Source organism: Streptomyces arenae, assembly GCF_022343545.1.
Lineage (GTDB): Bacteria > Actinomycetota > Actinomycetes > Streptomycetales > Streptomycetaceae > Streptomyces > Streptomyces humi.
On the sequence record NZ_JAKQYH010000013.1, the window covers coordinates 169,281 to 223,387 of the forward strand.

Consider the following 54,107-nt stretch of genomic DNA (forward strand, 5'->3'; position numbering starts at 1 on the left):
GGTAGCCGAAGGCGGCGGCGCCCGTGTGGAACACCGTGACGGCGACGAGCGAGACGGTGACCTGGAAGTTGAGCCCGAAGGTGCCGACGAAGGCGATGAGGCTGATCGGCAGGAGCAGTTCCGGGGTGGTGGCGATGTGGCGGAGTGCGTCGCGCGCTCGGACGGGGCCCGGTCGCGCGCGGACCGGGGCGTCCGGCATGTCGGTACGGATGGTGATCAGACCGTAGAGGACGGCCAGGTACGAGGCGGTGTTCAGGAGGAACACCGGGCCGGTCCCGAAGGCCGCGACGGTCAGGCCCGCGAGGGCCGGGCCGACGGCGCGGGCCACGTTGAACTGGGCGGCGTTCAGGCTGACCGCGCCGGCCGTCTGCTCGCGGGAGACGAGTTCGCCGATGTAGGCGTTGCGGGCGGGACTGTCCACGGCGGTGGCGGCGCCGAGGGCGAAGGCCAGCGCGTAGAGGGCCGGCAGGTTCACCGCTCCGGTGACCGTGAGCAGTCCAAGCAGGAGCGACTGGGCGGCCATCGCCGTCTGGGTCAGGAGCAGCGTCCGTCGCTTGGGGTACCGGTCGGCGAGCACGCCGCCGGTGAGGCCGAGCAGGGTCCCCGGCAGGAACTGCAGCGCGGTCACGATGCCGACCGCGCTGCCGCTGTTGCCGGTGGTGTGCAGGACGAGCAGGTCCTGGGCGGCCCGCTGCATCCACGTGCCGATGTTGGAGACCAGCTGTCCGAGCAGGTAGCGCCGGAAGTCCGGGACGGCGAGCGCGTGCGTCGCCGGTAGGCGGAAGACGGCGCTCATGACGTCTGACGGGCATACGTGTCGTCTGCGACGGGCGCGCCGGTGTCGTCGAGGTGGTGGAAGGCCGGGTGGGGGTGCATGAGGAACGCGTGGTGGGAGATGTTCCACGCGTAGGCGCCGGCCATGGCGAAGGCGACGCGGTCGCCGACGCGCAGCCGTTCGACCATGATCCGGCTCGCCAGGACGTCCTTGGGCGTGCACAGCTGTCCCACCAGCGTCACCGGCTCGTCCCGGACCTCCGGACGGTTCCAGGGCCGCGGCCAGGTGCCGTCGGGGATCACCTCGAAGGGCTGGTCGTGCTGTTTCGCGGCCGGGGTGCGCAGGTGGTGGGTGCCGCCGCGCAGTACGGCGAACGCGTGCCCCCGGCTGAACTTGAGGTCCAGGACCTGGGTGACGTACCAGCCGCAGTACGCCGTGACCGAGCGGCCGGGCTCGATCCGCAGGGTGAGGTGGGGGTGACGGGCGAGGATCCGGCGCAGTCCGGCGCCGAGGGCGGCCCAGTCGAACACCCTGGGCGGATGCGTGTAGTCGACGCCCATCCCGCCGCCCACGTTGACTTCGCGCAGGTCCACTCCGCGATCGCGGGCCCAGCTCGCGGCCCAGGCGAGGATTTTGTCGACGAGCAGGAGATGGGGCTGAGCCTGGAGGCCGCTGGCAAGGTGGAAGTGGAGGCCGCGCAGCCGGACGCCCGGGACCGACTCCATCACCTCCAGGCAGCGGTCCAGTTGTACGGGATCCATGCCGAACGGCCCGCCGCCCATGGCCAGCGCGACTCGGCCCACGTCGACGGGCAGGTTGACGCGCAGCAGGACGTCCACGGTCCGGTCGCCCAACAGGGTGGTGAGCACGCGGAGTTCGTGTTCACTCTCGATGTGCAGGCGCTCGGCTCCCAGGGCCAGCGCGCGGCTGAGCTCCTGCGGTGTTTTGCCGGGACCACCGAAGGCGACCGGTACGCCCGGGACGACGGCACGGACATGGTCCAGTTCGCCTCCGGAGGCCACCTCGAAGCCGTGGACGCGTCCGGCGAGGGTGCGCAGGATCCGGGGGTCGGAGTTGGCCTTGGCCGCGTACAGCAGCTCGACGCGCTCCGGAAGCGCGGCCCGGATCATGCGCACGTGGTCGCGCAGGCCGGGCAGGTCGTAGACGTAGGCGGGCAGATCGTCGTCGGGCAGTGCGGCGACGAGGCCGTGCATCTGCGGCCTCACCGGACCACCTCGCGGGGGAAGTCCGCGCCGAGCGGGCTGGGCAGGGGCACGTAGGTAGCGTGCCGGTCGGCCTTGCGGGACCAGCGCAGCAGGAGGTTGGCCTTGGCCGGCAGCGGTACGCCGGACAACAGGGCCCGCAGACGCGGCGGTTCGGCGGCGGTGCGGGCGTAGTCGGCGAGGTGGTCGCGGATCAGGCCCCACAGGGCGGGTTCCAGGGCCGGGTCGAGGTCGGCCAGGGCGCTGAGCATCTCGGCGGTGTGGTTGACCAGGAGGCAGTACGCGACCCGGTTCCAGCCGTGTTCGGGATCGTAGGTGAGGGGACCGCGCACGTCGTCGGGGAGCTCGTCGAGGGCCTGCCGGTGGCGGCCGGGCAGGAGCTTGGTGCCCTCCAGGTCGCGGAAGATCATCTGCGCGGGCGTGCCGTCGGCCTCGACGCCGACGACGACGTTCTGCAGGTGGGGTTCGAGCACGACGCCGTGTTCGAAGTAGGCGGCCAGGACCGGCGGCAGCAGCAGCCCGAGGTACGCGTCCCACCAGGCCAGGATGGAGCCGTCGCCGCGGGCGAGCAGGTGGGAGACATGGGCCGCGCCGGTCGGGTACTCGTCGGCCACCGCGGCGGCGAGCAGGGGTGTGACTCCGGGACGCAGGTGGTGGCGCAGGCCGGAGCGGACGATGACGCCGAAGCCCTCCAGGAGAGCGGTGTCGCCGGCCGTGTCGATGGTGCGGTAGCCGGGTTCGGCCAGGAGTGCGCAGCCGGGGAAGCGGTCGGTGAGCCGGGCGAAGACGGGCTGGAGCAGCCGGTTGAGGGCGACGGCCCCGGACAGTTCGTAACTCGCGTGCTTGCGGACGCAGTTGGTGAGGCGGACGTTGAGGCTGAACTTCAGGAACGCGTCGGCCTCGGGGGCGTACAGCGTCCGCACCGATGCGGTCGGCACCAGCTCCGGACCGCCCGTGCCGGTGTCCACGACATCGCCGGCGGCGACCGCCTCGCGCAGCCCGTCGTGCTCCTTCAGCAGCCGGTACTGCCAGGGGTGCACGGGGAGTACGGCGAACTCCGGGCCGGCCACCGGGTGCAGCGTGTCCAGCGCGTGCGGTTCGCCCTCCTCCCGCACAAGGTGGCGGCGCACGGCCAGATAGCGCAGGCGGAAGCGGGTGCCGGTCTCCGGCCCGTACGCCAGCCAGTCCGCCGGGTCGCCGGTACGGGCCTTGGGCGTGGGGTGGAAACGGTGGCCGAACACCAGGGACTGCTCCGAGGCCACGTACGGGTCCGCGGCCGCCCGGGTGCCCGCTCGCTCCTCCAGTACGACGCGGATCGTCTCCCGGCTGTCCGCCACCTGCCCCAGGAACTCCTCGTTGGCCAGGCCCGTGCGCTGTTCCAGTTCCTCCTGGATGCAGCCGGCCAGCTCGCGCCAGCCCACGGTCACCCAGGCATCGCCGTCGAGCCGCTGCACCGAGCCCTGGAAGCGGTGCGCTCCGATCAACGAGGTCCGCCGCAGTTCGGCACGGAGCAGCAGGCCCCGGCGGGGCAGTCGTAGCAGGAGGTGGCCGTCGACGACCGTCACCTGGTGCTCGGGGGCGGACACCTCGCGGATCAGACAGTTGAGCAGCGTGTGGGTCGTCACGAGGTCGGCCGTCCGCGAGGGCTCCGCGATCGGGGTGAGTACGGGAATGGCGCCAGGGGTGTGGGGGGCCGTGTCGGTGGTCATGTGGTCGCTCCAGTGGGACAGCGGTCGGTGTCGGAGGTCAACGGCAGAGCGCCAGGGGGTTGGGCACGGACGTCCACTGCGCGGCGCCCGCGTTCTCGGACAGGCGCATGGCGACGGTCGCCTTCAGCGGCATCGTGTCCCCGAAGAACGCCGCCGCGTCCTCCTGGTCCGGCAGGTCGGCGAAGACGCGGCGGCCGATTTCGGCGACCGTGCCCCACAGCGCCCGTGGCTCAGCCGCCCGGGTGCGGCCGAGGACGTCGACCAGCTCGCTGAAGACCCCGCTGACCAGGCCGCCGAAGAGCTTGGTGCGCAGCGCGCCGATGTCGTCCCCGGCGCGGGTGCCGAGCAGCGGCGGCAGCGTGAAACCGCACCGGGCCAGACGGCGCGGGCTGACCCGTACGCCGTCCAGGTCCCGGTACAGCACCCGCACCGGCCGCCCGTCGCGCAGGACGACCAGCGTGTTCTGACCGTGCGCCTCCAGCGCCACCCCCATGGACAGCAGCGTCAGGGCCGGCGGCAGGACGAGGCCGGCGAGGTCCGCCAGCCAGCGCACCGGGTCCCCCGCCACCACGGCGGCGCCGGTCGCGTGCACGGCCGTGAGCGGTACCGCGATCTCCCCGGCGTCGAGGTGGCACTCGGTCGATTCCCGGATCATGGCCGTCAGGCTCGCGGAGGGCTGCCCGTCCACGCGTACCGAGCCGCCGCCCAGCTCCCGCAGGAGGCGCAGGCCGCCGCCGTGGCCGGCCTTGTCGAGGACGGCCGCGACCAGCTCGGACAGCGGGGGCCCGTCGGCGACCTCGGCCGGGGAGATGGTGCGCCGGTAGTTGGTGACCTGGACGTCGAGCGCGGTCTTGACATGGCAGCCGGGCAGCGCGCCGAGCGGTGCGAGGGTACGCAGCGACAGCAGCGGGCGCGCCGCGATCGTCTCCTCCACGACGGCCAGGTCGCGGTGGTGGCGGAGCACGTGGTCCCGCTGCCAGGGGTGCACCGGCAGCAGGAACGCGTCGCCGTCCCGCAGTGTCCGCGGCCAGTCGCCGGCGCCCTGCCAGCGGTCGGCCGGGACCCGGACCAGGGCCAGCCGGACGACCGGGTGGTGTTCGGGCGCGTAGGCGAGCACGTCGGCGACGGACATGCCGGTGCGCGTCCGGCAGCACGGGTGCTGCGGATGGCCGTCGACGACCGCCTGCTCGGCGTCCGCCGAGTCGGCCGGGGAGACCTTCCGGCCCGCGTTCGCGGCTCTGGCGAGGGCCAGGTTGACGACGCTGTTGTCGAGTTCGGCCGCCAGTCGCTCCGCCCCGGGGGTGCGCAGGCCCAGCTGTCCCAGCAGCCCGGCCGGGTCGCTGATCGGCCCCTCCGGCCCCGACACGGCGAAGTCCTCCGGAACGTCGGCGAACGGCCGCGCGCCTGCCTCGGGCGCCGAGAGCGAACCGCCCTGTCGCAGCTCGACAACCAAGGATCCGGCGTTACGGCGACGCCCGGTCACACCGGGAAGCGGTTCTCGTCCGAAGGCGCCCCACAGGCGGGACAGCACGGTGGCGCGTGCTCCCGGGAGCGCGGTCGCGAAGGGCTCCACCAGGTCCGGGCGGATGCGGCGCAGTTCGTCAATGGGCATGCGGTGTCCCTGGTTCTCGCGGTGGCGGATGGTCCGGTGGTGCTCCGGTGGCACCGACCGCCCGACCGACGCTACGGGAAGACGATCAAGGAAATTGCCAGAGCGAATACAGCGAGAGGCCGCGGACACCCCCGAAACAGCCGCTCGCCGCGCACGTTTCCGGCCGCGCCGACCGAGGACGACACAGCGGCCGGCGCACGGACCTTGGATCAGATTCCGACTGTCACCTGGGAGACCGAGGGTCGGCGTCCGGCGTCTTAACTCCTGGCTTACGCCACGCTGGCCAGTCCCTTGATGTCGTCAAGAAGCCGCGCCACACCGGATGGGCCGACCGTGGAAGATCACTGGCTCGGGGGAGCTTGCGGCGTTTGCGCCACGCGCCGTGACCGGTGTCTGTGAGCCTTTCGGCATGCGTGTCTTGCTGATCGAGGACGACGACCGGGTGGCCGGGCCGCTGGCGGAGGGGCTGCGCCGTTTCGGGTTCACCGTGGAACACGCCAGAACGGGGGCCGAGGGGCTCGCCGCACCGGAGGTGGCGATGGTGCTGCTGGACCTGGGGCTGCCCGACATGGACGGCCTCGACGTGTGCCGGACGCTCAGATCCCGCTCGTCCGTGCCGATCATCATGATCACGGCCAGGGACGAAGAGGTGGACCGCGTCCTCGGCCTCGAACTCGGTGCGGACGACTACGTCTCCAAGCCGTTCGGCGTACGGGAACTCGTCGCCCGGATCCGGGCCGTCACCCGCCGCACCCGCCCAGCGGCGGCCGAGCCGCGGGGTGGATCTTCGAAGCCCTCGGACGGCCTCGGTCATCCCGAGGCGCCCGACATCCAGCGGATCGGCCCTCTGACCATCGACGGTCGCACCCGGCAGGTACGCCTGCACCAGTCGTCCATCGCCCTCGCACCCAAGGAGTTCGACCTGCTCACCTGCCTCGCCGAGGACCCCGGCGCCGTCTGCTCCCGCCGGCAGATCCTCGACACGGTCTGGGAACCGAACTTCTTCGGACCCACCAAGACCCTGGACGTCCACATCGCCGCGCTGCGGCGCAAACTCGGCGACGCGTCCTGGATCGAGAACATCCGCGGCATCGGCTTCCGCCTCGTCCCCCCGGCGCCTCCCGGCACCCCGTCCGCCGCGGTGCGGACGGGCGGCGGAGAGACCCGGTGACCCGTCGCCTCCTGCTCAGCCACCTGAGCCTGATACTGCTCGTCCTGCTCGCGCTCGAAGTGCCCTTCGGGGTCTTCTACGGCCGCAGCGAGCTGGCCCGCTTCTCCCGCACGGCACAGCAAGGGGCGGCGACGCTCGCCGAGGTCTGCGAGGACAAGATGGAGCACGGCCTGACAGCCGACCTGCCCGACCTCGCCCTCGCCTACGGGCGGCGGACCGGTGGCACCGTACTCGTCGCGGACCGCCGGGGCATCGTCCTCACCGACACCGCTGCCCACAGCCTGGTCGGCGAGGACCTGTCCGCCGAGCCGGACATCTCCACGGCACTGCACGACCGCCCCACCGTCGGCACGCGCAGGGTCCCGCCCACGGACGGTGAATTCCTCTTCGTCACCGTGCCGGGCGGGTCCAACCCGGCCGTCGCCTGTGTGGTGCGGACGGTGTACGCGCTGGGCCCGCTCAAGGCCAGGGTGCGCACCACCTGGCTGGTGCTCGCCGCCGTCGGTCTCGGAGTGCTCGCCGCCGCCTCCCTGATCGGGTTCGCTCTCGCGCGCTCGATCACCCGCCCCGTGCAGGCCCTGGAACACGCCACCGCGCAACTCGCCGAAGGCCGGCTCACCGATCCGCCGGCCACCGACCACGGGCCACCGGAACTGCGCAGACTCGCCGCGTCGTTCATCCGGACCGCGACCCGGCTTCAGCACGTGCTCCAGGCGCAGCAGGCGTTCGCCTCCGACGTGTCACACCAGCTGAAGACGCCCCTGACCTCGCTGCGCCTGCGCCTGGAGAACTTCGAGCCGCACCTCGCCCCGTGCGCCCAGGACAGCCTCGACAAGGCGCTCGGGGAGCTGGAGCGGCTCAGCCGCATGGTGCAGGGGCTGCTCGCTCTCGCACGGCTGGAGAACACGGAGATCCGGGCAGAAGCCGCCGATCTCAATGCCGTCGTCGCCGATCGCGCGGACATGTGGACGGCCTTCGCCGCCGAACAGCAGGTCGACATCCTCGTGTCCGGAGGCACGTCCGTTCCGGTGCTGGCAGTCCCCGGGGCACTGGCACAGATCATCGACAACCTGCTCTCCAACGCGCTGCGGGTGTCCGCGCCGGGAACCGCCGTCACGCTGGCCGTCGTCACCGCCCCCGCAGCAGGCACCCGCACCCCGCCCATGACCGAGCTGCATGTGATCGACCAGGGCCCCGGCATGACCGAGGCCGAACGGCACAGGGCCTTCGACCGCTTCTGGCGGGCTTCCCACGCCGACCACGACGGCACCGGCCTCGGTCTGCCACTGGTCCGGCACCTCACCCGCGCAGGAGGGGGCGAGGTCACCCTGGAGGCGGCCCCCGGCGGCGGCCTCGACGCGGTCGTCCGCCTCCGCCACGCCGAATGCCGCGAGCAACGGGATCGCCTCATCCCCACCCCGGACGCCGACACAACACGCCGAACCACACCGGCGTGGTAGGGCGCGGGTGACCTGAACGTCGATTGCGCGCCTATTCGTCGAACGGGTACTCGTACTGAGTCGCCCGCCGTTCTCTGACCGCTGGCTGTGAGTCAGGACAGGGGCGGACGCGTACCGTGAAGGTGCGTCCGCCCCTGCCTCTGTCCGAAGGGCACGTTCCTTGTCGACGCTCTACCGAGTGCGCGAATCCTTTCCCGACGCCCTGAGCGCGCTGACGCGGGCGCGCGCGGTCATGCGCGATCTGGCTGACTGGTCGACCGCCCCCTGGCCCCGGCTGGAACCGGTCAGCACGGCTGAGCAGTACGCGTACGCCATCCGTTCCTTCGGCACTGCCCGCATGGTCGTGGACCGGGAACCTCGCATCTTCCCTTTCCTGGCTGAACTGGAGCGCCGCGAGGCCATCACGTTCGACGCGGAGCAGCCGAGGTCCTGGCTCACCGCGAACCTGCGGTTCAGCCCCGACCTGGCCGACCTCTGGCCGCTGCCCGAGGGCGTGCTGCTCTCCCTGGACACAACCCCGCCCTTCGGCACCCCCGAAAGCGAAGCCGAGGACGACGCCACCGAGGATGAACTGGACCGGATGGTCTCCGTTCTCGGCCCGCTGAGTCTGGACGTCAGCTGGGACTGCGGCTGGCGCGGCCTGTCCGAGACCAAGGACTGCGGCCTGCGCTTGGGCCTGAACACCGTCCGGGCGGCACAGACCTCCGAGCAGTCTCTCGGCGACTTCGGCGTCTGGATCCGACTCGGCGCTCGCGTCGCCTGGACACCCGAGGGCCAAACCTGGCTGTGCGACTCCGGACTCCCACTGGGCGAACCCCAGGCGGGCGGGTGACCGGATCCGGCCGGAGATCAAGGCTCTAGAAGAAGCCGAGCTTCCGTGGGCTGTACGAAACAAGAAGGTTCTTCGTCTGCTGGTGGTACACGGCACACATGGCTCTGACCAGCGCGGATGTCAGCTACGAAGCAGAGAAGGCGGGCTGCTGCCCGTATATGGTCCGGATCTTGGTCGTGAACTGGGTGAGGTCGGTCGGGGGCAGGCTCGCTCAAGTCGGGGCGTGATGCGCGCAGCTGGCGGGATGACGAGATCATCTGAAGTTGTCTACCTAGAAGGCCTGACCTGCGGAGACGCCCGTTTTGCGGCCCTTCAGGGACGTGTGGCCTTGTGTAGTCGATTCTTCCCGACGCGCTCCCCAGGGCCGCCTATGGTCCCCGCGTTCGGCCACGACGAATATTCAGCAGATCTCGGAATCATGCGGGCGGTCGCCCGCGATCACCGCGTCCCCGTGTTCGACCTGAGTGACTGTTGTCGTATCGATCTCGGTGGGCATGAGTGCGATTGCAGGACTCGGTTGGGCGGTCTTGCGGTCCTGCGTGCATGAGGACAGGGCCCCTGGTGCAGCTTCAGGTTCTCGAGACCGTGAGCACGCCAGAAGGCCCTGTCATCGCAGTTGTATGCCCGCGCGCCGGGTGGGAGCTGCGCCGGTAGGTCAGGACTGGGGCAGGAACGGGTAGTCGGTGTAGCCCTCGGCGGTGAAGGCGTAGAACAGCTCGGGCCGGGCCGCGTTCTCCGGGTGCCCATCCCTCCACCGGGTGACGAGGTCCGGGTTGGCGATGACCGCGCGGCCGACGGCCACGGCGTCGACGAACGGTGCTTCCAGCAGCTTGGCCGCGCTCTCGGCGGTGATGGCGGGGGCCATGAAACCGCCGTTGACGACCAGCTTGCCGCCGAAGTGCTGCTGGAGTTCCTTCACGAGGTCGCCGGCGGGTTTGGCGTGGAGCACCGACAGGTAGGCCAGGCCGAGCGGGCGCAGCTGCTTGAGCAGGTGGCCGTAGGTGGCCAGGACGTCGTGGTGGTCTGGCTCGTGGGCGTCCTGGATGTTGTGTGCCGGGGAGATGCGCAGGCCGACCCGGTCGGCGCCGACGGCCTCGGCGACCGCGGTGACGACCTCGATCACGTACCGGGCGCGGTCCTCGGGGGTGCCGCCGTATTCGTCGGTGCGCTCGTTCGAGCCGGGCGCGAGGAACTGGTGCAGCAGGTAGCCGTTCGCGGAGTGGATCTCCACGCCGTCGAGGCCGGCGTCGATCGCGCGGCGGGCCGCGGCGACGTGGTCAGCCACAGAAGCCTTGATCTCCTCGGCGGTCATCGCCTCCGGCACCGCGTACGGCAGCTTCTCGGCGCCGACGTGCAGTTCGCCGTTGACCGCGATCGGGCTCGGTGCGAGGACGCGGCGTCCGCCGTTGATCTGCGGGTGGCTGGTGCGGCCGCCGTGCATGAGCTGCATGACGATCTTGCCGCCCTCGGCGTGCACCGCCTCGGCGACCCTGGCCCATCCGGCGGCTTGCTCGTCGCTGGCGATGCCGGGCTGCCCGATGTAGGACTGCGAGTCGAAGCTGGGGTAGGTGCCCTCGGTGGTGATCATGCCGACGCTCGCGCGCTGCCGGTAGTACTCGACGAGCAGGTCGCCGGGGACGCCGCGCTCGCCGGCGCGCATCCGGGTCAGCGGGGCCATCACGACCCGGTTCGCCAGTTCGATCTTGCCGAGGGTGGTCGGCTCGAACAGGCGGGAGGTCGAAATGTCCGTTGGGAGGGTGTTCGGCATGGTGGTTCCTTTGGCAAGGTTGAGGGGGTGCGGGAGGGGATCTCACGGCCGCTCCACCACCATAACGCGTGTACGCGCAAGCGCGTACATGAGGTGATGGGCGGTACCCTCGAACCATGGCCAGCCGTACCCCAGCCCCCCTCGCGCACCCCGACCTGGACGACGTCGACCTGCGCACGGTGCTCAGCGCACTGTCCGACCCACTGCGCCTGGAAATGGTCGTCCGGCTGATCAACAGCCCCGGCCTGAGCTGCGGCGGCTTCTTCCCCCACCTCACCGCGTCCGTGCTGACCCGCCACTTCCGGGTCCTGCGCGAGGCCGGGATCATCCGCCAGAGCGACAGCGGCATTCGCCGGGAGAACGTGCTGCGCAAGGAAGAGCTCGAGCAGCGGTTCCCCGGCCTGATCGACCTCGTCGTGAAGGAAGCCGAACGGACGCCACTCCAGTCTTCGCAGTGAACAGCCGCACGCCAGGGGTCGCGCGGTGCCCGGCCCGGTTCGACGGCCGTTGTCGTATGGATCCCGGTGGGCATGAGTGCGATTGCGGGGACTCGGCCGGGTGGTCTTGCTGCCCGTCGCGCATGAGGACAGGGCCCCTGGTGCAGCCCGAGGTCGTCGAGACCGTGAGCACCCTAGGAGGTCCTGTTGCCGCAGTTGTACGCCCTCGTGCCCGCAGGCGCCGACTCGACTGCTCGTGAGTGCGACTGCCTCGCTCACCGGTTCGGGAACGCGGCGGACCGTCCGCACCGGCGGCCGAAGTACCCGTCGGACATGACGGATGCCGAATGGGCCGTGGTCCGCGATGCGTTACCGGTGCCGGGCTGGCTGGAGGGCCGGGGCGGGCAGCCGGAAGGCTACTGCCACCGGCAGATGGTGGACGCGGTGCGCTACCTGGTGGCGGGCGGTATCACCTGGCGGTCGATGCCCGCGGACTTCCCCGCCTGGGACCGTGTCTACGCCTTCTTCCGGCGCTGGCGGGACAAGGGCCTGATCGGCGAGTTCCACGATCGTTTGCGCGACCGGGTCCGTGAGGCGGCGGGCCGGGACCGGGAGCCAACGGCGGGGATTATCGACGCGCAGTCAGTGAAGGCAGCCGCGTCGGTGCCGGCCACGAGCCGGGGCTTCGACGGTGGGAAGAAAGTGAACGGCCGCAAGCGTCACATCGTGGTCGACACCCTCGGGCTGCTGCTGACGGTGATGGTCACCGCGGCTTCTGTCACCGACCGCGACGCGGCTCGGACGCTGCTGGCCCGGATCCGCGAACGGCACTGGCACATCACCCTGGTCTGGGCGGACGGCGGCTACACCGGACGCCTGGTCGACCTCGCCCGCGATGTCCTGAACATCGCGCTGACCGTGATCAAACGCAGTGACGGCACCACGGGCTTCACCGTGCTGCCCAAGAGGTGGCTGGTCGAGCGCACGTTCGCGTGGCTGATGCGCTCACGCCGCCTCGCCCGTGACTACGAGACCCGCATCGACACCTCGGAGGCGATGGTCCGCTGGTCGATGAGTATGGTCATGAGCCACCGCCTCGCCCGACGACCAGGCTGAACATCCCAGGACGCTCCTCGGCGAGCCAGCCACGTGCGACCAGGCGCTTCGCCTTCGATCGCACCCCCTCCACCTTCGCCGGAACCGGCTCCAAGCCGACTGCCACGGCGAGTTGCCGACAGTCCATCGATTCGCCGCCCGACCCGCTGCCGACAGCCAGGGCATGCATGAGCTGCAGGTAATCCGGCGCCAGCACCGTCGGGGCGAGATCTTCCCGCCACGCCGGCACCACCGAACCGGATGCCGCACCCCGCGCCGGCCGCTCGTCGGCCACCTCAGCCAGCGAAGCTTCCTCTCCTTCGCGAGCTTCCGCCAGGACGTCGGCCAGCGTCTCGCGGGCGATCACGAACCGCTCCCACGCTGCCTCTGCCTCCCGCAGTTCGGACTGAAGGGCCTCCACCTGCTGCCGGGCGGCACGTTCACGTTCCTCCAACAGCCTTATCACCGACGGCATCTCGGCACCTCCACCGAAAAGACGACACGACACCTCGTCTCTGCCACTGAAGCGCCACCCCTATGCCTGACCAGCAGAAACGCACCCGCCGCTCTCGGAAAGACAACGGCTTCTGAGCCGCCTCCCGTGTCTGGGCGTGTACTTGGGTGTGCCGGAAGCTGAACGGCTCGGGTGGACGGCACGATCACGCTGGACGTGGCGGCCTTACCCTGTGTCGGAGCACGCCCGGCCGCCATATTGGCGGCTGCGAACCCGCCACTCATGGCGTCAGCTGAGGCGCCCGATCTGGATGGCCAGGACGTCCAGTGCTTCCTTTCCGGCGTAGGTGACGCGGATGTTGGAGAGCTGATTGTCGCGGATTGCGGTAGAGGGTAGCCAAGTCGACGTAGCCACCGGCGGTGGGTGTGATAGCGGCTCGATTGAGGCGTGGTGGAGGCACACGCGGCGGTGATGTCGGCTGCTTCGCGAGCAGTGCGCTCGACGCGGGTGCGTTCGGCGTGCTTCTCGGCCAAGCCGCAACCTGGGTGCCAGTGGTGTCCCAGAGGTGGGGTGCCAGTGGAGGGGGCGAGTCACCAGCGGGCCGCGTCGAGGCGGGACTTTGGCGAGTGACCGCAACTTGTTTCGGGTGGGGTCATGCGATCGCGATCATTCGTTCGGCTTCGATTGTGATCGACTGGTTACGGAGTGCATGGGTGTTGTGGTAATTGTGGTGATCTTCCGCCGTCGGCCTAGCGGCCACACATCCAACGGCGGGATGGGGGCAGCGGTGGATACGGCTGAGATCGAGGCAGTAGAGGATGCCGAGTCCGACGAGGGGTTCGTCCATCCGGTCTTCCGTCTGGCACCTTTTGAGGACAGTGGATCGGACACTCTCGGCAACTACCGTTATCAGGCTGAAGTTGCCGCCAGACGTGTGTCGTGCTGCTCACGCAGAACTCAGTTGAGTCGGTGGTCTGCGAGTGGCATGAGGACTTCGTGGTCTCCTTTGCGGATGGTTCGGTCGAACTTGTGTCGGTGAAGCACCGCGGAAAGCGACGCAACCCCTGGAACGTTGCGGACCTGTGCAAGGACGGTGGGCTGGCGCACCTCTTCGACCGATGGCGGGCATGCGATGGCCTGAGCAATGTCCGTCTTCGGCTCGCCACGAACGCGGGCCTCACCACAGGCAAGGGAGGCGCAACCACTCTGAAGGCCATGTGCGGGCGGGACCCGGAAGTCGCCTCCGGGGTGGACACTATGGCCGAAGCCGTAGCTCGGTACCTCCTGCGGGTTCGCTGGAAGCAGTCCTACGCCACTATTCCCGTCGTCCCTCAGGTCGCCCGACTCGCCGACATCGTCATCCCCGCCGGCTTCACCGACCTGGTGAGAGCCTTCTTCGCTGCTCTGCACATTGACGATGAACTGCCGTCCCGTCGGCATATCACTGACGTCAATCTCCAGAGTCTGCTCATACCTGCGATCGCGACCCTCCAGCAGGACCATGTCGACGTAGAGGCGACTTACCGTGCACTGGTCGAGCGCATCGAGAAGTCGAATCGCGATGAGAGCGACCGTGGACAGCTAGCGGTCTACATCGCCGACCCGACCAGGGTTCTGCACAGCGTGCAGATCCAGCAGCGCATCGCGCGACGCAGGCTGACCCGAGCCACGGTCCTCGACACGTTTGTTTCCAGCCGCTCCACAGTGCCCACATTCGCCCGCGGCCAGCTTCCGATCACGGCCCCGGGCGGGGGCAACCTGCGCAAGAAGATGACCCGAGGTCGCATTCCGGCTGATGAGGCTGCCCACGCCGAGCGCCTTCGATCAGCGTGGTACGTCGCGTGGTCACAGCACCGATCCGGCCTGGCAGGAGACACCACCGATCTGGCCAACACCAGCTTGGAGGTCCTGGACGCCGTCTTCGCATGCCGCGAGCAGGCTGAGGAGGAGACGCAGGGCGGCGCACCCTATGGCCGGCGCATGAACCAGTTGATGGCCCGGCACTTGACACCAGATGCACTCGGGGCAGGGCTTCCGTTCCCCGTCAACGGGCGGCATCTACGGGGTCTGGCCTACCAGCTCTGTGACGACTGCGACTTCTACTTCTCCGACGTATTCGATTCCTCCGAGGAGGAGGCGTCGTGACGAGTGCCGGTGACCGACTGGTTGCCGCGGCGCGCGTCAGGGACCGGGCCCGTCGACAGGAACAGCGAGAGGCTCACTATCACGAGGCCCGCGTGCTGCTGCTGATCGACCGCTTCACCGGAACGAGGAAGGGCCTGGAAGGTCTCACTAAACTCGCTAAGCTCGACTTCCTGCTCCGATACCCGGCCATGCTGGAACGGCTACTCGTCGAGGACAGCATTGCGTGGCCCGCTGGCGCCCAGCCGACCTCCGCCGAACGGCTCTCCGTCGAGAGCCGCATGACCCGGTACAAGTACGGCCCTTGGGACCATCGCTACTACAGCATTCTCGGATCTCTGGCTGCCCGCGACCTGATCACCTACGGCGGCATGGACCGGGCTGAGTTCCGCATCACCGCGTCCGGGGCGGTCGCCGCAGCAATGCTGGCAGAGACGGACGAGTGGGTCGTGGTGGCGCAGCGCATCACCCTTCTCAAGAAGCACTTCAACAAGTCAGGTACCGCGCTGAAGACCATCATTTACGACCGTCTTCCGGACGCGGTCGACAGGCCTTGGCGGATGGAGATCTGAAATGGCAGTCCACCTTCGCTTCCGCTCCCTCACCGTCACTACAGCCAACGCCGAGGAGACCTACCGTTTTGAGGGGCCGGCCACCGTGGTCAGCGGTCCCAGCGGTACCGGCAAGTCGAGCCTCCTCATGCTGCTCAAGCATGTTGTAGGCGGCAAAGCCGTACTGACCCCAGCCGTCCGCGACCATGTCCTCTCCACTCGCGCCGAGGTCTTCGTCGGCGGGGCCCACTTGGTTCTGAAGCGAACTGTGAACGACGCCCGCTCCGACCAGGTCGATGTCCTAGACCCCGCCACCTTGAGTACGCGTGGCACCTTCGCCGTGGAATCGGGTGGCGACCTGCCACCTTTGTCGGACTATCTTCTGGCAACCCTCGACTTCCCTCGCGAGACGATCCCTGCCAGCCGTGACGGCAAAGCCACCACGCGCGACCTCAAATTCACGGACCTCTTCGCCTACGTGTACCGCGAAGCACGCAACATCGACCGAGAAGTTGTGGGACACCTCGACACCTGGTTCAAGCCCAAACGCACCGCCCTCTTCAAGTTGATGTTCGCACTCACCGACAGTGCTGTACTGGAACTCAGCCGCCAGTTGGGCGAGTTGAAGGAAAAACTTCATAAGAAGGCGGCCGAGTACGAGAGCGTCCGGAACTTCCTCGGCGCGACCGATGCGCGCACCGAGGACCAGCTGCAAGCTGAGCTCGCGAGTCTTCGCGACATGTTGCAGCGCGCCGAAGCTGCCTTGGCGTCCCTGCGCCACGAACTGGAGGAAAGGACTGCCGCTGACGCAATCCTCCGCCAAGAGCTGCGTGCGGCAGTCGACAGCGCTCGCGAGGCAGCACAGGAAGTCCTCGCGGCACAAGAGCTTGTGGAGGCCCGCGCCGCGGTCGTCGCCCAGGTCGAGCTCGACCTGTCCCGGCTCGACCGCTCCGCCACCGCTATTGAGAAGCTGTCTCCCTTCGACTTCGTTGTCTGCCCACGTTGCATGCAGCGCCTCAGCACGCGTCCCGTCCCAGAGGACCACTGCGTGGTCTGTCTGCAGCACGACCCCCACGACGAAGACGTCGATCCCGCCGCGATCGCGCATACCCGAAGGGCCCTCGAACTTCAGCTCCAGGACGCCCAGGCCGTGCTCCAAGCCGATAACCATGTTCTGGAGTCCGCCCAACAACGACCCCAGCAGACCGACTTCCTCACCCACAGTCTGCGCCGCCAACTCGACGCGCAGACCCGCGACCTCGTGGCACCCCGCTTTGACGCCATCGCAGACGCGAGCGCCCGAGCCGCCTCGCTCCGAGCGGCCATCGACTCTGTCACCCAGCTGCGGGATGCGTGGGCTCGTGTACACGCGATCGAACGGGATGTCCGGGACATCAAAGCACAGCGAACTCGGGCAACTGCCGAGAGGAAGGCCCGTTCGGCTGACCTTGCTGCGCGACAGACCCTCGTTTCCGACCTAGGCCGAAACTTCAACGCGATGATTTCGCAGCTGCGTCCTGCGCCGTGGATCCAGTCCGCGACCATCGACCCGTCGTCGTATCTGCCCGTGGTCGACCACGTCTCGTTCGAGAGGCTTCAGGCCGACGGAGGGGGCATCGTGACCTGTATCAACGTTGCGTATAGCCTCTCTCTGCGGGAGTTCGGCGTAACGCACCCGGACGTCCGGGTGCCGTCGCTGCTGATTATTGACTCCCCGAGGAAGGCATCCGGGAGCAACCTCGACGACCAAGCCCGCGGCCAACGGATCTACCAGCGCTTTCGAACACTCGTAGAGGTCCATGCTTCTCAGGTTCAGCTGATCATCGCTGACAACGACTCGGCCCCGATTCCCAGTACAGCCTTCGGCAAGATCGAACTTGGCTACGACAATCCGCTCGTCCCTGGCGTAGCCCACCCCGGCCCCGAACACACGCACAGAGCCGAAAACGAGGCCTGACGACGCCGATGGGTGACGCCCCAGACTCATGCATTGGCTGTGCCGCATGCGGCTCTTCGCCGCGGGCAGCAGGATGCGGGCGGCGTCCCGGTCGGTCGTGGGCGTGCCTTTCGATGGTGGGCGGGAAGCGGTACGTCGGCGAGGTATATCGGCGCTCGCGAAGGCCTGGTGAAACTGCGCGAACGCATCAGCCGGAACAACGACGACCGAGGGGTCAAGGGTGTAGTCGTTCGGCGCCTGTACTTCTCGGCGGCCGTTGCGTTCACCCCACGCGAAGAGACGGCGCGCTGCAGGCAGATCGGGTCTGACGCTGGCCAGCCGTAGATGCCGACGAACGGTCGCCGTTACGGCTCACTTGCCCCCGTCGGTCCCGTCGTCGTGCGGCTCGGAAGGCGATGTCATCACTCGTACAGAGCGGGTGAGACGCGGCCGCGCAGTGCGTGACCTCGTCCGCCTTCCTTGCCGTGAGTCGTGAACTTCGCCGCCTGCCGGCGGTGGGATCCGAGATCCCGCCCCCACCTCTTGGCTGGAACGGAAGAAGCGTCCCCGCCGTGCTCAGAGTGTTCGCGGGGGAGGACGGAGAGGTGGTCCGGGCGGCACCCTGTGGGTTCGCCCGTCGCGGCCGTGAAGTTGCTGCACGGTGGGTCCGGTGACGACCGCAGGTCGTCAGGCGTTGTCGTTGGAGGGCGCGCCCTTGGTGACGGTCGGGCCGAACTGGCGGACCTGGGGGATCGTCGTGACCATGTGGGCGACGACTCGCTCGCTGAGGCACACGTGCCGGTGCGGGATGTCGCCGGGGAACCGTACGAAGTCTCCCGCTGCCAGGTCGACGGGCTCGGTCAGGGGCCCGGTGCGGAGCTTGCCGGTCACGACGTAGACATGATGAAGCGTGCCCGCGGTGTGGGGCTCCACCGGCCTGGGGTCCTTGTCCCCGCGCTCCAGGCGTAGCATCAGGGTGCGGACGTAGCCCGAGCCGTACGTCTCGTCAAGGATGCGTTCACTCCAGTTGGCCGTGTCCATCCACTCGCCCTCCGACTGCCGCTGGACGTACACGGGCGTGCCCCACTCGGTGAGCAGGCGGCGTGCCGGTACGTCGAGTGCCGTCCCCAGCAGAGAGAGGGTCTCCACGGTCGGGTTTCCCGTCCCCTGCTCGATCTTCGACAGCGTCTGCTTGGACAGGCCGGAGCGTCGGGCGAGTTCCCCCAGTGACATGGCCCGTTCCTGGCGGAACCGCCGTACGTTGCGGGCCACGAGGTCGTTCTCGTGGGCGAGGGTGTCACTTTTAATGTACATACCGTCATTGTTGACGAACGCCGGTTTCGTTCGCATGCTTGTCACGTAAAAGTTGGCAAAGCGTCCAGTAAAAGTGACGCGGCTGCCCCGAAGCCGAGGTGAAAAGATGACTGCCACTCTCGTCGGCCCCTCGCGTGACGACCGAGCAGCCGTCGACAAGGCCATCAGTCTGCTCGTCGCCCTGGGCGACCGCACCAGCGCTGGCACGGGCGTCAGCGAGCTGGCCCGACGAGCTCAGCTGAGCAAGACGACCGCGCACCGCGTCCTCGGGATGCTCGAGCGCAACGGCGTGGTGGAGCGGATCGGGACCGAGTACAGGCTGGGGGAGCGCCTGCACCACCTCGGGCGGGCTGTCTACGCGCCGGGCTCAGAGACCGTCCGCGACCTGCTCCTGCCCTACCTGGCCGATCTGTACGAGGCCACCCGCGAGACCGTCCACCTGTCGGTGCTGCACGATACCCACGTCGTCTACCTGGCGAAACTCTACGGACATCGCAGCGCTCCGGTGCCCTCACGGATCGGCGGCCGGCTCCCCGCACACGCCACCGCGGTCGGCAAGGTCCTGCTGGCCTACGACTCACGGGCCGCTGAACGGGCCATGAGCGAGCCCCTCGGCCGGTACACCCCGCGCACCGTCGCCACTCCGGCGGAACTGGCCGCGGAGCTGGACCGGATCCGCTGTACCGGGGTCGCTTTCGACGACGAGGAGTACCAGCCGGGGCTGGTCTGCGTGGCCGCGCCGGTGCTCGACCGGGGCGGTCTGCCTGTTGCCGCGCTCTCGGTCGCCGGACAGCGCGGCCGCACGGACACCCGGCGGCTGAGCGCGGACGTGCGACGGATCGCCGCGGAGGCGTCCAGGGCCTGGCCCACGCGGAACCGCAGGCCCCGACCGGCCCAGGCCCAGGACCAGGAGGGCTGAGCGGCCGCCCGGCCCAAGGCGTCGGTCCGACGCCGCCGCGGGCGGCCGTGAACGGATTCGTCCGTGGCCGCCCGCAGCCCTTCGCCGCCCCGTGACCGCACCGGCCGGCGCGCCGGGGCCGTCAGGCCGCTGGATCCGCCGCCAGCAGGTCGAGGGCGATGTCGACGATCATGTCCTCCTGCCCGCCGACGAGTCGACGACGGCCGACCTCCAGGAGGATGCTCCGGACGTCGACGCCGTACTGCGCGGAGGCCGCCTCGGCGTGACGCAGGAAACTGGAGTAGACGCCCGCGTAGCCGAGTGTGAGGGTCTCCCGGTCGACCTGGACAGGGCGGTCCTGGAGCGGACGGACGATGTCGTCGGCCGCGTCCTGGAGGGCGAACAGGTCGCAGCCGTGCTTCCACTCGTTCAGGTTCGCCACGGCCACGAACGGCTCGATGGGGCAGTTACCCGCCCCCGCTCCGTGCCCGGCCAGCGAGGCGTCGACCCGGGTGACGCCCTCCTCGACGGCGACGACCGAGTTCGCCACCGCCATCGAGAGGTTCTGGTGGGCGTGGATGCCGATCTGCGTCTCGGGCAGGAGCACGTCCCGGTAGGCGCGGACCCGCTCGCGGACGCCGTCCATGGTGAGCCGGCCGCCCGAGTCGGTGACGTACACGCACTGCGCGCCGTAGGACTCCATGAGCTGGGCCTGCCGGGCGAGTTCGGGGGCGTCGGCCATGTGGCTGAGCATCAGGAACCCCGATACGTCCATGCCCAGTTCGCGTGCGGCGGCGATGTGCTGGGCGGAGACGTCGGCCTCCGTGCAGTGGGTGGCGATACGCACGGAGCGCACCCCGAGGGCGTAGGCCTGCTTCAGCTCGGCGATGGTGCCGATGCCCGGCAGCAGCAGTGTGGTGAGGGTGGCGTGCTCCAGGACGGAGGCGGCGGCCTCGATCCACTCCCAGTCGGTGTTGCTGCCCGGCCCGTAGTTGAGCGAGCCGCCGGCCAGTCCGTCGCCGTGGGCGACCTCGATGGCGTCCACCCCGGCCGCATCCAGGGCGGCGACGATCCGGGTGACGTCGGCGGGGGAGATGCGGTGGCGCACGGCGTGCATGCCGTCCCGCAGGGTGACGTCCTGGATGTAGAGATCGGTGGTCATGCCCGGGCCTCCTGGCGCGCGTGCTGGGCGATGCGTTCGGCGGTGCGCAGGGCGGCCGAGGTCATGATGTCGAGGTTGCCGGCGTAGGCGGGCAGGTAGTGGGCGGCGCCCTCCACCTCCAGGAACACCGACACCCGCGTGGTGACCGGCGGCGAACCGGCGGGCAGCAGCGTGTGCACCGGCTCGTCGGCGGCCAGCGGGGTGAACTGGACGTCCTGCTTGAGCCGGTAGCCCGGCACGTACTTGGCGACCTCGGCGACCATGTCGGCCACCGAGGCGCGGATCGCGTCGTGGTCGGCGTCGCCGACCAGGCAGAACACGGTGTCCCGCATGATCAGCGGCGGCTCGGCCGGGTTTAGGACGATGATGGCCTTGCCGCGGGCGGCCCCGCCCACCGTCTCGATCGCGGACGCGGTGGTCTCGGTGAACTCGTCCAGGTTGGCGCGGGTGCCGGGCCCGGCGGACTTCGAGGCGATGGACGCGACGATCTCCGCGTACGGCACGGGCGTCGTCCGCGCGACCGCGTGCACGATCGGGATGGTGGCCTGGCCGCCGCAGGTCACCATGTTCACGTTGCCGGACGCGAGATGGGCGTCCAGGTTGACCGGCGGCACCGTGAACGGGCCGATCGCGGCCGGGGTGAGGTCGATCAGCGTCTTGCCGTACGGCTCCAGGCGGGCCGCGTTGGCCTTGTGCGCCTTGGCGGAGGTGGCGTCGAAGACGATGTCGATGTCGGCGAAGCCGTCGAGCGCGATCAGGCCCTCGACGCCCTCGTGCGTGGTGGGGACCTTCAGCCGGCGGGCGCGGGCGAGGCCGTCGGAGTCCGGGTCGATGCCGACGAGCGCGGCCATCTCCAGGGTGTCCGAGGTACGGAGGATCTTGATCATCAGGTCGGTTCCGATGTTGCCGGAACCGATGATCGCCACCTTGGTCTTGGTCATACGGAGTCCTTGTCGATGAAGGTCGCGGACACGGTGCCCAGGCCGGAGATTTCCGCGTGGACGCGGTCCCCGGCGGTGACGACGGCCATCGGACCGAGGGCGCCGGAGAGCACCACCTGTCCGGCGCGCAGCGGGTCGCCGAAGGCGTGCGCGGTGCGCGCCAGCCACAGCAGCGCGTTGAGCGGATCGCCCAGGCAGGCCGCGCCGTCGCCCTCGGAGACCTGCGCGCCGTTGACGGCCATGCGCATCGTGGTCTCGCGGGGCTCGAACGCGTCGAGCGTGCGGCGGGCGTCGCCGAGCACGTACAGACCGCTGGAGGCGTTGTCGGCGACGGTGTCGGTGAGGGTGATGTCCCAGCCGGCGATCCGGCTGTCGACGATCTCCAGCGCCGGAGCCGCGTGGGCGACGGCGGCCCGCACGTCCGCCACGGTGAGCTCGTCCGAGTCGAGGTCGGCACCGAGCACGAACGCGATCTCGGCCTCGACCTTGGGCTGGAGCAGCAGACCCGCGGGCACCTCGTGTCCGGAGAGGTCCATGTCGTCGAAGAGGACCCCGAAGTCGGGCTGGTCGACGCCGAGCTGTCGCTGGACCGCGGGGGAGGTGAGGCCGATCTTGCGGCCGGTGACGCGGGCCCCGCCGCCGAGCCGCCGATCCACCAGCAACCGCTGCACGCGGTAGGCCGATTCGAGGTCCCCGGTGCCCAGCAGGTCCCGCACCGGTGCGCACGGGTTGTGTCCTTCGGCGGCTGCCGCCAGCCTGGCGGCAGCCGCCACGATCGCCGCTTCACGCTCGGTCGAGCTCATCGTCCTGCCTCCAACTCCGCGGTGACCACGGCGAACCCGGCGATCCACTCCGGGATCGGCCGGTAGAACCGGGAGGCGAACCGGTAGTCGCCGGCGGCGGCGAGGGAGGCGAACGCGGCGACCCAGGTACGGACCTCGTGCGCCGAGCCGCCGCCCTCCCTGCCCATCCACTCGGTGCGCCACGTGTCGATCTCGGCGAGCCGGGCGCCCGCGAGAGTGTCCAGGACCAGATTGTCCCACTCGGGGTTGATCGGGATCATCGAGCTGGTCCCCGCGGCATAGTCACGACCGGCCTGGATGACGCGCTGCTCGCCCTTGGCCCGCTGCTCGGGCGTGGGCGGGTGCCCGTCGATGAGGGCGTCGGCGACCCGGGGCGGTGCGCCCTCCAGGACGGGCACCGGCGGGTCGTGCGAGAGTCCGCCGGAGGCCAGGAACAGCACCCGCCGGTCCAGGTCCGCCGCCGCCTCGCCGATCGCGGTGCCCAGCGCCCGGACGCGGCTGACCGGCCCGAGCGGGGTGGCGACCCCGTTGACGAAGACCGGGACCACCGGGACGGTGTCGATCCCGCCGAACAGCACCTCCAGCGGCTGCACGAACCCGTGGTCGACCGTCATCCGGGCGGAGACGGTCAGGTCGACACCGCGGTCGAGGACGCCCCTGGCCAGCGCCCGGGCCGCTTCCGTGTCCACGGCGAGTGGGCCGGCGGCGGACCCGAAGTCCCCGACGGCGTGTGCCTCGGTGGCCAGGCAGAAGGGCGGCATCTCCTTGTAGAAGAAGCCGTTGTAGTGGTCCGGCGCGTAGAGGACGACGAGTTCCGGGTCGAAGTCGTGGACGAAGGAGCGGGCCTCCTCGACGGCTTCCGCCACGGCGGTGAGGACGTCGGGGGCGGGGTCGTTCGTCCCGATCAGGGGGGAGTGGGACAGGCCGACGGCGGCGGCGTTCACGAGGGTTCTCCCTGGGGGTGGATGACGAGCTTGCCGGTGAGCCGTCCGTCGATCATGAGCTGGAAGCCCTTGTGGATCTCTGTGAGCGGCAGCGTACGGTCGATCACCGGGCGCACTCCGGTGGCGTCCATGAGCTTGAGCAGCGACACCAGTTCGCCGCGGGTGCAGCCGGTGGAGCCGAGGATGCGCTGCTGGAGGTAGAAGACCCGGCCGAGGTCGGCGGGCGGGTTGGTGCCGGAGGTGGCCCCGGCGATCACGACGGTGCCGCCCGGCCGCAGCGACTTCAGCGAGTGCGACCAGGTCGCCTCACCTACGGTCTCGACCACCACGTCCACCCGCTCCGGCAGCCGCTCACCGGTGGCCACGGCGGCCCGCGCGCCCCAGGACAGGGCCTGCTCGCGCTTGTCCTGGCTGCGGCTGGTGGCGTAGACCACGGCGCCCGCGGCGACCGCGAGCTTGATCGCGGCCGAGGCCACTCCACCGCCGGCGCCCTGCACCAGGACCCGGTCGCCGGCCCGGATGCCGGCCTGGGTGAACAGCATCCGGTATGCGGTGCCCCAGGCGACAGGGAGGCACGCGGCCTCGTCGAAGGTGAGCCAGGACGGCTTGGGGACGAGATTGCGGGTGGGGACGGACAGGTACTCGGCGAAGGCGCCGTCGTGCTGCTCGGAGAGCAGGGCACGGCCCGGATCCAGGGTCTCGTCGCCCAGCCCGGCGTCCGGGTCGGCGATCACCGGGTGGACGAGCACCTCGTTGCCGTCCTCGTCGTACCCGGCGGCGTCGCAGCCCAGGACGACGGGCAGCCGCTCGGGCGGGTGGCCCACGCCGCGCAGGGTCCACAGGTCGTGCATGTTCAGCGACGAGGCGACGACCCGGACCAGGGACCAGCCGGGCTTCGGCTCGGGCTTGGGAACGTCCCCGATCACGAGCCCGGACAGGGGGTCGGACGCGCTCTGGGAGACGGCGGTTGCAGCAAGCATGTCCTCACGTTCGCCTTCGAGGCGGGCCCGCCGACAGCTCGTGTTCCGTTCTGCGGAACGACGGTTGGAACCGCTCTGACCTGCTGCTGTTGCCTGAGGGCATGACCTCGATCGAACCCCATGGCGCGGCCACCCCGGCCCCGAGCGGGGCCCTGCGGCGCCCGGCCGGACTGGCCCCCACCCTCGACGTCTCCGGGCTCGTCGACACCGAGGGCGGGCTGCTGGACCGCGTGATCTTCACCGACCAGGACCTGTACAAGCAGGAGCTGCGCCGCGTCTTCGCGTCCAGCTGGCTCTTCCTGGCGCACACCGACCAGTTCCACAAGCCCGGCGACTTCTTCACCACGTACATGGGCGAGGACCCGGTCATCGTCACCCTCGACCGCGACCGCCGGATCCGCGCGTACCTGAACTCCTGCCGGCATCGCGGCGCCCGCGTGTGCCGTGCCGACTTCGGTACCACCCGCAACTTCACCTGCACCTACCACGGCTGGTCCTTCAACCTGGACGGCTCCCTGGTGAGCGTGCCGAACAAGGACGGCTACCCTGCCGACTTCGACGAGACGAAGTGGGGACTGGTCGAGGTCCCGCACGTGGAGAGCTACCACGGGCTGGTCTTCGGCACCTGGAACCCGGACGCGGTCCCGCTGCGCGAGTCGCTCGGCGACATGGCCTGGTACATGGACGCCATGCTCGACCACGACGACCAGGGCACGGTCGTCGTCGGCGGCGTCCACAAGTGGGTCCTGGAGGGCAACTGGAAGCTGGCGGCGGAGCAGTTCGCCACCGACTGGTACCACGTGAACATGAGCCACGCCTCGGCGCTCATGGTGCTCTCGCCGGCCGGCAAGAAGCCCAAGGACGAGGTCGTGCACCGTACCGGCCGTCAGTACTCCGACGTGAACGGCAACGGCGCCGGCTTCCCGGTCCACCCGAGGAACCGCTTCGACGCCCAGACCGTGCACAAGTGGACGGACTACGATGCCCTGCGCGAGCGCCTCGGCGAGGCCCGCGTCGAGGGGCCGCTGACCAACGGCCATGCCACGGTCTTCCCCAACTTCTCCTACCTCCCCGTCAACGGCTCCATCCGGGTCTGGCACCCCAAGGGCCCGGACCGGATGGAGGTGTGGGCCTGGACGATCGTCGACAAGTCCATGCCGGAAGAGGTCCGCGAGGCCCAGCGCCTGTACAACCTGCGCACGTTCGGACCCAGCGGGATCTTCGAGCAGGACGACGGCGAGAACTGGTCCGAGGTGCAGGCCGTCGCGAACGGCTTCATCACCAACGGCGTGGCCCTCAACTACCAGATGGGCCTGGGCTCGGAGCGCGAGGACGGCCGTCACCCCGGAACCACCAGCGAGCTGTACAGCGACGCCGCCGGACGGGCCTTCTACGGCCGCTGGCGCGAGCTGATGAACACCCCCGCATGGCACGAGGAGCAAGCATGAGCGACGGCAACGGCATCCGGGTAGCGGCCCTGGCCGACATCCCGCAGGGCGAGGGCATCGCCGTCGACAAGGCGATCACCGGCACCGCCGACAACATCGCCCTGCTGCGCGACACCGACGACAGCGTCTACGCGCTGGACGACACGTGCACCCATGAGACCGCCTCGCTCGCCGAGGGCTGGGTCGAGGACGGCTTCGTCGAATGCCCCCTGCACTCCAGCAAGTTCTGCCTGAAGAGCGGTGAGGTCCAGGGCCTGCCGGCGACGAAGAACGCCTGCCCGCACCGGGTCGAGGTCCGCGACGGCGAGGTCTGGCTCTTCCCCGGGGAGCAGCCGTGAGCGTCGTGATCGTCGGCGGCGGCATCGCGGGCGTCAGCACCGCCGCAGCCCTGCGCTCCCAGGGCTACGACGGCGAGGTCACCCTCGTCGACGGGGGCGAGTTTCCCTACGACCGCCCGCCGCTGTCGAAGGACTTCCTGTCCGGCGCCAGGACCCTGGAACAGATCGCCCTCCAGCCCCCGTCCTGGTACGACGACCAGCGCGTGCGCCTCGTCAACCGCACCACCGTCACCGCGCTGCGGCCCGCCGAGGGCAAGCTGGAACTCTCCGACGGCACCCTGCTGCCGGCCGACCGCGTCGTCCTCGCCACCGGTGCCGGCGCCGCCCGCCCGCCGATCCCCGGCGCCGACAGCCCGCGCGTCCATGTGCTGCGCACCGCCGAGGACGCCGACCGGCTCCGGACCGCACTGGTGCCCGGCGCCCGTCTCCTGGTCGTCGGCGCGGGGCTGATCGGCGCGGAGAGCGCCTCCACGGCCGTACGCCTGGGCTGCGAGGTCACCCTCGTCGACCCGCTGGCCGTACCGCTCGCCGCCGTCCTCGGGCCCGAACTCGCCGCATGGGTGCACGGCCTGCACCCCCGCAACGGCGTCACAACCCGGCAGACGGTGGTGGAGGCCTTCACCGACCTCGGTGCCACCGGGATCCAGGCCCAGTTCGCCGACGGCGGCCCGGCGCACACCTACGACGCCGTCCTGCTCGGCGTCGGCATGGTGCCGCACACCACGCTCGCCGAGCGGGCCGGACTCGCGGTCGACCGGGGCATCCTGGTGGACACCGGGCAGGTGACGTCCAACCCGGCCGTCCTCGCGGTCGGCGACCCGGCACGCACCCGGCGGAGCGACGGTGTGCTCCTGCCCCGCGCCGAGCACTGGGAGGCGGCCCAGCACGACGGAGCCCGCGCGGCGGCGACCATCCTCGGAAGGCCGCTGCCGGAGACTACGGCCTCCTGGTTCTGGACCTACCGGCACGGCCTGCACATCGAGGGCGTCGGCCACCTGGAGTCCGCCGCGCACACCGTTGTCCGCGGCTCCTACGACGACCCGTCCTTCGCCGTGTTCGGTCTGCGCGACGGACTCGTGGTCGCCGCGGCCGCCGTCGACGACGCCGCCGCCGTGCGTGCGGCCCGCCGCCTGATCGACCGGCGCATCCCGGCTGATCCCGGCCGTCTCGCCGACCCGTCCGTCAACCTCCGCTCGTTGCTGCGGGGCTGACCGTGCCGCACACCGGAACCGTCCAGGGCCACCCCGACGCGCAGAAGGGACCGAACGACACCGTGAGCGCCAGCACCTCCCGCGCCGGAGCACGGGCCGACCTCGACATTCACTTCGAGGTCGAGCAGTTCTACTACGAGGAGGCCGATCTCCTCGACGAAGGCCGCTACACCGACTGGCTGGACCTGCTCGCCGACGACCTCGACTACTGGATGCCGACCCGCACCAACCGGCTGCGCCGCCAGCAGGCGCTGTCGGTGGCCGCTCGGGGCGAGGCCGCCTTCTACGACGAGACGAAGGAGAGCCTGGCCTGGCGGATCCGCCGCTTCGACTCCGGCATGGCCTGGGCCGAGGACCCGCCTTCCCGCACCCGGCACCTGGTCACCAACGTGCTGGTCCGGCACGTCGACCCGGAGGACAATCCCGACTTCAGCGCCGACGACCTGCACGTCCGCTCGGCCTTCCTCGTCTACCGCAACCGCCTGGAGCGCGAGGAGAACGTGTTCGCCGGCGGCCGTACCGACATCCTGCGCCGCACGCCGGACGGCCTGCGCGTGGCGCGCCGGACCGTCCTGCTGGACCAGAACATCCTGCTGGCCAAGAACATCTCCACCTTCTTCTGACCTTTCCGACGGGACGTGTCGTGACCGACCTCGAACTCAAGCAACACCGTGTGGCCACCTCGCTCGGCGAGATCGCCGTGGCCGAAGCCGGTGAGGGGCCCGTGCTGGTGATGCTGCACGGCGGCGGCCCGGGGGCCTCCGGTGTGAGCAACTACCACCAGAATCTCGCGGCTCTGACCCGGTACTTCCGGGTGGTCCTGCCCGACCAGCCCGGTTTCGGGGGCAGCTACCGCCCGACCGAGGCCGACCTGGACGAGCGGTCCATCACCAAGATCACCGTCGACGCCCTTTACCAGGCCCTGGACTCTCTCGGTATCGACACCTTCCACCTGCTCGGCAACAGCCTCGGCGGCGCCGCCGCCATCGCCATGGCCCAGGAGCGGCCGGAGCGGGTGACACGAGTGGTGCTGATGGCGCCCGGCGGCGGCTGGCTGCCCTTCGGGCCCACCCCGACCGAGGGCCAGAAGGAGATGTTCCGCTACTACAACGGGACCGGCCCCAGCGAGAAGAAGATGGGCGCGTTCATCCGCACCATGGTCTTCGACCACAAGCAGTTCGGCCGCGACGTGGTCAAGGCCCGCTACGAGGCCTCCCTCGACGACAGCCACATCGCCTTCTACCACCTCTACAACGCGGCCTTCGCCAAGCGCGGCGGCATGGACCCGCTCTGGCGCGATCTGCACAAGATCAAGGCACCGACCCTGCTCCTGTGGGGCCGGGACGACCGCACCATCACCCTCGACGGCGCCCAGCTCATGCTCAAGCAGATTCGCGACGTCCAACTGCATGTCTTCGGCCGCTGCGGCCACTGGGTGCAGCTGGAACGCGCCCGCGAGTTCGAGCGCCTGGTCACCGGCTTCCTCGCCGAGAGCCAGGAGCGGGCGTGAGCGGCGGCTGGCTGGAGGGCTACAGCGCCCTGATCACCGGCGGCGGATCCGGCATCGGCCGCGCGGTCGCCGAACGCTTCGTGGCCGAGGGCGCCTCCGTCACGGTCATCGGCCGGGACAAGAAGCGCCTCGACGAGGTCGCCGCGGCCTCCCCTGCGCCCGACCGCTTCCACACCGTCGCCGCCGACGTACGCGACTCCGACGCCCTGCACGCCGCTGTCGCCGCCACCGTGGAGCGCTTCGGCAAGCTCGACACCCTGGTCGCCAACGCGGGGGTGTGGGACTACCAGCGCCAGCTCACCCGCCTGTCGGGCCGGGAACTCGACTCCGCCTTCGACGAGATCTTCTCCGTCAACGTCAAGGGCTACGTGCTCGCGGCGGAGGCGGCCTGGCCGGAACTGGTCAAGACGCGTGGCAGCATCGTCATGACGCTGTCCAACGCCTCCTTCTACGTCAACGGCGGCGGCCCCCTCTACACCGCCAGCAAGCACGCCTGCCTCGGTCTGATGAAGGAGCTGGCCTACGAGCTGGCCCCCAAGGTCCGGGTCAACGGCGTCGCCTGCGGCGGCATGAACACTGACCTGCGCGGCCCCCAGTCCCTCGACCTGAACGACCGCTCCCTGTCGGCCTCGTTCGCGAAGAAGAGCCCGGACGCCCCGCCGCCCCCCATTCCCCTGCACGACTCCAGCACCGACCCGCGCGACTTCACCGGTTCGTACGTCCTGCTGGCCGCTCGCGAGCAGAGCGGCCCCATCACGGGTCAGGCGATCTCCGTCGACGGCGGGATCGGCGTCCGTGGCTTCGCCACCGCCGCCGGCGGCGACCACCTCTGACCTCGACGAGGAGCCCACCGTGACCACGCCCCACCCGCACAACTCCGGCCTCGGAGTCGACCTGAACCCGGCCGCGGCCGTCGCCCGCAACGCCCGGTACCACGCGGACACCGTCGTCCTCGACTACCCGGGCGGCGACCTCACCTACGCGGAACTCGACGACAAGTCCGCCCGTCTCGCGACCGTCCTCGCTGACGGCGGCACCCGCGACGGCGCCCGCGTCGCCTACCTGGGCCTCAACAGCACCGCCTTCTTCGTCACCATGCTCGCCGCCTTCCGGATCGGCGCACTGTTCGTCCCGGTGAACTTCCGGCTCGCCGACCCGGAACTCGCCCAGGTCCTGGAGAGCAGCGGCTCCCGGATCATCGTCTGCGAGGAAGGCCATCGAGCGAGCGTCGACCGGGTGCGTGACAAGACCTCCCTGAGCCGCCTCCTGCTGGTCGACGACGACCCCGAGGTGCCGGCCGGCGCACCGGACGGCGACTGGGAGCCCTGGGCCGCGCTGATCGCCGCCGCCGGACCCACCGCGGCCGTCACCGCCAAGCACGCCGACGACCCGGCCATCCTGATGTTCACCTCCGGCACCACCGGAACCCCCAAGGGCGTCGTCCTCACCCACGGCAACGCCTGGTGGAACTCGGTCAACGTCGAACTCCACCTCGACACCCGGCGGGGCGACACCACCTACGCCGCCGCGCCCCTGTTCCACATCGGCGCCCTCAACAGTTTCGCCCTGCGCATCCTCACCCGCGGCGGCACGGTCGCCGTACGCCGCACCTTCGAACCCCAGGCCTGCGCCGACGACCTCGTGCGCCTGAAGGCCAACTCGATGTTCGGCGTGCCCCAGATGTTCAACGCGCTCGCCCGGGTTCCCGGCTTCTTCGACCACGACCTCGGCCACCTGCGGGCCGTCGTGGTCGCGGGCGCCCCGGTCGCGCCGTCCCTGGTCCGGCAGTTCGCCGACCGCGGTCTGCTGCTCCAGCAGGCGTGGGGGCTGACCGAGACCGCGCCGTTCGCCACTCACCTCCCGGCCGAGCGCACCCTCGACAAGGCCGGCTCGGCGGGCATCCCCATGCCGTACACCCAGGTCAGAGTGGTCGACGTGCTCAGCAACGAGCCCGTCGAGCCGAACACGCGGGGCGAGATCGTGGTCCGGGGCCCCAACGTGGCGGCCGGCTACTGGAACAATGCCGATGCGACCACGGCCGCGTACGACGCCGAGGGCTGGTTCCACTCCGGTGACATCGGCTACCTCGACGAGGACGGCTGTCTCTACGTCGTGGACCGCCTCAAAGACATGATCATCAGCGGCGGCGAGAACGTCTACCCCGCCGAGGTCGAGCACGCGCTCGCGACCATGCCGGGCGTCCTGGACGTGGCCGTGGTGGGGGTGCCGGACCCGCAGTGGGGTGAGACCGTCGCCGCGGTGGTCACGGTCGCCCCGGACACCCGGATCACCCTCGACGACGTGCGCGACCACGCGGCCCGCCACCTGGCCCGGTACAAGCTCCCGCGCCGCCTGAAGATCGTCGAGACCATGCCGCGCAACGGCTCCGGCAAGCTCAACAAGCCTGCCATTCGGCAGGTCGCCGCCGAGAAGGAGTGACATGATCCCGGTACCGCACCTGCCCGAGGTCCACCTACCCCCGCCGTGGTCGGCCCGGGCCACCCGGCTCGGCCGCCACTCCCAGGAGCTGTGGACGACGGGCCAGCCGGGCGGTGTCCGGATCCAGCTGGAGCGCTGTGCCGTCGGCCGGTTCCGCGACGCCTACCCGGTGGGCCTGCACGACATCGAGATCCGGGCGGACGACCTCGCCGACCACGCGCTCGGCGAGATGCTGACCGTCCTCACCGCTGCCCTGGGCGCCGCCGACCCCCGGTGCCGCCGCCTGGTGCTGGCGGCCCCTGCCGCCGACGGCCCGCGCATCGCCGCCGCTGAGACCGCGGGCTTTCGCCAGGTCGTCGACGTGGACCTCGGCTCCGCCGAACTCACCCTGCTGACCTGGGAACCGGCCTGGGTCACCCGGTGCGACCCCGATCTCGACCGGGTCCCCGGCGCCTGACCATATGGACGGGCCCGTCGCCGTGCCCGTCCTCGGAAAGAGGACATCCATGCACCAGCCCACCGCCTCATGGATCCGCCACCACGCCCGGCGCGTCCCGGACCGGACTGCGCTCGTCGATCTGGACACGGGCCGGACCACCTCGTACGCCGCACTCGCCGCACGGGTGGACTCACTCGCGCACTCCCTCACCGTGAACGGAGTGGGCCGGGGGAGCCGGGTCGCGGTGCTGTCCCGCAACGACCCGCGCCTCTTCGAGGTCCTGTACGCGTGCGCTGCCATCGGTGCCGTGATGGTGCCGCTCAACTGGCGACTGACCGCCTCGGAACTCGCCGCGATCGTCGCGGACGCCGAGCCCACCGTCCTGTTGCACGACGCCCCAGGCAGCGAGGTGGCCGCCCGGATCGCGGCCGGGACGCCGGTGCCGACCGTACTCGGCTGGACCGACCGAAAGGCGGCCCCCGACCCCTACGAGGAGTGGGCCACCGCACCGCTGCCGCCCGGTTGGACGGCGGCGCGAGTCGAGGAGGACGCGGTGTGGGCGATCATCTACACCTCCGGCACCACCGGCCGTCCCAAAGGCGTCCAGATCACCCACCGGTCCATGCTCGCGAGCATGCTCGGCATCCTGGTCGCCCACGGCGTCTCCGGTGCCTCCCGGGCGCTCACCGTACTGCCCCTCTTCCACGTGGCCGGACTCAACCTCTTCGCCAACCCCGTGCTGTACGCCGGCGGCACCGTCGTGGTGGCCCGTGCCTTCGACGCGGCGACCACCCTGGCCCTGCTCACCGACACCGGCACCCCGGTCACGCACTTCTGCGGGGTACCGGCGAACTACCAGTTCATGCAGCAGCTCCCGGACTTCGACTCCGCCGAGTTGCGTCCCTTCACGGCGGTGGTCGGTGGCTCCCCGGTGCCGTCCGCGCTGCTGGGCCACTGGAAGGAACTCGGTGTCCCGCTCACGCCAGTCTTCGGCATCACCGAGGCAGGCGCCTGCGTCACCAGCGTGCCCCCGGACCACGATGCCGCCCCCGGCGTCATCGGCATCCCGACCCTGTACGCCCGTTGCCGGGTACGGACCTCGGACGGCGTGGACGCGGCCCCCGGCCAGACCGGCGAGCTGCAGGTCAACGGTCCGCTGGTAACCCCCGGGTACTGGCGCGCACCCGAGGCCACCGCCGAGGCCTTCACCGCCGACGGCTGGCTGCGCACCGGCGACGCGGCGGCCGTCACCGAGGACGGCATGCTCGTCCTGGTCGACCGCTGGAAGGACATGTACATCTCCGGTGGGGAGAACGTGTACCCCGCCGAGGTGGAGAACGTCCTGCACGAGCATCCCGAGGTGTCGCAGGCGGCGGTCGTCGGCACCCCGCACGCCCGCTGGGGCGAGTCGGGCGCCGCCTTCGTCGTACCGGTGAAGGGCACCGAGCCGCGTCCGGACGACCTGGTGCGGTGGTGCAAGGAGCACCTGGCCGCCTACAAGGTGCCGGCTTCGGTGACCGTCGTCGACGACCTGCCCCGCAACGCCACGGGCAAAGTCCTCAAAGCGCCGTTGCGCGAGCGCGCGGCGCACCGCGTCAACCCCTGACAGGAGGCAGACATGGCCGTCTTCCCGCACCGGCTCACCGAGGACCTCGACGCGGAGTCGGCGGATCTACGGCGGCTGGTCGCGCCGCTGGACGAGACCGGCTGGCGGCTGCCCACACCGGCGGCCGGCTGGTCGGTCCTGGACCAGCTGACCCACCTCGCCCACTACGACGAGGCCGCGGTGATGGCGGCCTGCCACCCGGAGCGGTTCGCCGCGGAGGCCGCCCGCCAGCCGCAGCCGACCCCTGACGACATCGCCGCCCGCCACCGCTCGCTGTCCGGGGCGGACGCCCTCGACTGGTACGACCGGGCCCGCCGCCGGCTGATCGAGGTGTTCGCCGAACTCGACCCGCGGGCACGGCTGCCCTGGTACGGGCCGCCTATGAGCGCGGCCACCTGTCTGACCGCCCGGATCATGGAGACCTGGGCCCACGGCCAGGATGTGGCCGACGCCCTCGGCGTCACCCGCGAGCCGACCGCACGTCTGCGGCACATCGCCCATCTCGGCGTAGGAACTCGGGAGTTCAGCTACACCGTCAACGGCGTCGAGCCGCCCGGGACACCGGTCCGGGTGGGGCTCTCCGCGCCGGACGGCCAGGTGTGGACCTGGGGACCGCCGGAGGCGGCCTGCCGGGTGGAAGGCAGCGCCCAGGACTTCTGCCTCGTCGTCACCCGGCGCAGGACCCCCGAGCGGACCCGTCTGCTGACCCTGGGCGACGAGGCGGGCCGATGGCTGCGGTTCGCCCAGGTCTTCGCGGGCCCGCCGTCGGCCGCTTCCCCATCCGGCAGAAGGGGTTGAGCAAGTCCACCGCACCCCTTGGGGCGCGCACCGCCGCTGACCTGACGGCCGCCGTCCGCAGCCGCGAGGTCAGCGCCGAGGACGTCGGGCGGTCGTTCCCAGACCGTGTCGAGCAGACCAGCCCGCACCTGAACGCCCTGGTGGAGGTCCGCCCGGACGAGGCGCTGGAGCAGGCACGACAGGCCGGCCGCGCCGTGGCCGCCGACGACCCGCTCGGACCGCTGCACGGCGTACCGGTCTCGGTCAAGATCAACACCGATCAACGCGGCCACGTCTCCACCCATGGCGTGGATGTGTTCAAGGCCGCTCCACCCGCGTCGGAGGGCGCCGCGTGCGTGGCCGCTCTGCGCGACGCCGGGGCGATCCTGCTCGGCCGTGGCAACGCGCCCGCGTTCTTGCTCCGCCGGTTCACGGCGAACGCCGCGCACGGGAGCACCCTCAACCCCTGGGACGCCGGCCGTACTCCGGGCGGCTCCAGCGGCGGAGCCGCCAGGCGTGCCCACCCTGCTGTCGGACGGCCTGCCCACGAGCGTCCAGCTCATCGGCGGCCGGTTCGACGAGAGCGGCATTTCGGCGGCGGCCGAGACGATCGAAGCCCGCACCGAGCGCTTCGCCCCGGCGCTGGACCGGTGGTTGCCGCCGTGCGCCCCCGGGAGCCGGCCCGGGGTCGCACGGTCAGTCAGGCGCCGACGACCGACGGCGGGGGAGTCCGGTCCACCCAGTGGGTGGCCTGCTCGTAGGCGTGGCCCAGCTGGAGCACCGCCAGGTCCGCCTGGTGCCTCCCGATCAACTGGACCCCCATGGGCAGTCCTCGTGCCCCGAAGCCGACCGGCATGCCCAGTACCGGCAGCCCGGTCAGCGACCAGCAGGCCACGGTCTCCATCCACCGGTGGTAGGTGTCCATCGGCCGGCCGTCGATCTCGGTGGGCCAATGGACCTTCTTGTCGAACGGGAAGACCTGTGCCGAAGGGGCGAGGACGAAGTCGTACCTCTCGAAGAGCCGTTGCACCGCCGCGTAGAGCTCGGCCCGGGCCGCGGCCGCCGTGGAGACGTCGAGTCCGCTCAGCCGGAGTCCGTTCTCGATCTCCCAGACGGCTTCGGGCTTGAGCCGTGCACGCCGCTCCTCGTGCCGGTGGAAGTCGTGTCCGGCCGCCGCGTTGCCCCACCAGCGCCAGGTCAGGAAGGTCTCCCAGATCCGTTCCGGGGAGAAGTCGGGAAGCGCGCCCTCCACCGAACACCCCAGGGACTCGAAGACGGCGAAGGAGGACTCGCACAGCTCCAACAACCCTGGCTCGGTGGCCAGATGACCGTTCCAGTCCCCGACCCAGGCGATCCGCGTGCCCCGGAAGTCGCGTTCGAGTGACCGGGTGAAGACGGCGGGATCCTCACTGTTGGCCAGGGGCGTACCGGGGTCGGCTCCGGCCATCACGGACAGCAGAGCGGCCAGGTCCTCGGTGGTACGAGCCATGGGCCCCACCACCGCGGGCGAGACGAGGAAGCCGGGCTCGGGGACCCGTCCCGCGCTGGGGCGCAGGCCGAAGACGTTGTTGAAGGCTGCGGGGTTGCGCAGCGACCCCATGAAGTCGCTGCCGTCCGCGACCGGCACCATCCGCAGGGCCACGGCTGCCGCCGCACCACCGCTGCTGCCGCCCGCGGTCAGGACCGGGTCGTAGGCGTTGCCGGTGGTTCCCCAGACCGGGTTGTAGGTCTGGGAACCAAGCCCGAACTCGGGCGTGTTGGTCTTGCCGACGAAGACCGCACCGGCGGCCCGCAGCCGGGCCACGAACAGCTCGTCCTCGGTGGCCACCTGGTCCTCGAACAGCGGGGAGCCCATGGTGAAGGGCAGCCCGGCCGCGGCCGCGAGGTCCTTGACCGCGTGCGGGAATCCGTGCATCCACCCCAGGTACTCGCCTCTGTCCAGCTGTTCGTCCCGCTCACGGGCCTGGGCGAGGGAGAGTTCCGGATCCTGCAGGCCGACGATCGCGTTCACGGGTGGGTTCACGCGTTCGATGTGCTCCAGATAGGCCTGCATGACCTCGACACAGGAGAGGGCGCGCTGCCGGACGGCCCGGGACAGCGATACGGCGTCGAGGGCGACGATGTCGTGCACGAGGTGCCTTTCTGGTCGCGAGTGAGCTGCGGCCGAACGCGGTGCGGCCCCTGGTTCAAGCATGCGGAAAGCCGCCCACGAGCGGTCCGAAGCGGCATGGCCGCTGTGGTGAGCGCGCCGCGGAAGCCGGGGCGGGCGGAGGAGGGAAAACGGGCGGCGCACCGACGGCGGCCCCGGACGCCCGGGTGCCGGAACTGTCATCATCGTGAAGTCGTTCGGCCTGAATAGTCAAGATGACGGCAATGGCTGACTGTATATTTCATGTCAGCTAGTGTGATGGCTGATTCAGTCGCCGGTCGGTGTTCCGCTGCGCTTGAGGGCCCGGATCACCAGCTGGGTCTCCGCCGCTGTCGCCTCCCTCATCCAGTCGGCGTTGCCCAGACAGTCCAGCAGGGCTGCCCTGGACGGCTGCGTGACATGCACGAGCAGTTGGTGTTCGCCGGTGACGACCGCCGCGTAGCGCACCAGCGGATCACGGGCGGCCAGCGTGCCGATCCGCTCGATCGCGTCGGGGCGGGTGCGCAGCCAGAGCAGCGCCTCCACCGGAAGCCCGAGCAGCGCGGGGTCGACGGACGCGCGAATGCTGATGACGCCGGCCTGGAGCAGTGCCTCGACCCGCCTGCGTGCCGTGGCCTCGGACATGCCGGCGAGCGCCGCGAGTTCCTCGTACGGACGACGGCCGTCCGCCGCGAGGGCGGCGACGATCTTCCGTTCGTCGGGGTCCAGGACGGCCTCGGGCGCGCTCGCCGAGAGGTCGTCCCGGTCCGGGAAGCGGTGCAGCCCGGCGACCTCGTCCGGAGTCAGGATCCCGGGTTGCCAGCCGCGGACCGTCCGGTGGTAGCGCAGCACCGGTGTCACGGCTCTGGCCGTCAGGCCGGGCAGCCGGGGCAGGTCGTCGAGTGTGAGCGCCGCGAGGCGGTCGGCCGGGCACTGGAGCTCGGCCACACAGTCGCCCGCGCCGCTCAGTAGATAGGTGAAGATCGAGTCAGGCCGCAGGGCCACGGCTCGTGCCGCGGTGACGACAGTGTCCGGGGAGCAGTCGAACCGGACGACGACGGTCTCCCCGGTGGCCACGAGTGCCGCGACGGTGACGAGCCGTTCGGCCAGCAGGCGCCGGCCGCGACGGGCCACCGTCCGTTCGGACTCGCCGAGGACCCGGGCGACAGTGCTCCAGCCGGCCCGCCCGTCGACCTGCAGTGCGGCCACGATCCGCCGGTCCAGGGCGTCCAGGCCATGCTCGTTCGCGCTCACGGAGGGCAAGCCTAGTCAGCAGTGGTCCAACCCCTCGGCGGTGTCGCTGCACTTATGACAACACCATTGACCATAAGGGGCGCGAGAGGATTGCATCCCTCAAGTGGCCTCGGGCGAGGTTGTGTTCGCGGACCACACACGCTGTTCGAGTCCGCCGTCCCTGGTGATGCGGACGGGCTCGTGCCCTGATCCACCGGGCGCCGGTCACGACCGCCGAAGTGAGGCCGTGCACAGCGCGGAGACCACCGCACGCTCACCGCGCGCTCGCACGTCCGTGTCTGTTTCCGCTCGGCCAGGGGTGTTCCCGGCGTCCTCGGGTCGCGGCCGCCCTTCCTCCCCGCAGCACACCACCGCGCCTCCCCGGAGGCTGACAGGAGTCCCATGGCCACCGACCGCGAGCTGTCCGTCGAAGAGGCGTTGGCCGAGGCCAGGCCCGTCCCGCTCTGGTTGGACACGCCCGGCCGTCCCGCTCCACGACCGCCCCTGACCGGGGAGACCAGCACCGACCTGCTGATCATCGGCGGCGGCTTCACCGGCCTGTGGGCGGCCGTGCGCGCCAAGGAGCGGAACCCTGAGCGCGAGGTGCTCCTCGTCGAGGGCGACCGCGTCGCGGAGCACGCCACGGGACGCAACGGCGGTTTCTGCGAGGCCAGCCTCACCCACGGCGAGGCGAACGGGCTCAACCGGTGGCCCGAGGAGTACCCGCTCCTCGAACGGCTGGGCGCGGAGAACCTCGCCGGTATCGCCGCCACGGTCGAGAGATACTGCATGGAGTGCGCGTACACACCCGGTGGGGTCCTCGCCGTGGCCACCCGCCCGCACACCGTGGCGGCCCTGGAGCCCGGCACCGACGGCTATCTGGACCGGGACGCCGTACGCGGACTCGTCGGTTCGCCGACCTACCTCGCGGGGCGGCTGCACACCGAGAGTTCGGCGACCGTGGATCCCGCGCGCATGGCCTGGGAGCTGGCCCGAGTCGCAGAGTCGCTCGGGGTACGCATCGCCGAGAACACCCGGGTCAGGAGGCTGCGCACGAGCCAGGAGGGGGTGACGGCGGTGTGCGACGCCGCACGCGTCCGCGCCGGTCGCGTGGTGCTGGCCACCAACGTCTTCACCTCGCTGCTCGGGGCCAGGTCCCTGGCGGTCGTCCCGGCCTACGACCACGTGCTCGCGACCGAGCCCCTCACCCCCGAGCAGTGGGAGTCGATCGGCTGGGCCGCGCCCTACGGCATCACCGACCTCGGGAACCAGTTCCACTACTACCGGCGCACCCCGGACAACCGCATCCTGTGGGGCGGCTACGACGCGATCTACCACTTCGGCCGGGGCATCCGGCCGGAGTACGAACAGCGCGAGCAGACACACCAGTTGCTGGCCCGGCACTTCTTCGAGACCTTCCCCCAGCTGGCCGGGGTGCGGTTCACCCACCGCTGGGGCGGTGTCATCGACACCTGCTCACGGTTCACCGCGTTCTACGGCGTCACGCACGGCGGCCGGGTCGCCCACGCCGCCGGATTCACCGGACTGGGCGTCGGGGCCTCCCGGTTCGCCGCCGACGTCATGCTGGACCTGCTGGCCGGCGAAGACACCGAACGCACCCGCCTGCGCATGGTGCGGGAACGGCCGGTGCCCTTCCCGCCCGAGCCGTTCGCCTGGGCGGGCATCCAGCTGACCCGCCGGGCCATGGCCCGGGAGGACGAGACCGGCCGTCGGCCGCTGTGGCTGAAGCTCCTCGACCGCCTCGGGCTCGGGTTCGACTCGTGACAGCGCCGGGAGGTGTTCCGCCTGACGGAACGTTTCCTGGACATGGCGGAACCGACCGCCCACGGTGGATGAGGACCTACCGCAAGGCCGCACCGCGGAGCGGGCACACCTGCTTCGGGCGCCGGTCGTGGCGAACACCGTACGACGTGCTCCGCCCCGCGCGTACGTGGGGCGGTCGTCTCAGGCGGTGCGCACCGCGCGCGGTCACGAGGGCCGCCGTGGACACGGCACGCCGAGAGGCCCACGACAGCGGCGCTCGGTCGGCCCATCCTCGGGTAGCCGAGCGGCGGGAAGCGGGACCGGCGAACCGTCCGGTCACGGCCTCTCGTCCAGCACGGCCGCGAATCCCTTCAGCATCGCGCGCAGGCCTGTCTCGAAGGCCTGGGTGGCCCGCTGCTCGCCACCGGCGGTGCCGTCGAGTGCGGCGCTCAGGTACGGGGCGGAGTCGTGGTCGACCTTCGAGAGCATGACCGCGGGTGCGACCAGGTCCAGGGCCGAGCCGAGCACGAAGCTCTCCAGGGCGGTGATGAGGGGCATGACCTGGGGGAGGGGGAAGCCGGCGTCGGAGAGGGACCGCGCGACGTTGTCGTACACCGTGTGCATGAACGTCTCGGAGAGCGGCGCCACCGCCAGGACCGGGACGGCGCCGGGGTGAGCCGCGAAGCCGTTCAGGTAGGCCCGGGCCCACTGGTCGAGAACCTGCTCCCACGTGCCGGAGTAGGGCTCCTCCATGTCGGTCTCGCGGAGCAGTTCCTCACGCATGAGCGCGATGATCTCGTCCCGGCCCGTCACGTGGTGGTAGAGGGCGGACGGGGCCACGCCCAGGGACCTGGCGAGTCCCGGGATGGTCAGGGAGCCTTCCTGGTCGGCCAGTCGCAGGGCCGCCCTGCCGATGACGGCGCGATCCAGCAAGGGCGTCCTGGGGCGTCCCATCGGGCTCCTTCACGGTCCGGGTCGGATACGTCCGCGGGGAGGAGGTGCGCTGCCGCCTTTCGCGGACACCCGCCGTTAGCCGATCGTTACCGAATGTCATTCAGTAAAGACTTCCCCACAGGCGGTGATGTCCTTAGATTAGCCGTACTGAATGCCTTTCAGTTTGTTGCCCCGGGTGCACGGCTCGCCCTGCGGCAGCACTGCAGCGCGGCCGTACACCAGGCCGTGTTCCAGGGCCCTGCTTCATCCACGGCCCGCGGCTCTGCCGCCCACGGCACCAGTGACCGATATCCACCGTCGCCCGGCCGCCATGTCCACGAGACCGAGGCCTCCCGGTCGCCGGTGACCCATTCGCCCTTCGTGGAGACAGACCTTCATGACCCACAACTACGTGCCTCCGGCTCCCCCGTCGACAGCGGGCGTCGATGCGGAGGCCGGCGCGCACCTGCAGCGCAACCTGCTCGGCGTCAGCGACGTCGTGTTCTTCGTGGTCGCCGCCGCGGCCCCGCTCACCGTCATGGCCGGAGTGGCACCGCTCGCCATCCTCCTCGGCGGTATCGGAGCGCCCGCCAGCTATCTCGCGGTCGGCGTGACCCTCCTGCTGTTCTCGGTGGGCTTCACCGCCATGACCCCCTACATCCGCAACGCGGGAGCCTTCTACTCGTACATCGCGCGAGGCCTCGGACGCCCCGCCGGCGTCGGCGCCGCGTACCTGGCCGCGTTCTCGTACAACGCCATGCAGATCGGCATGTACGGGGCCTTCGGCTTCTTCTCGGCCACCACGCTGGACGACATGGCCGGCATCGATCTGCCCTGGCCGGTCTACTCGTTCCTGGGCATCGTCATCGTCTGGTTCCTCGGGTTCCGCTCGATCAACCTGGGTGCCAAGGTCCTCGCGGCCCTCCTCATCGCCGAGACGGCCATCCTGCTGCTGCTCGCCGTGGCGGTACTGATCGACGGCGGAGCCACCGGCCTGACCTTCGACTCGTTCGCACCGGCCCACGTGTTCACCGGGGACATGGTCGCCCCGGTGCTCACCGCCGCGGCGGCCTTCATCGGCTACGAGGCCACCGTGATCTACCGCGAGGAGGCCCGCCGCCCCGACCGGACCATCCCGAAGGCGACCTACGTCGCCGTCACCTTCCTCGCGCTGTTCTACACCTTCATCGCATGGATCATCATCCAGGCGTTCGGCAGCGACCGGGTCGTCGCCGCCGCGGCCGAAAACCCCTCCGAACTGTTCTTTGTCGCCATGGACAAGCACGTCGGCGGTTGGGCGTCCGACATCCAGCGCGTCCTCATCGTGACCAGCCTCCTGGCCGCCCTGCTCGCCTTCCACAACACGATCACCCGCTACTGCTACGCGCTCTCCGCCGAGCGGGTCTTCCCCTCCCCGCTGGCCCGGGTCCACCTCTCGCACGGCTCGCCGTGGATCGCGGGAGTCGTCCAGTCCGTCCTCGCGGCCATCGTGGTCACCGTGTTCGTCCTGAGCGGTGTCGACCCCTACTCGGAGTTCTTCCTCTGGGTGAACACCCCGGGGATCGTGGGCATCATGACCCTCCAGGCGCTGGCCGCCGTCGCCGTCGTGGTCTTCTTCCGCCGCAACCCGCCCCAGCGCGGCGAGAGTTCCTGGCGCACGCTCGTCGCGCCGGCCGCGGCGGCGGTTCTGCTGACCACCGGAACCGTGATGGTCGCCAAGCGCCTCGACCTGCTGACCGGTGCGAGTGGCGGCGTCAACCTGACCCTGGTCGCCCTCACCCCGGTCGTCTTCGCGATCGGCCTGGTGGCCGCACTGCGCCTGCGCGCCCGGCGTCCCGACGTCTACCAGAAGCTGGGCACGACCGAGATCGACGCCGGCTGACGCCCACCGACAGGACGGGTCCGGGCAGACGGCCCGCCCCGCACCGAGCCGACGCCACGTCCGCCCGGACCCGTCCCCGTACCGCCCACCCAACCCGATCGGACCCGCCACCGGAACCGTGATATTCAACCGACGTAGAAGAGCAACCCCCCGTCTCGCCCCGGAACTCGACGATGCCGACCTCGGCAAGGTCTGCCGCCAGCTGGACGTCAGGAACAACGCACGCGCCCGCCCCGTCGTCGGACCACTCGTGGAGCGGCTGCTCAAGGAGACCGGCCGGGACTGGGACCGCCGCTCCCACCGACTGGCCGTCCTGGCCTCCATGACCCGGCCGGGCGCGCAGGAGTCGTGGGCCCAGCAGGCTCCCGACAGCGCCGAGGCCATGAACCTGTACGCCTGGGGAGCGATGACACGGGGCGCGCGCACCCCGCTCTCCTACGACGAGGTCTCCGCCGCCCTGGACGCCTGCCGGGCAGCGGCCCGGCTGGATCCTTCCGATCCCAGCCCCTGGGTGGCCCAGCTGGGACTGCTGCGTCAGTGGCGCAGACCCACCGACGAGGTGTTCCCGGTCTGGGACGAGATCGTGTCGCGTGATCCCTGGCACCGTGAGGCGCACGTGCAGATGTTCGGCTACCTGTCGGCCGACGAATGCGGCTCGCACGCCCAGGCCATGGAATTCGTCGACCAGGTGCGATCCAGCGCGCCCGCCACCGCACCGACGGTGGCCCTGCCCCTGGTCTCACTCGTCGACCGCTACTTCCGGCTGCTCGCACAGGGCGGTCTCAACGCCATGATGGCCGACCAGTTCTGGTCCGGACACGAGGTGGATGGGGTGCTCAGAGACGGGCTGACCCTCTGGTCCCGCCCCGGCCACCTCCAGCACGCCGAGGCGCTGCGCGACCTCAACCTCCTGGCCTTCGCGCTGCTCGCGGCCAAGCAGACGCCCCTGGCCGCCCCGGTGTTCGAGGCCATCGGCGGCGTGGTCACCCCGGTCCCGTGGGGGCACGGTGGGCAGGACCCGGTGGACGCCTTCACCCGCGCCTGGCAGCGGACAGACCCGGCCCGCTGACCCGCTGGTGACGTCAGTGAAATCGTTCGCCACGAATGTTGCGTCGGTCTTCGGGTCTGCTCGAGCCGGTCTCCAGCCTCATGTCAGAGGAGACGCAAGGCGTCCTGGACGGCGGTCAGCGCGATCGCGCCCTCGCGCAGGGCCGCGGGGGTGTCCGTGGTGAGGTCGATGATCCCGGAAGGCGTGTTCCCGGTAGGACCGCCGTCGAGCCAGGCGTGGACGGTTTCGCCGAGCTGGGTGCTGGCCGGTTCGAGAGCCGTGTCGGCCGGCCGGTGATGCCGGCGCCGGCCTGGGCGATGGGGCCGGCGGCCAGGATGAAGGAGAGGGCGCCGGGCCAGAAGCCTTCGGTCGGCAGCCGGCCCTGGGGCGGCATCAACTGGACGAGGAAGTGGGCGGTGCCGGGGTCGGCGACGACTACGGAGACCGGCTTGTCGACATGGCGCTGCTTTGCCGCGAAGGGCGCGTACTCGGCCGAGGGTCGAAGGCGTTGGCGCCGATGGCGTGAACGGTATCGGCGGGGGACCCGGCCAGGTGTCCGGCACGCACGGCATCGCCGGCGTGGGAGATGCCTGCTCGCCAGGCAGACTCGGTGCCGCAGTCGTGGACCCGCATGGTGCTCGGCGTCCCGGGGCTGAGGAGGGTCGATGGCGCGGCCCGGCGCCCGTGAGCTGACGGCTTTCACCGCGCGGCGGGCGCCGGGGAGCTGCCGGTCCGGGACGTCGGAGCAGCGGCGTACGGGGCAGTGGGCAACGGTCTCGAGGGCTGCGTCGTCGGGGGCGGACGTCCCAGAGTGCCGGTCACGCGGTCAGCACCGCGCTCGCCCTGACCATCGTGACCAGCGGCCTGCCCGCCACCGTCAAGCGGGCCGCCTGAGCAGGCACCGTCTCAGGCCTCGCGCCACGCACCATGGACACCCTGACCAACGGCTGCAAGTGGGCCCTGCCGGCCTTGGCTGCCAGCCGTGTCCTCGGCCTCATCGCCTCACTGAGCCGCGGCCTCGAGCACCCCGCCGACTGAACGGCGGCGCAGGTGACCGAGTGCCTGTTGTTCGGGACCTCGCCTCAGGGCTTCCCTGCGGCCGTGGCGGTGGCCGGTGCCGCGACGTCCTCCTCTTCCGGCAGCGCCTCCACGTCCACGCCTCGCACCTGGGCCAACTCGTGCTTGAGGGCCGCCAGTTCGGCTCCGCCGGCCATGTGGTTGGTCAGCTCCTCCAGGTCGATCCGGTCGCGGGAGGCGGAGAGTTCGAGGGTGCCGAGGCGCAGGACGCTGAAGTGGTCGCCGACCATGTAGGCGTGGTGCGGGTTGTGGGTGATGAAGATGACGCCGAGACCGCGTTCGCGGGCGGCGGCGATGTACTTCAGGACCACACCGGACTGCTTGACGCCTAGGGCGGCGGTGGGCTCGTCCAGGATGAGGACGCGGGCGCCGAAGTAGACGGCGCGGGCGATCGCCACACACTGGCGCTGGCCGCCGGACAGGGTGCCGATGGGCCGCTCCAGGTCATCGAGGATGATGCCCATGTTGCGCAGCTCTTCGTCGGCGGTCTGCTTCATCCGCTCGATGTCGAGGCGGCGCAGGGGCCAGGGGCCCTTGGTCATCTCGGAGCCGAGGAAGAAGTTCCGCCACACCGGCATCAGCGGGACCGTGGCGAGGTCCTGGTAGACGGTGGCGATGCCCTTGTCGAGGGCGTCGCGCGGGCTGTTGAAGCGCACCGGGGCGCCGTCGACCAGGAGGTCGCCCTCGGTGTGCTGGTGCAGCCCTGAGATGATCTTGATGAGGGTGGACTTGCCGGCGCCGTTGTCGCCGAGGACGCAGGTCACCTGGTTGGCGAAGACCTTGAGGTCGACACCGTGCAGGGCGCGGATGTTGCCGTACGACTTGCCCGTGGCGCGCAGTTCGACGATGGGGCCGCCGTCGCCGTCCTGGGCGGTGTCGACGAGGACGGCGCCGTGGGTTCCGGCCTCGTGGGTGTCTTGGGTGGATGTCATGGGGTCACCTCCGGGTAGCCGTGCGGCTGACCCACAAGTTGATGAGCACGGCGCCGAGCAGCATCACGCCCAGGAACGCCTTGAACCAGTCGGGGTTCCAGCCCGCGTACACGATGCCCTGCTGCACCATGCCGAACATGAAGGCGCCGAAGACCGGGCCGATCGCCGAGCCGGCGCCGCCGGTCAGCAGGCAGCCGCCGATCACCGCGGCCGAGATGTAGATCAGTTCCTGGCCGACCCCTTCTCCGGATTGCACGGTGTTGAAGGAGAACAGCTGGTGCATGCCGACGAACCAGGCGCCGAAGCCGACCAGCATGAACAGCGAGATCTTGGTGAAGTTCACCGGGACGCCGACCGCGCGGGCGCTGTCCTTGTTGCCGCCGACCGCGAAGATCCAGTTGCCGTACCTGGTGCGCAGCAGGACCCAGGTGGCGATGGCCGCGAAGACCAGCCAGTACACGATGGTGATCTTGACCTGGACGCCGCCGAGTTCGAAGGACGAGGCGAAGACCTTCTTGGCCTGGTCGAAGCCGGACATGTTGCTGATGTCGTCGGTGGCGACGTTTCCGGTGACCAGCTTGGTCACCGCCAGGTTGACACCCTGGAGGATCAGGAACGTGCCCAGCGTGATCAGGAAGGACGGCAGACCGGTTCTGACCACCAGCCAGCCGTTGAGGAACCCGATCGCCAGTGAGACGCCCAGTGCCGCGATCACCCCGGCCCACACGTTCAGGGTGAGCTGGTAGGCGAGCATCGAGGCGGTGAGCGCGGAGGAGATCACCGCGACACCCGCCGACAGGTCGAACTCGCCGCCGATCATCAGCAGCGCGACCGGGATGGCCAGCAGTCCGATCGTGGACGACTGGTAGAGGATGTTCGCCATCGAACCGCCGTCCCGCACCGGCGGAGCCGAGACGAGGAAGAACACCCATACGGCCATGGCGCCGAGGAACACGCCCACTTCGGGGCGGGCCAACAGGCGTAGGAGCAGGGGCCGTTGTGCGGTCCGGCCGTCGGTCTCACGGCCGGGGCCGGAGGCCGGCGGTGCGGACACCGCCGGCTCGGCGTGCTGCGTCACACTCATCACCGGGTCCCGTTGGCGGCGAACTTGGCGACGGAGTCGATGTTGGACTTGTCGACGAACGCCGGACCGGTCAGGACCGGCTCCTCGCCGCCGCCGCTGTAGTTGCCGTTGTTCTTGTAGAGCCACAGGGCGTCGACGGCGAGGTAGCCCTGGAGGTAGGGCTGCTGGTCGACGGCGAACTCGATGGTGCCCTTCTGGATGGCGGACACCAGGTCCTTGTTGAGGTCGAAGGTCGCGATCTTCGCCTTGCTGCTCGCGTCGGAGACCGACTGCACGGCGGTCATCGCGATCGGCGCGGCGAGTGTGACCACCTGGTCGACGGAGGAGTCCTGCTTGAGCTTGGCCGTGATCGTCGAGGCCACCGACGGCATGTCGGTGCCGTTGACGTACAGCGTCTGCACCTTGCCGGAGAAGGTCTTCTTCACACCGTCGCAGCGCTGGGTGAGGGCGACGTTGCCCTGCTCCTGGATGACACAGACGACGTTCTTGGCGCCTTCCGTGTTCAGCTTCTTGCCGAACGCCTCGCCGGCCACGGTCTCGTCCTGGCCGAAGTACTCCTTGAGGCCGAGTTGCTTCCACTGGCCCAGACCGGCGTTGAGGCCGTCGACGGGGATGCCGGCCGACACGGCCTTGGCGATGACGTCCTTCATGGCGTCGGGCTTGGCGAGGGTGACCGCGATGCCGTCGACCTTCTGGTCGATCGCGTTCTGCACCAGGTTGGCCTGGTTGCCCGCGTTCGGGTCGGCCGAGTAGATCAGCTTGATGTTGTCCTTGGCCGCGGCGGCCTCGGCGCCCTTGCGGACGATGTCCCAGAAGGTGTCACCGGGTGCCTGGTGGGTGACCAGCGCGACCGTCATGCGGGGCGTGCTGGCCTTGCCCGCGGAGGCGGCAGCGCCGTTGTCCTCGGACTTCTTGCCTCCGGAGCTGCTGGAACAGCCGGCGAGGGTCAGGGACGCCGCAGCCGCCACGGCCACCAGGGAGACCAGTCTGCGAGAGCGGGAGGAAGAGGAGAGTTCCATCTGTCGTGCACCTCACTGTGCGACGGGGAGAGACGGGGGAGTGGATCGCGGAGATCCAGAGGCCGATATCCGATCGTCGGATTCATGCCGTTTGCCGCACTTGCGGCGCTTTGCTGAGACGGGATCCAATCCCGTGCCGCACTTACTGTCAATGCTTTGTCAGGACATCATTTTGTAACGACGTCCGAACACGATGGCAGCTTGGAAGTGGCAGTCTCGGGCTCACCGCTCACCACCCGGTTCGGGGTGCGGTGAGCGACCGGGGGCGACTGGCAGGCCGGTGCCGGAAGGTCGTCCCGGCACACACCGCCGGTGTGAGCATGTGCGTTCGCCTCTCTGAGGCTAGAACGTTCTAGAACAGTGCCGTTAGTACGCCAGGCACTGAAGCGCATGTCAAGACATCTCCCCTAGAACGTTATAGACGTTATCGAAGAGGTGATCCGGGAGTTACCCGGAACTGGGCCTCGATCTGCTCCAGGGTGCGGTTGCGGGTCTCCGGGATCGTCCGGGCGGCACCCGCCGCGGCCACTACGTTGACGGCTGCGAAGATCAGGAAGGTCGTGGTGCCGCCCACCCCGGCCAGCAGGATGGGGAAGGTGAAGGTGACCAGCGCGTTCACCAGCCAGAGCAGCAGCACGGAGGTGCCCATGCCGAGCCCGCGGATGGCGAGCGGGAAGATCTCGGAGAGCATCACCCAGGTCACCGGGGAGACGGCCACCTGCTGGAAGACCAGGAAGGCGAGCATCCCGGCCAGGATGAGGTAGCTGCGCCAGGTCGCGGCGTCCGTACCGGCCCGGGCGGGCACGGCGAAGACCGTGCCGATGGCGACCAGCGAGGCGACGATGCCGATCTGTCCGGTGAGCAGCAGCGGCCGGCGACCGACCCTGCCGATGAGGTAGAGGCTGGCGGTGGAGGCGAGGACGGCCACGACACCGACGGAGATGGTGGCGGTGAGCGCGGCCTGGGAGCCGAGGCCGGTCTGTTCGAGGGTGGTGGGGGCGAAGTACATGATGGTGTTGATGCCGGTGACCTGCTGGATGACGGCCAGGGCCAGACCGATCAGGAAGACCCGGCGCACCCAGGGCACGGCCAGTTCGGCCCGCCCCGCGCCGGTGCGGGCGGCCCGCTGCTCCAGGTCCACGGCCTGCTTCATCTCGGCCAGTTCGGCGTCGACGGTGTCGGCGTCGCGGATCCAGAGCAGGGTGCGGCGGGCGTCGGCGAAGCGTTCTTTGGAGACGTACCAGCGGGGCGTCTCGGGCATGAACAGCATGCCGAGGTAGAGCAGGCTGGAGGGCACGGTGGCCAGCGCCAGCATCCAGCGCCAGGTCTGCTCCCCGCCGTAGGCGGCGGCGAGCGCGGCGTTGGAACTGAAGGCGATGAGCTGGCCGGTGACGATCATGAGCTGGTCGACCGCGACCATCCGGCCCCGGGAGTGGGCGGGAGCGATCTCGGCGAGGTAGACGGGGACGGTGGTGGAGGCCGCGCCCACCGCGACGCCGAGAACGACCCGTGCGGCCACCATGACTTCGATGTCGGGGGCGAGAGCGGTGCCCAGCGCCCCGACGACGAACACGAAGGCCAGGACGAGGATGTTGTGGCGTCGCCCGTAGCGGTCGGACAGCCGGCCGCCGAACGCCGCGCCCGCGGCGGCGCCGAGCAACAGCGAGGCCGTGACCAGCCCCTCCGTCACCGGCGTCAGTCCGAGCCCGCCCTCATGGCTCGATTTGGTCATGAAGGGCAGTGCACCGGCGATGACGCCCGTGTCGTACCCGAAGGTCAGCCCGCCCAGGGTCGCGACGGCGGCGATGGCCGCCATCGACCGCCTCCCCTTGACGGGTGACGCGGCCCGGACGGGATCGGCCAGGCGTGTGGGGGGTGTCGGCATGGGTGCTCCTCTCAGCGACCGCCCGTCCCGGCGGCCGCTCCCTACGGCTCTCCCACGGGCAGCCCGGAGGCCGGCACGTACGGTGGGGGCCCGGCCGTGCGCTGCCGACAGTGGGAAGGAATGCAGCTAGGGAACTAGTACGTTCTAGAAAATGTCAAGACATTAGATCGAAGTAGTTCGGAATCCATGGCGACGCAATGTCTATGGAGGCGTTCCGCCGAGGAGCCGGTGCACGCCGCCGAGGCGTCTCAGCCGGGCGCAGGGCCGGTCGTCGCGCGCTTCATGAGGCGGGGCGTGAGCACCGTCTCCTGCGCGGTGCCGCCCTTGATCAGATCCAGCGCGGCGGTCACCGCGGCGTCCGCCATACCGGCTGCGTCCTGGGAGACGGTGGTCATCTGCACGTGCGGCATCTTCGCCAACCGCGAGTCGTCGTAGCCGACGACGGAGATCTCCCCAGGCACGCTGCGGCCGCGGTGCGCGAGAACGTCCAGCACGCCGGTGGCCGTCCGGTCGTTGAAGGCGATGACGGCCGTGGGCGGCGGCACCTGCCGGTCCAGCAGGTAGCGCATGCCCTCGGCGCCGGCCTCCTCCGTCAGGCCGCCCGCGAGCACATCGGCGTAGTCGGCCAGTCCGTGTTCCGCCATCCCCTGCAGGAAGCCGAGCCGGCGGTCGGAACTGCCCGGGGCGCCGGCGCCGTCGATATGCGCGATCCGGCGGTGGCCGAGGCCCACGAGGTGGTCGACGGCGAGCCTGATGCCCAGCATGTCGTCACCGCGGACGGAACCCACGCTCGCCAGTCCGCTGCGGCGGGCGACGAGCAGGGTCGGCAACCGGCGGGCCAGGCGTTCGAGTTCCTCGTCGGTCAGCCGGCTGCCCAGCAGGATCGCGGCCTCGCAGCGCTCCCGGAGCAGGGCGTTGACCGCCGTGGGCTCCGCTCGGCTGGGAGCCACCGCGCTGATCACGGCTTCGTAGCCGTGCTGCGCCGCGGCGGCGTAGAGGTGCTCGACGAGGTCGCCGTGGAAGGGTTGCTGGAGTTCGAAGACGACACCGAGCACCCGCGAACTGGACCGCCGGAGCTTCTGGGCGCGCTGGTCGGGGACGTATCCCAGTTCGTCGGCGATCTGGAGAACGCGGCGGCGCGTCTCGTCACTGGCTCCGGGAACCCCACGGATCACGATCGAGACCAGGGCGGTGGAGATGCCGGCGGCCCGTGCCACGTCGGCCATGGTGGGGCGCCCCTTGCGTGCGGAGCCGGCGGCGCCCCGAGCGGCGGGCGACTGCTCGACGGCGTCTTGGGCGTCGTCGTCCGACTCCGTCACTTCGCCACTCCCCAACCTGGTCGGATGCGGTTCGGCCGCCCGATCGGACGGCCTTCCGCCGAGCATATCGACCCCTTGACCGATTGCCATTGTGCGTTTACCTTCCCGACTAGAACGTACTAGTTTTTGGGAGCACCGACATGGTCGTCGCTGACAATTCCCCCGGCCGCAACCGGCCCGTCCCCCACACGCTGCGCCTGGCCACGATCGGCGCAGGCCGCATCGGGTCGAACCACGCCGCGATCGTCGCCCGGCACATTCCCGGTGTCACCCTGGCCGCGGTCAGCGACCCGGTCCCCGGTGCCGCCGAACGCCTCGCCGCCGAACTGGGCGCGCCGCTGGCCACCACCGACGTGAACGAGGTCCTCGACCGGCAGGACATCGACGGTGTGCTCATCACCGCGCCGGCCCGGGCCCACACCGATCTGGTCGTCGCGGCGGCCGGCGCCGGCAAGCACATCTTCGTGGAGAAGCCGATGGCGGTGACCCTGGCGGACGCGGACCGCGCGATCGCCGCCGCGGAAGCGGCCGGTGTCGTGCTCCAGGTGGGTTTCAACCGGCGCTTCGCGCCCGGCTTCGCCGCCGCCCGCGCCGCGATCGACGAGCAGCGGATCGGCACCCCGCAGCTGCTGCGCTCGCTCACCCGTGACCCGGGCCCGTTCACCGCCGATCCTGCGCGCATTCCGCAGTGGACGATCTTCCTGGAAACCCTCATCCACGACTTCGACACCCTGTGCTGGCTCAACCCCGGCGCCGAACCACTGAGCGTCCACGCCACCGCCGACGCCCTCGTCCGCCCCGACGCCAAGGATCAGGGCCACCTGGACACCGCAGTCGTGACCGTCCGCTTCGACAACGGCGCCATCGCCACCGCCGAGGCCTCCTTCTGCGCGCTGTACGGCTACGACGTGCGCGCCGAGGTCTTCGGCTCCGAGGGCATGGTGACCGCCGGCGACGCCCGCACCACGAACATGACCTTCTACGGCGCCCAGGGCATCCACATCGACACCGCCCGCCGCGACACCGACCTGCTGCACGCGGCATACGTCGGCGAACTGGCCTCCTTCGCCGACTCCGTCCGCGACAAGAACCCCGCCGCCGTCACCGGCCACGACGCGCGCCGCGCCCTGTCCATCGCCCTCGCCGCGATCCGCAGCGTGGAGACCGACCGCCCCGTCACGATCGCCGAGGTGTCCGCATGAGCCTGACCGCTTCGCCCTTCGTCCTGGCCGCCAGCGCCGAAATGCTCTACCGGGACCTGCCGTTCACCGAGCGCGTGACCCGCATCGCCGAGCGCGGCTTCCAGGTCGAGATCTGGGACTGGTCGGCCAAGGACCTCGACGCCCTGGCCGCCACCGGCGCCACCTTCTCCTCCATGACCGGCTACCTCACCGGCAACCTCACCGACCCCGACGGCATCGAAGCCCTGCTCTCCTCCGCCCGTACCTCCCTGGAGGCTGCGGCCCGGATCGACAGTCCGCGCCTGAACCTGCACGGCACCGGCCTCGACGACAGGGGCCTGCCCGTCCGTCCGGTCGAGGTCGTCACGCCCGACATGTGGCTTACGGCCGCCGACACCCTGCGGCGCGTCGCGGAACTCGGCGAGGCCGCGGGCCGGGTCTTCACCCTGGAGAACCTCAACCTGGCCGTCGACCACCCGGGCACCCCCTTCGCCCGCGCCGCCGACACCCTCGCCCTCGTCCGCGCCGTCGACAGCCCGTTCCTGCGGATGAACCTGGACCTCTACCACGCCCAGATCGGCGAGGGAAACCTCGTCGAACTCTGCCGCCAGGCCCTGCCGTTCATCGGCGAGATCCAGGTCGCCGACGTCCCCGGCCGCTGCGAACCGGGCACCGGCGAGATCCACTACCCCGCGATCGCACGCGCCCTGCATGAAATCGGCTACACCGGCGTCATCGGACTCGAAGGCTGGGCCCGGGACGACTCCGACGCCGCCCTGGACGCCTTCCGCGAGGCCTTCGCCATCACCGTGCCGGCCCCTCCCGGTGCCGCGGCCGCCTCCACCGCGGCCGTCGTCGCTTCCTGACCGGCCGCGTCCTCCGTTCGTACGCCGGGTGGCAGAGCCGCCCGGCGCAACATTCGCAGCACCCTTCACCCGAGGTGACACCGATGAACCCGCGCACCCGCACCCGCGTCGGAAGCGCCCCCGACTCCTGGGGGGTGTGGTTCCCCGAGGACCCGCACCAGACCACCTGGACCCGCTTCCTCGACGAACTCGCCCTCGCCGAGTACGGCTGGCTGGAGCTGGGCCCCTACGGCTTCCTCCCCACCGACCCCGAGGTCCTCCGCGAGGAACTCGGCCGTCGCAACCTGAAACTCTCCGGCGGAACCGCCGGCGGCCCCCTGCACATCCGTGAGGCCCACGCGAGCATCCGCAAGGAACTGCTCCAGGTCGGCCACCTCGCCGCCAGCCAGGGCGCGCAGTACGTCGTGTTCCTCCCCGCGATGTACCGCGACCTCCACAACGGCAACCTGCTCGAACCCGCTGACCTCGACGCTGACGGACGCCGAGCTCTCGTGGAAGGGGCCACCGAACTCGCCCGCGCGCTCCACGAGGAGACCGGCACCCGCTTCGTCTTCCATCCGCACGCGGAAACCCATGTGGAGACCGACGAGCAGGTCGCCGCCTTCCTCGCCGACACCGACCCGGATCTCGTCGGCCTGTGTCTCGACACCGGACACGTCGCCTACCGGCACGGGGACACCGGCCGGCTCATGCGCGAGTACGCCGAACGCATCTGGTACGTCCACCTCAAGCAGGTCGACCCACAGATACTCGACAGGGCCGACCGCGAACAGCTCCCCTTCGCGACGGCCGTGCAGCTCGGCGTCATGTGCGAGCCCCCGCAGGGAGTGCCCAGCCTCCAGGAGATCGGCGAGGGCCTCGCGCACCTGCCCGACGACACCTTCGTGATCGTCGAACAGGACATGTATCCCTGCAGCCCGGACCACCCCCTCCCGGTCGCCAGCCGCACCCGCCGCGCGCTCCGCGACTCGGCCATCGGCTGAACCGGCACCGGTGGCAGGACACCGGACATCGCTTCGAGAAGCTGACCACCGGCCGCCGTCGGAACGTACGTCCACGGGTTCCAGGCTGATGCGGGGCCCGGCCGATGTCAGCTCGCTCGGCTACTGGCCACGCGCCCGTGCAGCGTGGACGCGGGGGAGTCAGCCTCGACGGATATTCCTACAACAAGAAGGCAAGGGAGCGGCGGGCGGGCGGTGACGTGCGCCGCCATGTGCGCCCCAGCCGCTTGGACCAGTGTCGGCGAGGGTTGAGCGGATCGACTGCTGGTCGCGGGACGAGCCGCCGGGCCCGGTCGGGCGCGGCGGCTGCCGTGTCAGGCGGCGACGGTGACCGGCGCGAGCTCCTGCTCGAAGAAGGCCGTGAGCTCGGCGACGGCCGGGTCGACGTACTCGCGCTTGTCGTACATGTCGACGTGGCTGGCGCCCTCGATCCAGTGCAGGTGTTTGGGTTCCTGCGCGCTGGTGAAGGCCTCGACGCCCATGTGCCTGGTGACGGCTTCGGTGCCGAGGATGATCAGCAGCGGGCGCGGGGCGATGAGGTGGATGAAGCGGAACGGGTCGAAGGCCGCGATGCGGTCGAGGCTGTTCCAGGTGAACTCCTTCGCCGAGCGCGGGTGCTGGGCGCGGTCGGTGCAGTAGTACTCGAAGCCCTCGAAACCGTGCCGGCCGCCCATCGCCCGGGCCTCCTCCGCGGTACCGGGGAAGATCGGGAAGGTGCCGACGCCCTCCCCGGCCGCCTCGGCGGTACGCGCGGCGGCCGCGGCGTCCAGCATCCCCTGG

General features: G+C 70.4%; 48 protein-coding genes (1 of these 48 only partly in view). 26 read left to right on the forward strand and 22 right to left on the reverse strand.

What is annotated here, in order from left to right; genetic code table 11:
* The 4 genes in view from MB828_RS07335 to MB828_RS07350 are tightly spaced (at most 37 nt apart) and all read right to left on the reverse strand, a layout consistent with a single transcriptional unit that may run on beyond the window.
* Nucleotides 1-796, reverse strand: the 5' portion of a protein-coding gene (locus MB828_RS07335) for an MFS transporter (protein ID WP_301647438.1). Its footprint begins 509 nt before the window's first position; 796 of the gene's 1,305 nt are visible here — the first part of the coding sequence; its start codon is at nucleotides 794-796; its stop codon lies beyond the left edge, outside the window.
* A complete protein-coding gene (locus MB828_RS07340; protein WP_301647495.1) occupies nucleotides 793-1,989 on the reverse strand; it encodes a type III PLP-dependent enzyme in 1,197 nt (398 codons plus the stop codon). The genes MB828_RS07335 and MB828_RS07340 overlap by 4 nt, the downstream gene beginning before the upstream one ends.
* A gap of 8 nt (nucleotides 1,990-1,997) precedes the next feature.
* Nucleotides 1,998-3,707, reverse strand: a complete 1,710-nt coding sequence (locus MB828_RS07345; RefSeq protein WP_301647439.1) for an IucA/IucC family protein — start codon at nucleotides 3,705-3,707, stop codon at nucleotides 1,998-2,000.
* A gap of 37 nt (nucleotides 3,708-3,744) precedes the next feature.
* Nucleotides 3,745-5,319: an IucA/IucC family protein gene (locus MB828_RS07350; RefSeq protein WP_301647440.1), complete on the reverse strand. Its 1,575-nt coding sequence runs from the start codon at nucleotides 5,317-5,319 to the stop codon at nucleotides 3,745-3,747.
* Nucleotides 5,320-5,728: 409 nt separating this feature from the next.
* Between MB828_RS07350 and MB828_RS07355 the strand changes: the two genes are divergently transcribed.
* The 3 genes from MB828_RS07355 (at nucleotide 5,729) to MB828_RS07365 (ending at nucleotide 8,782) form a co-directional block, all read left to right on the forward strand.
* Complete coding sequence (locus MB828_RS07355) at nucleotides 5,729-6,490, forward strand: response regulator transcription factor (protein WP_301647441.1); 762 nt, start codon at nucleotides 5,729-5,731, stop codon at nucleotides 6,488-6,490.
* Entirely contained in the window at nucleotides 6,487-7,950 is a 1,464-nt protein-coding gene (locus MB828_RS07360; RefSeq protein ID WP_301647442.1) for a sensor histidine kinase, read from the forward strand. The genes MB828_RS07355 and MB828_RS07360 overlap by 4 nt, the downstream gene beginning before the upstream one ends.
* A gap of 178 nt (nucleotides 7,951-8,128) precedes the next feature.
* Nucleotides 8,129-8,782, forward strand: a complete 654-nt coding sequence (locus MB828_RS07365; protein ID WP_301647443.1) for a hypothetical protein — start codon at nucleotides 8,129-8,131, stop codon at nucleotides 8,780-8,782.
* Between the two features lie 655 nt (nucleotides 8,783-9,437).
* Here the strand turns inward: MB828_RS07365 and MB828_RS07370 are convergent.
* The gene (locus MB828_RS07370; protein WP_301647444.1) at nucleotides 9,438-10,550 is read right to left on the reverse strand and encodes an alkene reductase; all 1,113 of its coding nucleotides are present in this window, start codon (nucleotides 10,548-10,550) and stop codon (nucleotides 9,438-9,440) included.
* 116 nt (nucleotides 10,551-10,666) lie between these two features.
* On the opposite strand from MB828_RS07370, the gene MB828_RS07375 reads away from it, so the two are divergent.
* A complete protein-coding gene (locus MB828_RS07375) occupies nucleotides 10,667-11,008 on the forward strand; it encodes an ArsR/SmtB family transcription factor (protein WP_301647445.1) in 342 nt (113 codons plus the stop codon).
* 312 nt (nucleotides 11,009-11,320) lie between these two features.
* Complete coding sequence (locus MB828_RS07380) at nucleotides 11,321-12,103, forward strand: IS5 family transposase (protein WP_301647446.1); 783 nt, start codon at nucleotides 11,321-11,323, stop codon at nucleotides 12,101-12,103.
* On the opposite strand, the gene MB828_RS07385 is transcribed toward MB828_RS07380, so the two are convergent.
* Both MB828_RS07385 and MB828_RS07390 read right to left on the reverse strand, forming a co-directional pair.
* Nucleotides 12,069-12,557 (reverse strand): hypothetical protein, encoded by a 489-nt coding sequence (locus MB828_RS07385; RefSeq protein WP_301647447.1) that lies wholly within the window; start codon nucleotides 12,555-12,557, stop codon nucleotides 12,069-12,071. The two genes, MB828_RS07380 and MB828_RS07385, sit on opposite strands and share 35 nt — an antisense overlap.
* A 631-nt stretch (nucleotides 12,558-13,188) precedes the next feature.
* A complete protein-coding gene (locus MB828_RS07390; protein ID WP_301647448.1) occupies nucleotides 13,189-13,383 on the reverse strand; it encodes a hypothetical protein in 195 nt (64 codons plus the stop codon).
* Between the two features lie 92 nt (nucleotides 13,384-13,475).
* Between MB828_RS07390 and MB828_RS07395 the strand changes: the two genes are divergently transcribed.
* From MB828_RS07395 to MB828_RS07405, 3 genes are read left to right on the forward strand one after another with little or no spacing between them, the layout of a single operon-like run.
* Nucleotides 13,476-14,681 (forward strand): dsDNA nuclease domain-containing protein, encoded by a 1,206-nt coding sequence (locus MB828_RS07395; RefSeq protein ID WP_301647449.1) that lies wholly within the window; start codon nucleotides 13,476-13,478, stop codon nucleotides 14,679-14,681.
* Nucleotides 14,678-15,250, forward strand: coding sequence for a hypothetical protein (locus tag MB828_RS07400; RefSeq protein WP_301647450.1), 573 nt, complete (start codon nucleotides 14,678-14,680; stop codon nucleotides 15,248-15,250). Before MB828_RS07395 ends, MB828_RS07400 begins: the two co-directional genes overlap by 4 nt.
* A 1-nt stretch (nucleotide 15,251) precedes the next feature.
* Nucleotides 15,252-17,186, forward strand: coding sequence for a hypothetical protein (locus tag MB828_RS07405; protein ID WP_301647451.1), 1,935 nt, complete (start codon nucleotides 15,252-15,254; stop codon nucleotides 17,184-17,186).
* 666 nt (nucleotides 17,187-17,852) lie between these two features.
* Here MB828_RS07405 and MB828_RS07410 read toward each other — a convergent pair.
* Nucleotides 17,853-18,479: a helix-turn-helix domain-containing protein gene (locus tag MB828_RS07410; protein WP_301647452.1), complete on the reverse strand. Its 627-nt coding sequence runs from the start codon at nucleotides 18,477-18,479 to the stop codon at nucleotides 17,853-17,855.
* A gap of 106 nt (nucleotides 18,480-18,585) precedes the next feature.
* Between MB828_RS07410 and MB828_RS07415 the strand changes: the two genes are divergently transcribed.
* Nucleotides 18,586-19,398 (forward strand): IclR family transcriptional regulator, encoded by an 813-nt coding sequence (locus tag MB828_RS07415; RefSeq protein WP_301647453.1) that lies wholly within the window; start codon nucleotides 18,586-18,588, stop codon nucleotides 19,396-19,398.
* 121 nt (nucleotides 19,399-19,519) lie between these two features.
* On the opposite strand, the gene dmpG is transcribed toward MB828_RS07415, so the two are convergent.
* From dmpG to MB828_RS07440, 5 genes are read right to left on the reverse strand one after another with little or no spacing between them, the layout of a single operon-like run.
* Complete coding sequence (dmpG, locus tag MB828_RS07420; protein ID WP_301647454.1) at nucleotides 19,520-20,539, reverse strand: 4-hydroxy-2-oxovalerate aldolase; 1,020 nt, start codon at nucleotides 20,537-20,539, stop codon at nucleotides 19,520-19,522.
* Nucleotides 20,536-21,480, reverse strand: a complete 945-nt coding sequence (locus MB828_RS07425; protein WP_301647455.1) for an acetaldehyde dehydrogenase (acetylating) — start codon at nucleotides 21,478-21,480, stop codon at nucleotides 20,536-20,538. Before MB828_RS07425 ends, dmpG begins: the two co-directional genes overlap by 4 nt.
* A complete protein-coding gene (locus MB828_RS07430) occupies nucleotides 21,477-22,283 on the reverse strand; it encodes a 2-keto-4-pentenoate hydratase (protein ID WP_301647456.1) in 807 nt (268 codons plus the stop codon). The genes MB828_RS07425 and MB828_RS07430 overlap by 4 nt, the downstream gene beginning before the upstream one ends.
* Nucleotides 22,280-23,227 (reverse strand): 3-carboxyethylcatechol 2,3-dioxygenase, encoded by a 948-nt coding sequence (locus MB828_RS07435; protein WP_301647457.1) that lies wholly within the window; start codon nucleotides 23,225-23,227, stop codon nucleotides 22,280-22,282. The genes MB828_RS07430 and MB828_RS07435 overlap by 4 nt, the downstream gene beginning before the upstream one ends.
* Nucleotides 23,224-24,207: a zinc-binding dehydrogenase gene (locus tag MB828_RS07440; RefSeq protein WP_301647458.1), complete on the reverse strand. Its 984-nt coding sequence runs from the start codon at nucleotides 24,205-24,207 to the stop codon at nucleotides 23,224-23,226. The genes MB828_RS07435 and MB828_RS07440 overlap by 4 nt, the downstream gene beginning before the upstream one ends.
* A gap of 101 nt (nucleotides 24,208-24,308) precedes the next feature.
* Here MB828_RS07440 and MB828_RS07445 point away from each other — a divergent pair, with 101 nt between their 5' ends.
* The 11 genes from MB828_RS07445 to MB828_RS07495 are packed head-to-tail and all read left to right on the forward strand — an operon-like array spanning nucleotide 24,309 to nucleotide 34,736.
* Nucleotides 24,309-25,655 (forward strand): SRPBCC family protein, encoded by a 1,347-nt coding sequence (locus MB828_RS07445; protein WP_301647459.1) that lies wholly within the window; start codon nucleotides 24,309-24,311, stop codon nucleotides 25,653-25,655.
* The gene (locus MB828_RS07450; RefSeq protein ID WP_301647460.1) at nucleotides 25,652-25,993 is read left to right on the forward strand and encodes a non-heme iron oxygenase ferredoxin subunit; all 342 of its coding nucleotides are present in this window, start codon (nucleotides 25,652-25,654) and stop codon (nucleotides 25,991-25,993) included. The genes MB828_RS07445 and MB828_RS07450 overlap by 4 nt, the downstream gene beginning before the upstream one ends.
* Complete coding sequence (locus tag MB828_RS07455; RefSeq protein WP_301647461.1) at nucleotides 25,990-27,204, forward strand: NAD(P)/FAD-dependent oxidoreductase; 1,215 nt, start codon at nucleotides 25,990-25,992, stop codon at nucleotides 27,202-27,204. Before MB828_RS07450 ends, MB828_RS07455 begins: the two co-directional genes overlap by 4 nt.
* 2 nt (nucleotides 27,205-27,206) lie before the next feature.
* Nucleotides 27,207-27,827: a 3-phenylpropionate/cinnamic acid dioxygenase subunit beta gene (locus MB828_RS07460; RefSeq protein WP_301647462.1), complete on the forward strand. Its 621-nt coding sequence runs from the start codon at nucleotides 27,207-27,209 to the stop codon at nucleotides 27,825-27,827.
* A gap of 20 nt (nucleotides 27,828-27,847) precedes the next feature.
* Nucleotides 27,848-28,714 (forward strand): alpha/beta fold hydrolase, encoded by an 867-nt coding sequence (locus MB828_RS07465; protein ID WP_301647463.1) that lies wholly within the window; start codon nucleotides 27,848-27,850, stop codon nucleotides 28,712-28,714.
* Entirely contained in the window at nucleotides 28,711-29,547 is an 837-nt protein-coding gene (gene hcaB / locus MB828_RS07470) for a 3-(cis-5,6-dihydroxycyclohexa-1,3-dien-1-yl)propanoate dehydrogenase (protein ID WP_301647464.1), read from the forward strand. The genes MB828_RS07465 and hcaB overlap by 4 nt, the downstream gene beginning before the upstream one ends.
* 19 nt (nucleotides 29,548-29,566) lie before the next feature.
* Nucleotides 29,567-31,153, forward strand: a complete 1,587-nt coding sequence (locus MB828_RS07475; RefSeq protein WP_301647465.1) for an AMP-binding protein — start codon at nucleotides 29,567-29,569, stop codon at nucleotides 31,151-31,153.
* Between the two features lies 1 nt (nucleotide 31,154).
* A complete protein-coding gene (locus MB828_RS07480) occupies nucleotides 31,155-31,610 on the forward strand; it encodes a hypothetical protein (RefSeq protein ID WP_301647466.1) in 456 nt (151 codons plus the stop codon).
* 49 nt (nucleotides 31,611-31,659) lie between these two features.
* The gene (locus MB828_RS07485) at nucleotides 31,660-33,198 is read left to right on the forward strand and encodes an AMP-binding protein (RefSeq protein WP_301647467.1); all 1,539 of its coding nucleotides are present in this window, start codon (nucleotides 31,660-31,662) and stop codon (nucleotides 33,196-33,198) included.
* Nucleotides 33,199-33,210: 12 nt separating this feature from the next.
* Entirely contained in the window at nucleotides 33,211-33,996 is a 786-nt protein-coding gene (locus MB828_RS07490; protein ID WP_301647468.1) for a TIGR03084 family metal-binding protein, read from the forward strand.
* Nucleotides 33,993-34,736: an amidase family protein gene (locus tag MB828_RS07495; protein WP_301647469.1), complete on the forward strand. Its 744-nt coding sequence runs from the start codon at nucleotides 33,993-33,995 to the stop codon at nucleotides 34,734-34,736. Before MB828_RS07490 ends, MB828_RS07495 begins: the two co-directional genes overlap by 4 nt.
* Here the strand turns inward: MB828_RS07495 and MB828_RS07500 are convergent.
* Complete coding sequence (locus MB828_RS07500; protein ID WP_301647470.1) at nucleotides 34,676-36,106, reverse strand: amidase; 1,431 nt, start codon at nucleotides 36,104-36,106, stop codon at nucleotides 34,676-34,678. The two genes, MB828_RS07495 and MB828_RS07500, sit on opposite strands and share 61 nt — an antisense overlap.
* Nucleotides 36,107-36,391: 285 nt before the next feature.
* Complete coding sequence (locus MB828_RS07505) at nucleotides 36,392-37,357, reverse strand: Lrp/AsnC family transcriptional regulator (RefSeq protein WP_301647471.1); 966 nt, start codon at nucleotides 37,355-37,357, stop codon at nucleotides 36,392-36,394.
* A gap of 381 nt (nucleotides 37,358-37,738) precedes the next feature.
* Here MB828_RS07505 and MB828_RS07510 point away from each other — a divergent pair, with 381 nt between their 5' ends.
* Nucleotides 37,739-39,121: an NAD(P)/FAD-dependent oxidoreductase gene (locus MB828_RS07510; protein WP_301647472.1), complete on the forward strand. Its 1,383-nt coding sequence runs from the start codon at nucleotides 37,739-37,741 to the stop codon at nucleotides 39,119-39,121.
* A gap of 315 nt (nucleotides 39,122-39,436) precedes the next feature.
* Here MB828_RS07510 and MB828_RS07515 read toward each other — a convergent pair whose 3' ends face one another.
* Nucleotides 39,437-40,054, reverse strand: a complete 618-nt coding sequence (locus tag MB828_RS07515) for a TetR/AcrR family transcriptional regulator C-terminal domain-containing protein (protein ID WP_301647473.1) — start codon at nucleotides 40,052-40,054, stop codon at nucleotides 39,437-39,439.
* A 376-nt stretch (nucleotides 40,055-40,430) separates the two neighbouring features.
* Between MB828_RS07515 and MB828_RS07520 the strand changes: the two genes are divergently transcribed.
* Both MB828_RS07520 and MB828_RS07525 read left to right on the forward strand, forming a co-directional pair.
* Nucleotides 40,431-41,915, forward strand: coding sequence for an APC family permease (locus tag MB828_RS07520; RefSeq protein WP_301647474.1), 1,485 nt, complete (start codon nucleotides 40,431-40,433; stop codon nucleotides 41,913-41,915).
* A gap of 118 nt (nucleotides 41,916-42,033) precedes the next feature.
* Nucleotides 42,034-42,984, forward strand: a complete 951-nt coding sequence (locus MB828_RS07525; RefSeq protein WP_301647475.1) for a hypothetical protein — start codon at nucleotides 42,034-42,036, stop codon at nucleotides 42,982-42,984.
* A 1,061-nt stretch (nucleotides 42,985-44,045) separates the two neighbouring features.
* Here MB828_RS07525 and MB828_RS07530 read toward each other — a convergent pair.
* The 5 genes from MB828_RS07530 to MB828_RS07550 all read right to left on the reverse strand — a co-directional run bounded on the left by MB828_RS07530 (nucleotide 44,046) and on the right by MB828_RS07550 (nucleotide 50,279).
* Nucleotides 44,046-44,972, reverse strand: coding sequence for an ATP-binding cassette domain-containing protein (locus MB828_RS07530; RefSeq protein WP_301647476.1), 927 nt, complete (start codon nucleotides 44,970-44,972; stop codon nucleotides 44,046-44,048).
* Nucleotides 44,973-44,976: 4 nt separating this feature from the next.
* Nucleotides 44,977-46,056 carry an ABC transporter permease gene (locus MB828_RS07535; protein WP_301647477.1) on the reverse strand — a complete coding sequence of 360 codons (1,080 nt, stop codon included), beginning with the start codon at nucleotides 46,054-46,056 and terminating at the stop codon, nucleotides 44,977-44,979.
* Nucleotides 46,056-47,075: a sugar ABC transporter substrate-binding protein gene (locus tag MB828_RS07540; protein ID WP_301647478.1), complete on the reverse strand. Its 1,020-nt coding sequence runs from the start codon at nucleotides 47,073-47,075 to the stop codon at nucleotides 46,056-46,058. The genes MB828_RS07535 and MB828_RS07540 overlap by 1 nt, the downstream gene beginning before the upstream one ends.
* A 424-nt stretch (nucleotides 47,076-47,499) precedes the next feature.
* The gene (locus MB828_RS07545) at nucleotides 47,500-48,960 is read right to left on the reverse strand and encodes a sugar porter family MFS transporter (RefSeq protein WP_301647479.1); all 1,461 of its coding nucleotides are present in this window, start codon (nucleotides 48,958-48,960) and stop codon (nucleotides 47,500-47,502) included.
* 248 nt (nucleotides 48,961-49,208) lie between these two features.
* On the reverse strand, nucleotides 49,209-50,279 hold the full coding sequence (locus MB828_RS07550; RefSeq protein ID WP_301647480.1) for a LacI family DNA-binding transcriptional regulator: 1,071 nt from the start codon (nucleotides 50,277-50,279) through the stop codon (nucleotides 49,209-49,211).
* 140 nt (nucleotides 50,280-50,419) lie between these two features.
* Between MB828_RS07550 and MB828_RS07555 the strand changes: the two genes are divergently transcribed.
* From MB828_RS07555 to MB828_RS07565, 3 genes are all read left to right on the forward strand, one after another.
* Nucleotides 50,420-51,481, forward strand: a complete 1,062-nt coding sequence (locus MB828_RS07555) for a Gfo/Idh/MocA family oxidoreductase (RefSeq protein ID WP_301647481.1) — start codon at nucleotides 50,420-50,422, stop codon at nucleotides 51,479-51,481.
* A complete protein-coding gene (locus MB828_RS07560) occupies nucleotides 51,478-52,326 on the forward strand; it encodes a TIM barrel protein (protein WP_301647482.1) in 849 nt (282 codons plus the stop codon). The genes MB828_RS07555 and MB828_RS07560 overlap by 4 nt, the downstream gene beginning before the upstream one ends.
* 83 nt (nucleotides 52,327-52,409) lie before the next feature.
* Nucleotides 52,410-53,309: a TIM barrel protein gene (locus tag MB828_RS07565; protein WP_301647483.1), complete on the forward strand. Its 900-nt coding sequence runs from the start codon at nucleotides 52,410-52,412 to the stop codon at nucleotides 53,307-53,309.
* 332 nt (nucleotides 53,310-53,641) lie between these two features.
* Here MB828_RS07565 and MB828_RS07570 read toward each other — a convergent pair.
* Nucleotides 53,642-54,107, reverse strand: a 466-nt coding sequence (locus tag MB828_RS07570) for an alpha/beta hydrolase (RefSeq protein ID WP_301647484.1), incomplete at its 5' end; no start/stop codon positions are given.

Excerpts from the sequence above, each read along its gene's own strand:
- MB828_RS07350 (WP_301647440.1), bottom strand. The coding sequence starts at position 5,319 with ATGCCCATTGACGAACTGCGCCGCATCCGCCCGGACCTGGTGGAGCCC.
- MB828_RS07510 (WP_301647472.1), top strand. The coding sequence starts at position 37,739 with ATGGCCACCGACCGCGAGCTGTCCGTCGAAGAGGCGTTGGCCGAGGCC.
- MB828_RS07530 (WP_301647476.1), bottom strand. The coding sequence starts at position 44,972 with ATGACATCCACCCAAGACACCCACGAGGCCGGAACCCACGGCGCCGTC.
- MB828_RS07370 (WP_301647444.1), bottom strand. The coding sequence starts at position 10,550 with ATGCCGAACACCCTCCCAACGGACATTTCGACCTCCCGCCTGTTCGAG.
- MB828_RS07450 (WP_301647460.1), top strand. The coding sequence starts at position 25,652 with ATGAGCGACGGCAACGGCATCCGGGTAGCGGCCCTGGCCGACATCCCG.
- MB828_RS07535 (WP_301647477.1), bottom strand. The coding sequence starts at position 46,056 with ATGAGTGTGACGCAGCACGCCGAGCCGGCGGTGTCCGCACCGCCGGCC.
- MB828_RS07355 (WP_301647441.1), top strand. The coding sequence starts at position 5,729 with ATGCGTGTCTTGCTGATCGAGGACGACGACCGGGTGGCCGGGCCGCTG.
- MB828_RS07560 (WP_301647482.1), top strand. The coding sequence starts at position 51,478 with ATGAGCCTGACCGCTTCGCCCTTCGTCCTGGCCGCCAGCGCCGAAATG.
- MB828_RS07515 (WP_301647473.1), bottom strand. The coding sequence starts at position 40,054 with ATGGGACGCCCCAGGACGCCCTTGCTGGATCGCGCCGTCATCGGCAGG.
- MB828_RS07520 (WP_301647474.1), top strand. The coding sequence starts at position 40,431 with ATGACCCACAACTACGTGCCTCCGGCTCCCCCGTCGACAGCGGGCGTC.
- MB828_RS07375 (WP_301647445.1), top strand. The coding sequence starts at position 10,667 with ATGGCCAGCCGTACCCCAGCCCCCCTCGCGCACCCCGACCTGGACGAC.
- MB828_RS07540 (WP_301647478.1), bottom strand. The coding sequence starts at position 47,075 with ATGGAACTCTCCTCTTCCTCCCGCTCTCGCAGACTGGTCTCCCTGGTG.
- MB828_RS07485 (WP_301647467.1), top strand. The coding sequence starts at position 31,660 with ATGCACCAGCCCACCGCCTCATGGATCCGCCACCACGCCCGGCGCGTC.
- dmpG (WP_301647454.1), bottom strand. The coding sequence starts at position 20,539 with ATGACCACCGATCTCTACATCCAGGACGTCACCCTGCGGGACGGCATG.
- MB828_RS07545 (WP_301647479.1), bottom strand. The coding sequence starts at position 48,960 with ATGCCGACACCCCCCACACGCCTGGCCGATCCCGTCCGGGCCGCGTCA.
- MB828_RS07385 (WP_301647447.1), bottom strand. The coding sequence starts at position 12,557 with ATGCCGTCGGTGATAAGGCTGTTGGAGGAACGTGAACGTGCCGCCCGG.
- MB828_RS07380 (WP_301647446.1), top strand. The coding sequence starts at position 11,321 with ATGACGGATGCCGAATGGGCCGTGGTCCGCGATGCGTTACCGGTGCCG.
- MB828_RS07445 (WP_301647459.1), top strand. The coding sequence starts at position 24,309 with ATGACCTCGATCGAACCCCATGGCGCGGCCACCCCGGCCCCGAGCGGG.
- MB828_RS07565 (WP_301647483.1), top strand. The coding sequence starts at position 52,410 with ATGAACCCGCGCACCCGCACCCGCGTCGGAAGCGCCCCCGACTCCTGG.
- MB828_RS07340 (WP_301647495.1), bottom strand. The coding sequence starts at position 1,989 with ATGCACGGCCTCGTCGCCGCACTGCCCGACGACGATCTGCCCGCCTAC.
- MB828_RS07415 (WP_301647453.1), top strand. The coding sequence starts at position 18,586 with ATGACTGCCACTCTCGTCGGCCCCTCGCGTGACGACCGAGCAGCCGTC.
- MB828_RS07390 (WP_301647448.1), bottom strand. The coding sequence starts at position 13,383 with ATGGACGAACCCCTCGTCGGACTCGGCATCCTCTACTGCCTCGATCTC.
- MB828_RS07430 (WP_301647456.1), bottom strand. The coding sequence starts at position 22,283 with ATGAGCTCGACCGAGCGTGAAGCGGCGATCGTGGCGGCTGCCGCCAGG.
- MB828_RS07345 (WP_301647439.1), bottom strand. The coding sequence starts at position 3,707 with ATGACCACCGACACGGCCCCCCACACCCCTGGCGCCATTCCCGTACTC.
- MB828_RS07480 (WP_301647466.1), top strand. The coding sequence starts at position 31,155 with ATGATCCCGGTACCGCACCTGCCCGAGGTCCACCTACCCCCGCCGTGG.
- MB828_RS07490 (WP_301647468.1), top strand. The coding sequence starts at position 33,211 with ATGGCCGTCTTCCCGCACCGGCTCACCGAGGACCTCGACGCGGAGTCG.
- MB828_RS07425 (WP_301647455.1), bottom strand. The coding sequence starts at position 21,480 with ATGACCAAGACCAAGGTGGCGATCATCGGTTCCGGCAACATCGGAACC.
- MB828_RS07410 (WP_301647452.1), bottom strand. The coding sequence starts at position 18,479 with ATGTACATTAAAAGTGACACCCTCGCCCACGAGAACGACCTCGTGGCC.
- MB828_RS07555 (WP_301647481.1), top strand. The coding sequence starts at position 50,420 with ATGGTCGTCGCTGACAATTCCCCCGGCCGCAACCGGCCCGTCCCCCAC.
- MB828_RS07440 (WP_301647458.1), bottom strand. The coding sequence starts at position 24,207 with ATGCTTGCTGCAACCGCCGTCTCCCAGAGCGCGTCCGACCCCCTGTCC.
- MB828_RS07405 (WP_301647451.1), top strand. The coding sequence starts at position 15,252 with ATGGCAGTCCACCTTCGCTTCCGCTCCCTCACCGTCACTACAGCCAAC.